Annotated in this window: 52 protein-coding genes (2 of these 52 cut by a window edge); 23 read left to right on the top strand and 29 right to left on the bottom strand. The window is 51.9% G+C overall.

Features of this window, described 5'->3' with window-relative positions; translation table 11 throughout:
* Positions 1–4,652: the 3' portion of a hybrid sensor histidine kinase/response regulator gene (locus tag H8L32_RS20930; RefSeq protein ID WP_186949207.1), read on the top strand. 385 nt of this gene lie to the left of the window's left edge; 4,652 of the gene's 5,037 nt are visible here — the last part of the coding sequence; its start codon lies off the left edge, out of view; its stop codon occupies positions 4,650–4,652.
* Between the two features lie 24 nt (positions 4,653–4,676).
* Here the strand turns inward: H8L32_RS20930 and waaA are convergent, their stop codons facing one another.
* Both waaA and H8L32_RS20920 read right to left on the bottom strand, forming a co-directional pair.
* Positions 4,677–5,954 carry a lipid IV(A) 3-deoxy-D-manno-octulosonic acid transferase gene (gene waaA, locus H8L32_RS20925; RefSeq protein WP_186949206.1) on the bottom strand — a complete coding sequence of 426 codons (1,278 nt, stop codon included), beginning with the start codon at positions 5,952–5,954 and terminating at the stop codon, positions 4,677–4,679.
* A 3-nt stretch (positions 5,955–5,957) separates the two neighbouring features.
* Positions 5,958–6,872, bottom strand: coding sequence for a DMT family transporter (locus tag H8L32_RS20920; protein WP_186949205.1), 915 nt, complete (start codon positions 6,870–6,872; stop codon positions 5,958–5,960).
* Positions 6,873–7,267: 395 nt separating this feature from the next.
* Here H8L32_RS20920 and H8L32_RS20915 point away from each other — a divergent pair, with 395 nt between their 5' ends.
* The 4 genes from H8L32_RS20915 to H8L32_RS20900 all read left to right on the top strand — a co-directional run bounded on the left by H8L32_RS20915 (position 7,268) and on the right by H8L32_RS20900 (position 10,460).
* Positions 7,268–8,266, top strand: a complete 999-nt coding sequence (locus H8L32_RS20915) for a hypothetical protein (RefSeq protein WP_186949204.1) — start codon at positions 7,268–7,270, stop codon at positions 8,264–8,266.
* A gap of 97 nt (positions 8,267–8,363) precedes the next feature.
* A complete protein-coding gene (kdsA, locus tag H8L32_RS20910; RefSeq protein ID WP_186949203.1) occupies positions 8,364–9,209 on the top strand; it encodes a 3-deoxy-8-phosphooctulonate synthase in 846 nt (281 codons plus the stop codon).
* Positions 9,210–9,273: 64 nt separating this feature from the next.
* Positions 9,274–9,963: an energy transducer TonB gene (locus H8L32_RS20905; protein WP_186949202.1), complete on the top strand. Its 690-nt coding sequence runs from the start codon at positions 9,274–9,276 to the stop codon at positions 9,961–9,963.
* A 38-nt stretch (positions 9,964–10,001) separates the two neighbouring features.
* Positions 10,002–10,460: a hypothetical protein gene (locus tag H8L32_RS20900; RefSeq protein ID WP_186949201.1), complete on the top strand. Its 459-nt coding sequence runs from the start codon at positions 10,002–10,004 to the stop codon at positions 10,458–10,460.
* 19 nt (positions 10,461–10,479) lie between these two features.
* Here the strand turns inward: H8L32_RS20900 and H8L32_RS20895 are convergent, their stop codons facing one another.
* From H8L32_RS20895 to rfbB, 13 genes are all read right to left on the bottom strand, one after another.
* Positions 10,480–10,845 carry a DUF6717 family protein gene (locus H8L32_RS20895; RefSeq protein ID WP_186949200.1) on the bottom strand — a complete coding sequence of 122 codons (366 nt, stop codon included), beginning with the start codon at positions 10,843–10,845 and terminating at the stop codon, positions 10,480–10,482.
* Positions 10,846–11,382: 537 nt separating this feature from the next.
* Positions 11,383–12,381, bottom strand: a complete 999-nt coding sequence (gene waaC / locus H8L32_RS20890) for a lipopolysaccharide heptosyltransferase I (protein WP_186949199.1) — start codon at positions 12,379–12,381, stop codon at positions 11,383–11,385.
* Between the two features lie 182 nt (positions 12,382–12,563).
* Entirely contained in the window at positions 12,564–13,940 is a 1,377-nt protein-coding gene (locus H8L32_RS20885) for a phosphomannomutase/phosphoglucomutase (RefSeq protein WP_186949198.1), read from the bottom strand.
* 25 nt (positions 13,941–13,965) lie between these two features.
* On the bottom strand, positions 13,966–15,894 hold the full coding sequence (locus H8L32_RS20880) for a polysaccharide biosynthesis protein (protein ID WP_222619447.1): 1,929 nt from the start codon (positions 15,892–15,894) through the stop codon (positions 13,966–13,968).
* A 66-nt stretch (positions 15,895–15,960) separates the two neighbouring features.
* A complete protein-coding gene (locus H8L32_RS20875) occupies positions 15,961–16,524 on the bottom strand; it encodes a sugar transferase (protein WP_186949197.1) in 564 nt (187 codons plus the stop codon).
* Between the two features lie 12 nt (positions 16,525–16,536).
* Complete coding sequence (locus tag H8L32_RS20870) at positions 16,537–17,490, bottom strand: UDP-glucose 4-epimerase family protein (RefSeq protein ID WP_186949196.1); 954 nt, start codon at positions 17,488–17,490, stop codon at positions 16,537–16,539.
* 3 nt (positions 17,491–17,493) lie between these two features.
* Complete coding sequence (locus tag H8L32_RS20865; RefSeq protein WP_186949195.1) at positions 17,494–18,285, bottom strand: glycosyltransferase family 2 protein; 792 nt, start codon at positions 18,283–18,285, stop codon at positions 17,494–17,496.
* 488 nt (positions 18,286–18,773) lie between these two features.
* Positions 18,774–19,709 carry a glycosyltransferase family 2 protein gene (locus H8L32_RS20860; protein ID WP_186949194.1) on the bottom strand — a complete coding sequence of 312 codons (936 nt, stop codon included), beginning with the start codon at positions 19,707–19,709 and terminating at the stop codon, positions 18,774–18,776.
* Positions 19,710–19,732: 23 nt separating this feature from the next.
* Positions 19,733–21,046 carry a flippase gene (locus tag H8L32_RS20855; RefSeq protein WP_186949193.1) on the bottom strand — a complete coding sequence of 438 codons (1,314 nt, stop codon included), beginning with the start codon at positions 21,044–21,046 and terminating at the stop codon, positions 19,733–19,735.
* A 69-nt stretch (positions 21,047–21,115) separates the two neighbouring features.
* Positions 21,116–22,036, bottom strand: a complete 921-nt coding sequence (gene rfbD, locus H8L32_RS20850) for a dTDP-4-dehydrorhamnose reductase (protein WP_186949192.1) — start codon at positions 22,034–22,036, stop codon at positions 21,116–21,118.
* Entirely contained in the window at positions 22,033–22,578 is a 546-nt protein-coding gene (gene rfbC, locus H8L32_RS20845; RefSeq protein ID WP_186949191.1) for a dTDP-4-dehydrorhamnose 3,5-epimerase, read from the bottom strand. Before rfbC ends, rfbD begins: the two co-directional genes overlap by 4 nt.
* Before the next feature lie 3 nt (positions 22,579–22,581).
* Positions 22,582–23,475 (bottom strand): glucose-1-phosphate thymidylyltransferase RfbA, encoded by an 894-nt coding sequence (rfbA, locus tag H8L32_RS20840; protein WP_186949190.1) that lies wholly within the window; start codon positions 23,473–23,475, stop codon positions 22,582–22,584.
* Positions 23,472–24,542 carry a dTDP-glucose 4,6-dehydratase gene (gene rfbB, locus H8L32_RS20835; protein WP_186949189.1) on the bottom strand — a complete coding sequence of 357 codons (1,071 nt, stop codon included), beginning with the start codon at positions 24,540–24,542 and terminating at the stop codon, positions 23,472–23,474. The genes rfbA and rfbB overlap by 4 nt, the downstream gene beginning before the upstream one ends.
* 538 nt (positions 24,543–25,080) lie before the next feature.
* Between rfbB and grpE the strand changes: the two genes are divergently transcribed.
* The 11 genes from grpE (at position 25,081) to H8L32_RS20780 (ending at position 37,142) form a co-directional block, all read left to right on the top strand.
* Positions 25,081–25,653, top strand: coding sequence for a nucleotide exchange factor GrpE (gene grpE / locus H8L32_RS20830; RefSeq protein WP_186949188.1), 573 nt, complete (start codon positions 25,081–25,083; stop codon positions 25,651–25,653).
* A 151-nt stretch (positions 25,654–25,804) separates the two neighbouring features.
* Positions 25,805–27,745 carry a molecular chaperone DnaK gene (gene dnaK / locus H8L32_RS20825; protein ID WP_186949187.1) on the top strand — a complete coding sequence of 647 codons (1,941 nt, stop codon included), beginning with the start codon at positions 25,805–25,807 and terminating at the stop codon, positions 27,743–27,745.
* A gap of 109 nt (positions 27,746–27,854) precedes the next feature.
* Positions 27,855–28,973, top strand: coding sequence for a molecular chaperone DnaJ (dnaJ, locus tag H8L32_RS20820; RefSeq protein ID WP_186949186.1), 1,119 nt, complete (start codon positions 27,855–27,857; stop codon positions 28,971–28,973).
* 249 nt (positions 28,974–29,222) lie between these two features.
* Positions 29,223–32,147: an EAL domain-containing protein gene (locus H8L32_RS20815; protein WP_222619439.1), complete on the top strand. Its 2,925-nt coding sequence runs from the start codon at positions 29,223–29,225 to the stop codon at positions 32,145–32,147.
* A 73-nt stretch (positions 32,148–32,220) separates the two neighbouring features.
* Positions 32,221–32,823, top strand: coding sequence for a chalcone isomerase family protein (locus H8L32_RS20810; protein WP_186949184.1), 603 nt, complete (start codon positions 32,221–32,223; stop codon positions 32,821–32,823).
* 175 nt (positions 32,824–32,998) lie between these two features.
* The gene (gene modA, locus H8L32_RS20805) at positions 32,999–33,757 is read left to right on the top strand and encodes a molybdate ABC transporter substrate-binding protein (protein ID WP_186949183.1); all 759 of its coding nucleotides are present in this window, start codon (positions 32,999–33,001) and stop codon (positions 33,755–33,757) included.
* A 9-nt stretch (positions 33,758–33,766) separates the two neighbouring features.
* Entirely contained in the window at positions 33,767–34,447 is a 681-nt protein-coding gene (gene modB, locus H8L32_RS20800) for a molybdate ABC transporter permease subunit (protein ID WP_186949182.1), read from the top strand.
* Between the two features lie 5 nt (positions 34,448–34,452).
* Positions 34,453–35,115: a sulfate/molybdate ABC transporter ATP-binding protein gene (locus H8L32_RS20795; protein ID WP_186949181.1), complete on the top strand. Its 663-nt coding sequence runs from the start codon at positions 34,453–34,455 to the stop codon at positions 35,113–35,115.
* Between the two features lie 45 nt (positions 35,116–35,160).
* The gene (locus H8L32_RS20790) at positions 35,161–35,706 is read left to right on the top strand and encodes a molybdopterin-dependent oxidoreductase (RefSeq protein ID WP_230412334.1); all 546 of its coding nucleotides are present in this window, start codon (positions 35,161–35,163) and stop codon (positions 35,704–35,706) included.
* 29 nt (positions 35,707–35,735) lie between these two features.
* A complete protein-coding gene (locus H8L32_RS20785) occupies positions 35,736–36,323 on the top strand; it encodes a nitrogen fixation protein NifQ (RefSeq protein WP_186949180.1) in 588 nt (195 codons plus the stop codon).
* A 6-nt stretch (positions 36,324–36,329) separates the two neighbouring features.
* Positions 36,330–37,142: a TOBE domain-containing protein gene (locus H8L32_RS20780; RefSeq protein ID WP_186949179.1), complete on the top strand. Its 813-nt coding sequence runs from the start codon at positions 36,330–36,332 to the stop codon at positions 37,140–37,142.
* A 45-nt stretch (positions 37,143–37,187) separates the two neighbouring features.
* Here H8L32_RS20780 and H8L32_RS20775 read toward each other — a convergent pair whose 3' ends face one another.
* Positions 37,188–39,350 (bottom strand): NHL repeat-containing protein, encoded by a 2,163-nt coding sequence (locus H8L32_RS20775; RefSeq protein ID WP_186949178.1) that lies wholly within the window; start codon positions 39,348–39,350, stop codon positions 37,188–37,190.
* Between the two features lie 163 nt (positions 39,351–39,513).
* Here H8L32_RS20775 and H8L32_RS20770 point away from each other — a divergent pair, with 163 nt between their 5' ends.
* From H8L32_RS20770 to H8L32_RS20755, 4 genes are all read left to right on the top strand, one after another.
* Entirely contained in the window at positions 39,514–40,221 is a 708-nt protein-coding gene (locus H8L32_RS20770; protein WP_186949177.1) for a glutathione S-transferase N-terminal domain-containing protein, read from the top strand.
* Positions 40,222–40,445: 224 nt separating this feature from the next.
* Complete coding sequence (gene can, locus H8L32_RS20765) at positions 40,446–41,123, top strand: carbonate dehydratase (protein WP_186949176.1); 678 nt, start codon at positions 40,446–40,448, stop codon at positions 41,121–41,123.
* A 114-nt stretch (positions 41,124–41,237) separates the two neighbouring features.
* Positions 41,238–41,414 (top strand): DUF2256 domain-containing protein, encoded by a 177-nt coding sequence (locus H8L32_RS20760; protein WP_456243414.1) that lies wholly within the window; start codon positions 41,238–41,240, stop codon positions 41,412–41,414.
* A 36-nt stretch (positions 41,415–41,450) separates the two neighbouring features.
* The gene (locus H8L32_RS20755) at positions 41,451–42,998 is read left to right on the top strand and encodes a cryptochrome/photolyase family protein (RefSeq protein ID WP_186949175.1); all 1,548 of its coding nucleotides are present in this window, start codon (positions 41,451–41,453) and stop codon (positions 42,996–42,998) included.
* Between the two features lie 93 nt (positions 42,999–43,091).
* Here the strand turns inward: H8L32_RS20755 and H8L32_RS20750 are convergent, their stop codons facing one another.
* Entirely contained in the window at positions 43,092–43,964 is an 873-nt protein-coding gene (locus tag H8L32_RS20750) for an EamA family transporter (protein ID WP_186949260.1), read from the bottom strand.
* Between the two features lie 213 nt (positions 43,965–44,177).
* Here H8L32_RS20750 and H8L32_RS20745 point away from each other — a divergent pair, with 213 nt between their 5' ends.
* Positions 44,178–44,681 (top strand): MarR family winged helix-turn-helix transcriptional regulator, encoded by a 504-nt coding sequence (locus H8L32_RS20745; protein WP_230412332.1) that lies wholly within the window; start codon positions 44,178–44,180, stop codon positions 44,679–44,681.
* Complete coding sequence (locus H8L32_RS20740; protein WP_186949173.1) at positions 44,678–44,926, top strand: TIGR02450 family Trp-rich protein; 249 nt, start codon at positions 44,678–44,680, stop codon at positions 44,924–44,926. The genes H8L32_RS20745 and H8L32_RS20740 overlap by 4 nt, the downstream gene beginning before the upstream one ends.
* A 44-nt stretch (positions 44,927–44,970) precedes the next feature.
* Here H8L32_RS20740 and kdpE read toward each other — a convergent pair whose 3' ends face one another.
* From kdpE to H8L32_RS20715, 5 genes are all read right to left on the bottom strand, one after another.
* On the bottom strand, positions 44,971–45,663 hold the full coding sequence (kdpE, locus tag H8L32_RS20735) for a two-component system response regulator KdpE (protein ID WP_186949172.1): 693 nt from the start codon (positions 45,661–45,663) through the stop codon (positions 44,971–44,973).
* Between the two features lie 501 nt (positions 45,664–46,164).
* Entirely contained in the window at positions 46,165–46,878 is a 714-nt protein-coding gene (locus tag H8L32_RS20730) for a YukJ family protein (RefSeq protein ID WP_186949171.1), read from the bottom strand.
* A 120-nt stretch (positions 46,879–46,998) separates the two neighbouring features.
* Positions 46,999–48,702: a phospholipase D-like domain-containing protein gene (locus H8L32_RS20725; RefSeq protein WP_222619438.1), complete on the bottom strand. Its 1,704-nt coding sequence runs from the start codon at positions 48,700–48,702 to the stop codon at positions 46,999–47,001.
* A gap of 381 nt (positions 48,703–49,083) precedes the next feature.
* Positions 49,084–49,479, bottom strand: a complete 396-nt coding sequence (locus H8L32_RS20720; RefSeq protein ID WP_186949169.1) for a hypothetical protein — start codon at positions 49,477–49,479, stop codon at positions 49,084–49,086.
* A gap of 46 nt (positions 49,480–49,525) precedes the next feature.
* On the bottom strand, positions 49,526–50,149 hold the full coding sequence (locus H8L32_RS20715; RefSeq protein WP_186949168.1) for a TetR/AcrR family transcriptional regulator: 624 nt from the start codon (positions 50,147–50,149) through the stop codon (positions 49,526–49,528).
* A gap of 197 nt (positions 50,150–50,346) precedes the next feature.
* On the opposite strand from H8L32_RS20715, the gene H8L32_RS20710 reads away from it, so the two are divergent.
* Complete coding sequence (locus tag H8L32_RS20710) at positions 50,347–51,420, top strand: MBL fold metallo-hydrolase (RefSeq protein ID WP_186949167.1); 1,074 nt, start codon at positions 50,347–50,349, stop codon at positions 51,418–51,420.
* Between the two features lie 726 nt (positions 51,421–52,146).
* On the opposite strand, the gene panB is transcribed toward H8L32_RS20710, so the two are convergent.
* The 7 genes from panB to H8L32_RS20675 all read right to left on the bottom strand — a co-directional run.
* A complete protein-coding gene (panB, locus tag H8L32_RS20705) occupies positions 52,147–52,959 on the bottom strand; it encodes a 3-methyl-2-oxobutanoate hydroxymethyltransferase (protein ID WP_186949166.1) in 813 nt (270 codons plus the stop codon).
* A gap of 536 nt (positions 52,960–53,495) precedes the next feature.
* The gene (locus tag H8L32_RS20700) at positions 53,496–53,843 is read right to left on the bottom strand and encodes a DMT family protein (protein WP_186949165.1); all 348 of its coding nucleotides are present in this window, start codon (positions 53,841–53,843) and stop codon (positions 53,496–53,498) included.
* A 51-nt stretch (positions 53,844–53,894) separates the two neighbouring features.
* Positions 53,895–54,374: a 2-amino-4-hydroxy-6-hydroxymethyldihydropteridine diphosphokinase gene (gene folK / locus H8L32_RS20695; protein ID WP_186949164.1), complete on the bottom strand. Its 480-nt coding sequence runs from the start codon at positions 54,372–54,374 to the stop codon at positions 53,895–53,897.
* A gap of 2 nt (positions 54,375–54,376) precedes the next feature.
* Positions 54,377–55,738: a polynucleotide adenylyltransferase PcnB gene (pcnB, locus tag H8L32_RS20690; protein WP_186949163.1), complete on the bottom strand. Its 1,362-nt coding sequence runs from the start codon at positions 55,736–55,738 to the stop codon at positions 54,377–54,379.
* Positions 55,735–56,424: a histidinol-phosphatase gene (locus H8L32_RS20685; RefSeq protein WP_186949259.1), complete on the bottom strand. Its 690-nt coding sequence runs from the start codon at positions 56,422–56,424 to the stop codon at positions 55,735–55,737. The genes pcnB and H8L32_RS20685 overlap by 4 nt, the downstream gene beginning before the upstream one ends.
* A gap of 1 nt (position 56,425) precedes the next feature.
* Positions 56,426–57,121, bottom strand: a complete 696-nt coding sequence (gene hda / locus H8L32_RS20680; protein WP_186949162.1) for a DnaA regulatory inactivator Hda — start codon at positions 57,119–57,121, stop codon at positions 56,426–56,428.
* Positions 57,118–57,671: the 3' portion of an AI-2E family transporter gene (locus tag H8L32_RS20675; RefSeq protein WP_186949161.1), read on the bottom strand. 532 nt of this gene lie beyond the right edge of the window; only the last 554 of its 1,086 coding nucleotides appear in the window; its start codon lies beyond the right edge, outside the window; the stop codon is at positions 57,118–57,120. The genes hda and H8L32_RS20675 overlap by 4 nt, the downstream gene beginning before the upstream one ends.

The following is a 57,671-nucleotide window of genomic DNA, read 5'->3' as shown; positions in this document are numbered from 1 at the left end:
ACGACACCAGTATCGCCAGTGATCAGATCAATACGCTCGCTTATGACGGGGATGGCAATTTGTGGGTGGGCAGCAATGCCGGTCTCAGCCTGATGGCAAAGAACAAGTCCGGCTTCCAGAATTTCCGCTTCGATAATGACAAACAGGCTGATCCGCGTCGCAATGCCGTGCAGAACATTATGGTGGATCGCAAGGACAGGCTCTGGATCGCATCGCTGGCAGGGCTGGAAATCTGGGGCCGTGACCGGGCAGAAAAACACCGTTTCAGTGAAAGTGAAGGTCTTGATCCCGGGCCGGTGAGTTCGGTACTGGAAGACAAGGATGGTGTAGTCTGGGCCGGTACCGATGATGGCCTGAAGCGCTGGGATGAGGCATCCGGCAGGTTTTCATCTTACCGCCACCATGCCAGTGACCGCCATAGCCTGGCGGACAACCGCGTTACCCGCCTGCTGCAAGACCGGTCCGGCACCTTGTGGGTCGGTACCTGGCTGGGCGGCGCCAGTCGTACCAATCTGTTCAGTGGTGGCTTTGAGCGCTTGTTGCATTTGCCTGGTGAACCCAAAACACTCAGCAACAACACCGTGTCTGCCATTGCGGGCAGCAACGGGTACATCTGGATAGGTACTGGCGATGGCCTCAATCGCCTGGAGAAGGTCAGCGGTCAGATCAAGGTATATCAGCATCAGGCGGCCCGGCCCGACAGCATCAGCAATAGCAAGATCAGAGCGCTGCAAGCGGCACCGGACGGGAAGTTGTGGGTGGGTACGCAAGATGGCCTGAACCTGTTTGACCCGGTCAGCGAACGCGCCCGGCATTTCCAGAATGATCCACGTAATCCTGACAGCATCAGTTCGAACATCGTCCATTCCTTTGCGTATGACCGCGCCGGTAATTTGTGGGTGGCCAGTGATGATGGACTGAACCGGCTGGATGCAAAGACCGGCAAGTTCTACCGTTATATGCATGACCCCAAAGACCCTGACAGCCTCAGCCATGGGCGGGTGGTGTCGCTGCTGTTTGACCGCCATGGGCAGCTGTGGGCAGGTACCTTTGGCGGGCTGGACAAACTCGACATGCAGACCGGGCATTTTACGCATTACCGGCATATCACCGGACATGGCAACAGCCTCAGCCACAGCCGTGTGTATGCCGTATTTGAAGACCATACCGGCACTATCTGGGTGGGAACTGCCAGCGGTCTTAACCGCATGGTCGTCGCTGGCGATGGCACAATCAGTTTTTACCGTTACGGTGGCATGCTGGGCAATGATGCCTCTGCCGGGTTTGCTGAAGACAAGGCTGGTAATTTGTGGATTAGTACCGATGGGGGTTTGTACAAACTGGGTCCGGACCGGTTTGCGCTGAAAAAATATTCGGCAGATGATGGCCTGATCGATGGCACCTACACCGTAGGTGCCAGTTTCCGCGATGTCGATGATGCCCTGTATTTTGGCGGCTTCCAGGGGCTGGCCTGGTTTTATCCGGAATTCATCCGCGACAAGGCAGTTTCACCGACCACCACCATCACCGACTTCCTGATTTTTAATCAGTCGGTACGTGGGGGTAAATTGCCGGAAGGCGTCACCCTGAAAGACAATATTTCCGATGCCAGGGCAATCACCCTCAGTTACCGGCAAAATGTCATTTCTATAGAATTTGCGGCCCTGAATTTTGCCGACCCCATGCATTATCGCTATGCCTACAAGCTCGATGGCTTTGATGAAGACTGGGTGATGGCTGAAGCCAACCACCGTTCAGCCAACTATACCAATCTGGAACCTGGTGAATATGTTTTCAGGACCAGGGCGGCCACCAAAGATGGCGACTGGAACGAAGGCGGTGCCAGCCTGCTCATCACCATTACGCCGCCATTCTGGATGGAATGGCGTTTCCGTCTGGCAGTGACTGTTCTGTTGCTGGCACTGATTTATCTGGTGTATCGCATGCGTGTCCGGCATTTCTCGCGTCAGCAGGCCTTGCTGGAAGATCTGGTCAGACAAAGAACAGCCGAAGCTGATGGCGAACGCAAACGTCTGAATGACCTGACCTTTGCCCTGCCTTTGTCGGTATTCCAGTTCCGCGAGTTGCCGGATGGTCAGAGGGAATATGCCTATGTCAGCGAGAATGTCGAAAATGTCCTGGGTGTCACCGCCAAAGCCATCATTGCAGATAAAGCCGCCCGCTGGGATACCACAGTGGAAGAAGACCGCGAAATTTCAGAAGAACTGGCCAAAATCGCCGTCGATACCCGCACCGCAGGCAACTTTCACCAACGCATTGTGATGAACGGCCAGATACGCTGGCTGCGTGCGCAAACTGTGGACCCCAAATACATGAATGGTGAATGGATATGGAATGGTTTCTGGATTGATGAAACCGAAACCTATCTGCAAAAAAATGAATTGCGTGAAGCCAAGGAACAGGCAGAACAGGCAACCATTGCCAAATCCTATTTCCTGGCGAACATGAGCCATGAAATACGCACGCCCATGAATGCCATCATCGGCCTTTCTCACCTGGCCAAGAAAACGGCACTCAGCGTCAAGCAGCGCGACTATATCGATAAAATCCACAATGCCGGTACATCCCTGTTAGGGGTGGTGAATGACATCCTGGATTTTTCCAAGATAGAAGCGGGCAAACTCGATATCGAATCGGCAGAATTTGCCCTGACCGATGTGATCAACGACGTTGCCACCATCGTCAGCCATAAAGTGGCTGAAAAAGATATAGAACTGGTATTTGATATTGATGTATCAGTGCCGGCGAATTTGCAGGGTGACCCTTTGCGCCTTGGTCAGGTGGTGACCAACCTGGTCAACAATGCCATCAAATTTACTGATCATGGCGTGGTGGTGATCATGGTCAGGCAGATCAAATCATCTGCTGAACAGGTGCAGTTGCAATTTACCGTACGTGACACCGGTGTTGGCATGACGGATGAACAGCAGCAAAACCTGTTCAAGGCATTTACCCAGGCCGATAGTTCCACCACTCGCAAATACGGTGGCACTGGGCTGGGGCTGAGCATTTCACGGCATCTGGTGGAATTGATGGGTGGTGATATCTGGGTGGAAAGCCAGGTCGGTGCCGGCAGCAGCTTCCATTTCACTTGCTGGTTTGATCACGCAAAATCAGCTCCGCATGATGTGCGTACCGCCGTGGTGCTGGCCCTGGCTGGCTTGCATGTACTGGTCGTGGATGATCATAACGAAGCGCGCCAGCATCTGCTTAAATTATGTCAGCAACTGGGCCTGACGCCTGATGCTGCAAGTAGCGGCAGACAGGCCTTGCAGATGCTGGAAACGGCAAGGGCTGCGGGGCAACCCTATGAACTGGTGTTGCTCGATGCCCAGATGCCAGACATGAATGGCGCAGAAACTGCCGAAGCCATCCATGCAGAGAATGTCGGGCAGGCACCTGATATCATCATGCTTACCAATATGGGTTTTGATGAAGCCGGTATGCTCAATACGGTACATGCACCTGTCGCTTACCTGTCCAAGCCGATCAGCATGCCAGGCCTGATAGAAAGCCTGCAATGCCTGAGCCGCCGGTACATGGATGACCCGACCCAGCTTGCCGCCATACCAAAGCTGGAAAACAGGTTTGACGGCCTGCGTGTATTGCTGGTGGAAGATAACCAGATCAACCAGCAAATTGCCGCTGAACTGATGTATGAAGCGGGTATCATCGTAGAAGTGGCAGACAATGGACGCATTGCCATTGATAAACTGAACAAGGCCGAATTTGATATTGTGCTGATGGATTTGCAAATGCCTGAAATGGATGGTTATGCGGCCACTACCGTGATACGCTCTTATCCTGAATGGCTGGATTTGCCAATTATTGCCATGACGGCCCATGCCATGAATGAAGAAAAACAGCGTTGCCTGGATACAGGCATGAATGACCATATCGCCAAACCGATTAACCCAGACAGTTTCTTTGATACCCTGGCCCGCTGGAGTGGGCAACGCATGCCAAGAACCAGTTCGGTCCCGGTAGCCATCAACGAGATACCTGCGCGACCAGTAGAGAATACGGCTGAGCTTGAAATCCCGGGGGTGGACGTCAAGTCAGCCTTGCGTCGCTGTGGCCAGAATATGGATTTATATCAACGCCTGTTGCAATTGTTTATCGACACGGCTGCTGCAACACCAGAAAAAATCCGTATCCACCTGGAAAAAGGCGACCGTATTTCTGCCGAGCGCGAAGCCCATACCATGCGCGGTGCCGCAGGCAATATCGGTGCCGTAGAACTGGCAGCAGTGGCAACCGAACTGGAACTCGCCATAGAGAAATCCAGCGAAGATGGTAGCCTGCTGCAAAGATTTACTGATGCCAGTGCCAAATTGATCAGCGACCTGCAACTGGCTTTGTCCGGGCCTGTCGCGGCAGATGAGCCATCTGATGATGTGCCCGTTGCCGGTGTGGAACACAATGCCGATACGCAAGAGTTGCTGGCGACACTCAGTAGTTATCTGCAGGATTCTGACAGCGAAGCCCTGGATTATTTCCAGAACCATCGCAACAGCCTGCGCAAGCTGGCTGGTACGCACGCTGATGCATTGGAACGTGCGCTGAAAGCATTTGAATTTGAGGCGGCCTTGCAGATACTGACTTCAATCACAGCGCATACGCCAGAGTAAAGTCAGCCCAGGCCGGTGTCGGTGCTATAAATACGGCTCCAGCATCTGCATGGTGCGGGCCGTGGCACCCTGATGTTGCAGGAAGAAGGCATATGCTGCTTCCCCCATGCGTTGCCGCTGTTGCTGGTTGGCCAGCAGTGCATGCGCCTGCCGGAATAAACTCAGTGCACCATCCACCCTGAAAGCCGCGCCACAGGCAATCGCCTGATCGGTGATTTCGGAAAAATTGAAAGTATGCGTACCCGTCAGGACGGGTTTGCCCATGGCACAGGCTTCAATCAGATTGTGCCCACCCAGCGGCACCAGGCTGCCACCGACAAAAGCAATATCGCAGGCAGCATAATACATATACATTTCACCCATGCTGTCACCCAGCAAGACCTGTACATCCCTGGTGATCGGGGCAATTTCTTCATGATTCAGGGTAGAGCGGCGCACATAGCTGATGCCGCGTGCTTCCAGCATGCTGGCGACCTGATCAAATCTTTGTGGGTGACGTGGGGTAATAATCAGCAGGGGATTGGTCTGCAACAGCGGGGTCTGTTCGACAAAGGCCTGTAGTATCAGTTCTTCTTCCCCATCACGGGTGCTGGCGCACAGGATCACCTGGCGTTCGCCAAAGCTGCGGCGCAGGGCCGCACCACGCTCGCCCATCAAGGGTGGCGGTGTCACATCAAACTTCATGTTGCCGGTGACGCCCGGGCGCTCTATGCCCAGTTCATGCAGACGCTGCGCATCCGGGTTGGATTGTGCGGCTACGCAACTGATGGCGCGGGCTGCCGGCAATATCAGCGAGGCCAGTCGCTGTGCCTTCTTCAATGATTTTTCCGACAGGCGGGCATTCACCAGAGTGACCGGTATGGATTGCAATTCGCACTGGGCTACGAGGTTAGGCCAGACTTCGGTTTCTATCAACACACATAATTGTGGTGAAAAATGCCGCAAGAAACGCCGTATCATCCAGTTGATGTCATACGGCAAAAATGCCTGATACAGGCGCGGCCCGACATCGGCGAACAATTTGCCGCCGGTTTCACGCCCGGTGGCCGTCATATGCGTCAACAAGATGCGGTGATCAGGGCGGCGTGCCAGCAAGGCGCGGATCAATGGTTCGGCTGCGCGGGTTTCACCGGCAGAAACAGCATGCACCCAAATCGTGGGCGTGCTGGCGATGGCAGGATAGAAGCCCAGGCGCTCGGCAATATGCTGACGATAGCCAGGTTCCTGGCGACCACGCCACCAGAGACGAAACAGGGCCAGAGGCAAAGATAAACCCCAGACCAGGGAATAAAGAAGACGCATGCGTTATGTCCGACGGAAATTCACCAATACAATACCACCACAAACCAGTATTGCACCCAGCGCAAAGCGCGGGCTAATGGGATCGTGCATAAGGATGACACCGGCGGCAACGCCAAACAAGGGTGTCAGGAAAGAAAATACAGAAAGACGCGATGCCAGGTAACGACGCATGAGCCAGAACCAGGTCAGGTAACTGGCAAAGGCAATAATTACCGTCTGGAAAAACAGGCTGATGATGCTGGTCATATTCCATTGCGTGGGCAGACTTTCACCGCGCAAGAACACAAAAGCCAGCAAGATCAGCGCACCGACTGCCAGTTGATAAAACAGCGTCGTGGTTGGTTCCGCTTCCGATAAACTGGATTTGCGTATGGTGATGGTAGTGGCCGACCACAATATTGCTGCCACCACACCAAAGCTGTCACCGATCAGCATATCGGTCATATCACGCTGACTGTTGCCGGATGTATCAAATAAGGCACCAGAAAACGCAATCGCCACCCCAGCAAATGCCGACAATATGCCCAGCCATTGCGCAGGCTGCAAGCGCTCGGCAGGGATCAGCCAGTGCAAGCCCAGCACCGTAAAGATAGGTGCAGTGTACAGAAATACCGACATATGCGAGGCCGTCGTATATTTTAGCCCCAGCGAGATACATAAAAACTCAAGCGCAAACAAGACGCCGGCAGCAATACCGGGCCATACATGCTGGTCACGCAGGGAAAAAGGAATCTTTTTAACCACGATCAACAACAGAACCAGCACGGCAGCCAGTCCAGACCGCAAGCCCAGTTGCATGGGGGCACTTATTACAGGCGCCGCCAGTTTCACAGCTACCTGCTGCAAGCCCCAGCACAGGCAAAGCAAAAGCATGAGCGAAATGGCAAAACCATCAAGATTTTTACGATGAGCAGACATCAAGCTTGGGGAGTGTTGGCGAAGAGGAGGGAATATACCTGAAAACGGGTGGCAAGAGTGTATGTATTGCTTGGGGTTAATACGGAGCAGGGGGCGTATTTTTGTAATTTAACCAGGCATACAAGCTCAATAAATTTCATAATTAATTACCGTAAATGTAATTTTATGACATTGTTGACTTGTTATTCTTATACAGGGAAAACGCTAATACCGTCGCTCCTGCGCAGGCAGGAGCCTAGTGGCGTTCGGCGATAATAGTATTGCTTGAAAAACAAGTAAAGCTAAATGAGGCACCTCACTGTTCTGCAAAATCACTCTCATAAAATGATATCCTATGTCCCTTAAACAACATGTAAGGACATGTTGAACCACCCATCCATCTGGAAATAAAATAGATGAGCACAGACATCTTTTGGCATGCATTGGCAAATGCCCAGCCAAAATTGCAGCAACTGGAAGCCCGCGATGCCATGGAAGCCATCAATGCATTGCTGCAACCCCACTTTCCCCACCTGGCAGCAGAATTGCAAGGCAGGCCGGAAGACGGCATCTATGATCTGATCATGACTGCCCACGGTTCAACTGAGCATTTCCAGGATGTCATGTCGCTTGTGCAATCGGCACCCCGATTAAGCATGTTTCAAAACGTGATTGCTTTCCGGGCGCGCACAGAAATGGGTGATTTCGGCATGTCCATGGATAATTTCAGCCTCAGTCCGGCAGATATCCTGGTCGGGCATTATGCCGATGCAGGCAGGGTAGGTTTGCAACTGTGGTTCGGCAAGCCCATACCGCAAGACATGCTCGATCATGCCAGACACATGTCCTTCATCCTGCTTGACCACGCTATTGGTGAATATGATTTCGCCATCAAGATAGGCCCGGTCGAATTTATGGACGGTGCGCCGGAACAGAACACCGTCAGCCTGGCGGACTTCCCGCTGGTGCTGGATACTTTCTGGAAAGATGACCTCAGGCATACCGCCCTGTTCCCTACCGGTGAAAATGAATGGACAGGCTTTGAGCTTGTCAGCAATACCGACCCTGATGACAAACTGCTGGTGCAGCGCAATGAATCCGCCATGGCCCTGGTCGGCAGGGCAGACATGCTGTGGCGTCTGCAAGTTGACGTTGCGCTCGACAATAAAGACGACCTGGAAATTGCACGCGAGTTTGAAGACCAGCTTGAAACCCTGCTCACGCAAACCCAGGAAGGCATCACCAGCCAGATCACCCTTCATGGTAACGTACGCAGCATGAACTGGCATGTCAGTGATATAGAGGCCGCATTGGCCAAAGCTCATAAACTGGCGCGCACATTTGCATCGCTACAGTTTGATATCAGCAGCGAATTTGATCCACAGTGGCAAGATTATTTGCGCTGGGTATCGTAACGCTTCGTAACGCTTCTTAATGCTTCGTGACGCTGTCACGTCGCCGATACCAAAAAATATACAACACCCGACTGATTTTTAAAGAACTGGAATCATATTGACTACCGTAGCCATTACCCCAAAAATTCAAGCCAGCAACCAAAGCCCCTTCGTCCTGTTCGGCGGCATGAATGTTCTCGAATCCAAAGACATGGCCTTGCGCGTTGCTGAAGAGTACGTGCGCGTCACCAGCACGCTGGGCATCCCTTATGTTTTCAAGGCCAGCTTCGACAAGGCCAATCGCTCTTCCATCCATTCCTATCGCGGCCCCGGCCTGGAAGAAGGTTTGAAGATATTCGAAGCCATCAAGGCAGAATTCGGTGTACCCCTGATCACCGACGTGCACGAGACATGGCAAGCCGCGCAAGTGGCTGAAGTGGTCGATGTCCTGCAGTTGCCCGCCTTTCTGGCACGCCAGACCGATCTTGTTGTGGCCCTGGCCAAAACCGGCCGCGTCATCAATATCAAGAAACCGCAATTCCTCAGCCCGTCGCAGGTACAGAACATCGTCGAAAAGTTCAGAGAAGCAGGCAATGATCAACTGATACTCTGCGACCGTGGCACCTGCTTTGGTTATGACAATCTGGTAGTCGACATGCTGGGTTTTGCCGTCATGAAGAAAGTGACCAACAACCTGCCTGTCATCTTCGACGTTACCCACGCCCTGCAACAGCGTGAAGCTGGCGCAGCCGCTTCCGGTGGCCGCCGCGAACAAATCGTTGAACTGGCCCGCGCAGGCATGGCAACGGGCCTGGCTGGCCTGTTCCTGGAAGCGCATCCTGATCCGGCACAAGCCAAGTGTGATGGCCCCAGTGCCTTGCCGCTGGACAAGCTGGAACCTTTCCTGGCGCAGTTGAAGTCGCTGGATGATTTGGTGAAGTCGTTTGGGAAGCTAGAGATTTAATATCAGGTTCATTTTAATGAGGCATTTGTTCTCCTTGCATTGACTTGCGATTTAATAAGAAAACATGTTAAAAAATCAAATCTCTACTCGCTATATTCTTTTATTTGTACTGTTGAATTTAAATTGGGGGATGTCCTCAGCGCAGATACAAACTGATTCAAGAATAAATTCTAACAACGCGAAAATTTCGGAGATGCAAGCCTATTTTTCTGACAAACCCTTGGCATTTCACCGTTGCAAAAGAGCCGAGTATCCACGGTTTGCATTGCGACACGAATTTGAAGGAAAAACTGAAGTTGATGCCGTGACTGACTCTGAGGGGCGTGTTATTACTGCTGAGATAGTGAGGAGTAGTGGCTGGCGCCTATTGGATGAAACTGTTTTAACAAATATCATGGGATGTAAAATATTTGATAATCCGGGGTTGGAGAAAGTATATGTAAAGGGTGGTTTTGTCTGGAAATTGGAAGGCCCTGCTGAAATCCCGGCAGAGTTGTTGACAGATACATGTAGCAAATCTGAATTTGTAAGTTTCGCAAGATCAAATGAACCTGGACGCGGTATTGTAGTTGGCATTTGGTTGAATAAGGAGGGAGGAATTGACGTGGCTGAACTTCAATGGCGGGTAGAAAACAAATTGGATCAAGAAAGTTTAAGGCTCGCTCGCTCCTGTAAATTCAAACCAGCATCGAATGAAAAGGGAAATCGGGCATCAACGATTTCTTTGAGGTTTCTGCCGTTGCGAACAAATTAAGAATTGCGAATGCCAGTAAATGAATTTCTTAAGTAGAGATGCTTGAAGAAACCATGTTCGAAAACCTTGACCATCTTTACCGCTTCCCCACCAGAGCTGCCATTGATGCACTGGCAATACGCTTCAATCTGCCCAATACAAAAGATATGCAGGATTGGGAGTATGAAGTTGCTGATGCAAACAGGATAGCTGAATTTCTTGCCGCCTATGATAGCGGCGAGTTGAGCGAAGATGAAAAATTCACGCTCGTGGCCATACTTTTTGAGTCATTTTGGGACGCACTGGATGAAGGCAGGAGTTTTTTGAATAGCGCAAGTTGGAAACATTTTCTGGACTTGCTTGAACAAGACATACAGATACATATTTACCTTGTTTGGTATTGGTCTAGTGTTAACAAGCCTGAAGCTGATATTGATAATCCTGACTATATGTTTTCGATCAGCCCACTTATTCGACCCCTGCTTTTGCAGCATCAGGGCAAATTCGCCAGGCATTAGTTTACCAATGTGAGTTTACTTAAACTGGTTTTATAAGCGGACTGTTCTTTGCTTTGACCTGCACATAAATTTCTTTTGGTGGCTGTTCAAAATATTTGAGCAAGGCCGGGCACAGCCATCCTTCCATATCCAGTTCTTCTGAAAAATACCAGTTGCCATTGCTGTCTTCCCTGCGCCAGGAGAGTTTTATCTGGTGACCAGGGAAAGCGGTTGCAGAGAACAGCATGATGAAACCCGATTCCGGATCAGGAATCATGGCAACCACCTGATCTATCATGGTGTCTGCGCCGCATACGAATGGTTCTTGCAGCAGACCTACGCGTTCATCATCAAATACCCACATGTCGAGGTATTTGTAGGGGGCTATTACGTTGATGGCATTCATTTTTTTGCTTACTAAATTTGTGTTATTTACCGAAGAGTAAATTAATTCGCTGTGGGTGACAATGATTTAGATCTGTCGCATTTATTTTTTAATGAAGTAGTTATCTGATCAAATAAAAAACATGATCGTCGGTTGCGATGACGTTGTTTTTGATTTTTGCCGTTCCGATGTGTCGATGCCTTTGATGCGAGGCAGAAAATGGAAAAAGAAATGACCGTTGTTTGAGCGCAGCGAGTTTCGGGCATTTCCCATTTTTTGACTTGCAGCAAAGGGGACCCCCTTTAGGGGGCAGCGACGCCTCGGTCGCCTTCTTTTGCTTCCTTTTCTTGGCGACGACAAGAAAAGGGAGTAGCTGCCGGGCTACCCCCGGCTGGCAACCGTAAATGACTGACGAAGTCATTTGGAAATCTAGTTCGTAAATTGCACGAGCATGAAGTTAATACATTATGCGATATGCTACGAAAGCCGCTGGATTCCTGCCAAAAGCACGCAGGAATGACGTTAAGTAGATTGCTGTAATGTTTGATGGTAAGCAAATTACTGCTTATCCATTGACCCTAGCAATACTCCAATCGCCTCTCGAACCTCTTCAACAGTCGCAGGTTCCCCGTTATCCCCAAGATTAATAATCCTGTCCGACCAGTTCCCCTCAGTCTTCCAGCGCGGTGAAGCGCAATAGATTTCTATGGTCGGTGTTTCATAGGCTGCAGCGATATGCGTCAAGCCAGTATCGACACCGATGGCAAGTCGTGCTTTTTGTGCCAGCAAGGTAGCGGCCTGCATGGAGAGCGCGGGCAGGACGGTGGCATTTGGCATGATGGCGGCCATGGCCTCGGCTTCGGCTTTTTCTGCCGGGCTACCCCAGGGTAGCAGTATCGGCAAATCATATTCCTGCAAAGTACTGGCAATGACTTGCCAGTTCTCTCGCGGCCATTTCTTGGCTGCACCGGCAGTACCGTGAAAGAATACGGCATACGGCGTAGCTGGTAGCCATGCACGCTGGTCAGCGGGCAGATCAGGTGCCTGCAAGCCAAAGCTGGCGGGCGTGTTGACGGTGTAGCCGCCAGCGGCGGCAGCGACCAGGCGGCCGCGCAAGACGGCGTGGGTGCGTTTGTCTACCGGTATACTGATGTCATGGAAAATTCTGGAAATGCCTTCATAACCCGAACCTTCGGTGCCATTTGCCAGTCCCACTTTTTTGCCGTCTTTGACAGTCTTGGCCAGACCCATGATGATGCCGGTTTTCAGCAAACCCTGGGTATCGAGTATCAGGTCATAATTTTCTTGTCGTAGTTGGAGAAAGAAATGCCTGATCTCTTGCCGTGTCGTGGCCTGACCCAGACTCTTGCGCCAGCGGCGCAGGGCAAAAGGGAAGACTTGATCCACACCGGGATTGAGCCGCACCAGTTGTACATAGGCTTCTTCCACCACCCAGTCTATGCGTGCCTGCGGAAACTGACGACGCAAGTCATCCACGATGGGCATATTGTGCAGCACGTCGCCTAAGGACGAAACACGTACAAGCAGGATTTTCACGATGATAGTCAATGCGGATGAAGACCAAGATGCTCACCACAGAGGCACGGAGACACAGAGGGGCACAGAGGAAAATCAAAAAAGAATGAGGGAATGGATTGTTCTCCCGTCTCATTTTTTGCTTTTCTCATGCCTTTCTCTGTGTCTCCGTGTCTCTGTGGTGATCTTTTGGGTCCTAAAAATTAATACGGCAATTTTGCATCTGGCTTGACAGCCAGTACAGCCTGCTTCATGGCGCCCTGTATGCGTGCCAGGGCTTCCGGGTTTTCAGCTTCGAAGCGCATGACGATGACGGGAGTGGTGTTGGAGGAACGGGCAAGGCCGAAGCCGTCCGGGTATTCAACACGCAAGCCATCGATGGTGATAATTTCGTCCGAGCCAGGGAAGTGGGGATTGGCCTGCATGGCGGCGATAATTTTGAAATTTTCGCCTTCGGCCAGTTGCAATTGCAGTTCTGGTGTCGAGGTGGATTGCGGCAGATTGTTCAGCGTGGCAGTCATGTCCGCTACACGGCTGACCAGTTCCAGCAAGCGTGCGCCAGCGTACAGGCCATCGTCAAAACCATACCAGCGGTCTTTGAAGAAGATATGACCGCTCATTTCACCGCCTAACGGGGACCCGGTTTCGCGCAGCTTGGCCTTGACCAGGGAATGGCCGGTTTTCCACATCAGTGGTACACCACCGCGTGCCTTTACCCATGGTGCGATATGGCGGGTGCATTTGACGTCATACAAAATCTGCGCGCCAGGGTTGCGTGTCAATACGTCTTCGGCAAACAGCATGAGCTGACGGTCAGGGTAGATGATCTGGCCATCTTTGGTGACGACACCAAGACGGTCGCCATCGCCATCAAATGCCAGGCCGATTTCTGCATCCGTGGTTTGCAGGCAGCGTATCAGGTCTTGCAGGTTTTCCGGGTGCGCCGGGTCAGGATGGTGGTTAGGGAAGGTGCCATCGACTTCGCAGAACAGTTCGATAACTTCACAACCCATGCCGCGATACAGTTCGCCAGCAAATGCGCCAGCCACACCATTGCCGCAATCGACGGCAATTTTCAATGGGCGGGCAACTTTGACATCACCAATGATGCGCTCAAGGTAAGTCGCCTTGATGTCATGTGTGCGGTAGCCGCCATTGCCTTGTTTGAAATCCTTGTTCAGGATGGTTTGGTACAGCGCCTGGATGGCATCGCCATAAATCGCTTCGCCTGCCAGTACCATTTTGAAACCATTGTAGTCAGGCGGGTTGTGGCTGCCGGTGACCATGATGCCGGATGTTGCACCCAGCACATTGGTGCCAAAATAAACCATGGGGGTGACCACGACGCCCAGATCAATCACATCCACGCCAGTCGATTGCAAACCCCTGGCCAGTGCCGTGATCAGGTCAGGGCCGGACAGGCGGCCATCGCGGCCTATGACCACGGCTTTTTCACCTTTGGCGATAGCGGCGCTGCCGAAGGCCTGGCCGATCAGGTGGGCAACTTCGGCATCCAGGGTTTTATCGATGATGCCGCGGATGTCGTAGGCTTTGAATATGCTGGGGGAAAGTAGGGACATGATTATTTTTCTATATTAAAAAGATTCAGTGGAGCAGCCCGGTAACTGTCTGGTCTTCAGAACCAGTTTGCTGGGCTTGCCAGATCAGGTCTTCAATACCGCATTGTGGTTCATATTCTGCCACTATTTGCAGCAGCAGGGCGCGGATTTGCGTGTAATCAAAGGCGGTGCAGGCTGCATTTAAATCCTGCAACAGGGCATTCAGTTGATCCCACGGCAACTCATTTTCTTGCGCACGCATGATCAGCGGGTGGGATGTGCCTTCTACATTGTCGCCGATCAGCAATTCTTCATACAGCTTTTCGCCAGGGCGCAAGCCGACATGCTGGATTTCTATGGTGCCATCCGGTGTGGCTTCAGATTTTACTTCCAGGCCGCTCAAATGCACCATGCGCCGCGCCAGGTCGATGATGCGTACGGGTTCACCCATGTCCAGCACAAAGACATCACCACCTTCGCCCATGGCGCCGGCCTGCAAGACCAGTTGTGCGGCTTCGGGTATGGTCATGAAATAACGAGTGATTTCCGGATGCGTCAGGGTAATGGGGCCACCTGCCATGATCTGCTTGCGGAACAGTGGTACGACAGAACCAGAGGAACCCAGCACATTGCCAAAGCGCACCATGCAAAAACGGGTATGTTGCTGGCGGCGGGAACAGGCTTGCAAAATCAGTTCTGCCAGGCGTTTGGTGGCACCCATGACATTGGTCGGGCGCACCGCCTTGTCCGTTGATATCAACACAAAATTCTTGACCCTGGCGGCCATCGCGGCCTGTGCGACGGACAGTGTGCCAAACACATTGTTGCGTATGCCCTCAGCCGGATTATGTTCTACCAGCGGTACATGTTTGTAGGCTGCTGCGTGGTACAGGGTTTCGACTTCGCAGGTGGTGAAGATGCGGTCCAGCTTGGCGCTGTCGAGTATGGAACCGAGGAAAGGCAGTATCTCTACATCCAGTTTCAGTTGCTGGCGCAGACCAGTCAATTCCTGTTCTATGGCATACAGGGCGTATTCCGACATTTCCAGCAAGACCAGTTTGGCCGGGCGCTGGCGTAATATCTGACGGCATAGTTCAGAGCCGATGGAGCCACCGGCCCCGGTCACCATGACGCGCTTGCCGGTGATGCAAATGCTCAGCAGGCGAGCATCAGGCTCTACCTGATCGCGGCCCAGCAGATCTTCAATCTCGACTTCGCGTATGTCCTGCACGCGCAATTCGCCATTGACCAGGCTTTGTATCGACGGTGTGACCTTGATCTTGAGTTTCAGGGGTTCCAGCTGATCCAGTACCTGCTTTTGCCGGGTTTTGCTGATGCTGGGCATGGCCAGTAAAATTTCGCGTATTTCATGGCGTTCAGCCAGGGCTGGCAACTGGTCTGGTGCAAATACTTTGACCCCGCCTATGGTCGAGCCCTGCACAGGTTTGGCGTCATCAATAAAGGCAACGCAAACATATTCGCCACCGGCACGCAGGGCAGTTGCCAGTTGCGCACCTGCCTTGCCGGCACCGTAGATGGCAATGCGGGTGGCATTTTCTGTCATGTCTGCCTGCAATAACCAGGCTCTGGCCAGAAAGCGGCTGGCTCCCACATACAGGATGGAACCGGCCCAGAAAAAGCCAAATACAGCACGTGACAGCGGCATGATGTGCAGCATGAGGCTGACAAAAACCAGCAGCAGTACAGACAGAGTGACACCAAATACCACCACGCTGATGATTTTCTGGTCAATAAAACGAATCACTGCGCGGTAAAGACCTATGCGTATGAATACCGGTATGGCGATGAAAGGTACGGAAACGATAAGCCAGAAGTAATGACTGAACAGTGCAGCACTGAAGCTGTCATAGCGCAACCAGACGGCCAGCACGAAGGTCATGGGCAGACAGACGGCATCGGCCACGGCGGCCAGCAATTGCTTGTGTATGCGCGGCAGGTTCAGTAGAGACTGCATCATGATCGCTAGGCCTGCCTGGTGAATGAGTGAAAAAATAGCTGCATGGACACTGAAATAGACAATTTAATGGGTGACGCCATCACGGCGCACCACCTTGTAAAAGGTCAGAAACAGGATGCGCAAGTCCAGCATGAAGGACTGATGTTGCAAGTAATAGGCATCCAGGTCAACTTTAACCGGTATTGGTAATTCATCCCTGCCATTGATCTGCGCCCAGCCTGTCAGGCCTGGCGGGATAGTATGTACCTGCTTTTCGGTGCGCAGGGCGATCAGGTCATGCTGATTGTACAGGGCAGGGCGGGGGCCGACAAAGCTCATGTCACCAGACAGTATGCTCCACAATTGTGGCAACTCATCCAGGCTGGATTTGCGCAGGAAAGAACCGATGGGGGTCAGATACTGGTCCGGGTTGCTCAGCAAATGGGTGGCAACCGCAGGCGTATCTATGCGCATGCTGCGAAACTTGGGCATTTTGAAGATAGCATTATTACGTCCGACCCGGTCTGACCAGTAGACGATGGGGCCGCGTGAAGTCAGTTTGACACAGACTGCTACCACCACCAGAGGCAGGATCAGAAACAGACTGGCCATCAAAGCCAGGAAAAGATCGAAAAGGCGCTTTAACATAATGAATGGTGATTAAGTACGAATGGCAGCAGCGGTTGCCTGCAAGCCTTGTTCTACAGTATAGGGGGGCGACCAGCCCAGCAGATTTCTGGTCTTGCTTATGTCCACCTGCAAGGACTGGCACAGACGGTCAGCCACATTTTTCTTGCCCAGCACGCTTGCCGCCAGCGTCAGCAGGCTGGCAGGGAATGGAAACAGCCGCGATTTCACCTGCAAGGCTTGCGCGCACAGGTTCAGCAATTCTGTTGTCGATAAATCCCTGCCATCGCTGGCTAAAAATACCTGATGACGCGCCTGTTCATGCAAGCGGCAATGCAGCACCAGGCTGACCAGATTGCCCAGGTACACAAAGCTGCGCTGGTTGCGGATGCTGCCCAGTGGCAGCGGCAAGCCACGCCTGACCATGCGCAACATGCTTAAAAAATTGGCTTTCACGCCCGGTCCATACACCAGTGGTGGGCGGATGATGGTGATAGCCATGCCGGTTTGCCTGCCCAGATCCAGCAAAGCCTGTTCGGCTTCATGCTTGGATATGCCATAGGCATCTTGTGGTGCGGCCTGGTCGTCAGCGGTGTAGGGATGGCCAGGCGCGGTCGCTTCACCATTTACTTTCACTGAACTCAGGTAAATGAATTGCTTGGCACCTGCCGCTGCAGCCTGGCGCGCCAGGTTCAGGCTGGCATCTACATTCAACTGGCGAAACAACAGCAGGGGATCGGCAGCCGTTTCCTGCATCACGTGCACGCGGGCGGCACAATGGATGACGATATCAACGCCCGTCAGGCTGGCTGACCAGTCGGTATCGGCGGTCAGGTCAGTGATGATGAGATTGGACAGCTGTGCTGCCTGCCATTGCAAGGCCTGGCGGGTCGGGCAGATCAGCTTGACGTCCTGCTGCAGGCAGGCTTGCGCAATTGCCTGGCCGACAAAGCCGCTGGCACCGGTCAACAAAATAACTTGCTTCATGCTTTATTTGGATGCCGATATGTTGGCACGCCGGTCATAAACAAAATAACGACGCGATAGAAACTTCAGGAAACTGCGGAAAAACCAGCTGGCATGACGGGATACCAGGTTACGGTTTTTATGGGCTGCGGTATGGGTTGCATCCAGTTGTGGATAAAAACGTATCCCCAGCCCCAGCAATTGCTGTGAGCGGTAGCAGATATCCACATCTTCGAAATACATGAAATAACGGGTATCAAAACCTTGCAGGGCCTGGTAATGGCGCGCGTCAAACGCCAGAAAGGCCCCGGATGCCCAGTCTACATGACAGGTTTCCGACATGGTTTTCTTGTCGTATGGTTCTGACAGTGAGCGCACTGCCACCATGCGCAGCAGGGAAATGATATTCGGAAAGCGACGGATATTGGCATCGATATACAGATGCTGCTCATCACGGAAAAGATTGATGGTGGCAATGGGGAAGGCATCCCGCTGCATATTCGCCACCAGCGTCATGATGGTCTCCGGACTGATGGTGATGTCAGGGTTCATGACGATAAAACTGTCACCCTCTCCAAAGCCGACGCTATTGCTGATGAGGTCAAACAGGAAATTATTATTTTCACCAAAACCCAGACCAGGATGGTCATCAATGTAAGACACGCCATGTTGCAGGCAATATGCCTTTAACTGTGCTGATGGGCGGTTATCCTTGATCCACACATGCATATTTGCACCAGCATCGCGCAAGCCACCCATCCCGCTTGCAATAAGCAGGTCTTCATGGCCGTGACTGACAATAGCGACATGTATCATAAATTATGCGGGTGATCTGGCTTTCACTGTTCTGGTTTTGCTGGCCTTGCAGTTGCTGGTAGCTACTGGTAGCGCAATAACAAGCTGGTTTTTAGAACCTTGCTGGTAGCAGGGCATGGCATGAATCAGTTTGTGGTTCAGATTTTCTCATAGAAATCACCATTTATAGGTGGTGGATTGGTCCATCCACCTGTTTTTCTTATTCACTTGCGCTTTCTTGCCTGTCTCGTATGCCAGCTTTTCAAATGCATCCCCGGTCAGCTGGTTTGCCTGTAGCCGCCCCGATCAATGGCGAGCGTGTATTGTCTATTGTGTTTATTCTTATCAGCGCAGACAGGTACGCAGTGTATTTGCCGACGAGTATATCAAAACGACAGTGCCCGGTATGACAGTGCTTGCATAGCCGGGAAGCTATTTGGAAATAAGACTCTAAAACCAGACTCTAAAACCAGACTCTAAACCGGGGCTGTCGAACGCAATTCTATGGCTTATGTCGGATACGCACCGCTTTTATTGTGCAGGCCAGACCATATTCCCTTGCACATCATCTTGAGCTGGGACAGGCGCCTGTTCTCATATACCAGGCTGGCAAAAAAGCGGATGCCCAGCCCCACCAGCAATCTGTTTCTCCAGGCGGAAGAGACATACGGTTTTTTACAGAACAGTAATGTATTTCTGAAATAGTAGTAGCGGCGCAGCGGAGAATAATGAAAGAAATTCAAATTGAACAGGCGCACAGGCGGTGCATCCGACAGAGCATGGCCCATTTGCACAGCCATGCTGCCAAACAGGCGATAACCTTTGCTCCTTGCCCGGAAGCACCACTCGGTATCGGTATAATCAACAAACATGCCGTCGTCGTAACGTAATGTATCAAGCCACGCTGCCGTGCGTATCAACATGCCGGATGTGATCAGGACATCGACTTCGACATACTGGCTAACCGTATCATTCAAATCAGCGGGAATGATTGCCTCGATAGTGCCGCTGCTTTCTTTGTAAAACGGAAAATAAACTTTATCGGCTTCACGCCGGTCAAAAAAAGTTGGGCCGATCGCTGCGCATTGCACGCCTTGCGTGTGTAGCAGTTCATGCTGAGCCAACAGGCTGGCAATCAGACGATCAGGCGGTGCGCTGTCCTGGTCAAAAGTTGCTACATAGTGTGCACCATCTTGTATCGCCGCCTCAAAACCCTTGTTCAGTGCGTAACCCAGGCCATAATTTTTGTCGAGGGGCAGGTATTTGCACTTGGGCGTTGCTCGCCAGTCTATCTGGTCGCAACCGCCGTTATCCACCAGGTAAAGCTGGTCTACCTGTTCGTGCAGTCTGGCTAGCAAGGCCAGGAGGATAGCAGGCTCCGGAAAGTAGCCAACTACCACCGCTGCAACGGATGGTCTGGATGGATCAGGGGATGTGTATGTCATTTCATGCAAGCAAGACGAATGGTTCAATGAGCCGTTTGGTTTTTCAGGTGGCGCTGTGCAGTCACATGCAACAGTATCCAATCCAGTATCACCCGGAAAGTCCATGCAAATGCGGCACCGGCCAGACCAAACCATGTTGCAAGGAAATACAAGACAGCAATATACAAGAGCAATTCAATAAAGTGAAATTGCGCGGTTATTTTTGTTTGCCCCTGCGCATGCAGCAGGGTATGTGGCACCAGCGCGATACCATTGAAAAAAGTACCTGCTGCCAGGATCAGGGTAATCGGTAATGCCTTGCTGGCAAATTCTGGCGACAGCCAAAGACTGAAGCCCGGATAGGCAAACAGTGCAACGGCAGTGCACAAACCCAGCATGATGAATGTCATGCGCCGATAATTTTGGCGGTAACTATTTTTCAGCGCCTGCTGATCTGCCAGTGTGGCAAACAGCGGTAGCAAGGCACCGCAGATGGCGATCGGCACCAGCAGCATACGCATCAGCGCTTCTTGCGGAATCGCATACACAGACAGTTTGTCGGCACCCACCATGGCACTGACAAAAAAACGGTCGCCAAATACCATCAGGGGACTGATGATGCTCGACACGGTTACCCAGAAACCGAATGACAGCAGGCTGCGCAATCGCTGTGACAGCGCATTTGCTTCACTGGTCTGACTTCCGTTTTCACGTATGGGTTCATTCGTGGTTTTGGTGAACAGATATTTATGCAGTTGCAACGCACCGCCGATGACCACCAGCAAGCGTGCCATGGCCAGGTACAAGGCAATCGGCCACAGGCGGGGACCATGCAAGACGATCGCCAGTGCCGGCAGGGTGAACATGCAAAACCCCAGGAATATCTTGTTCAGATTGGAAGCGCGAAATCGCTCCAGGCCTTCCATCGCGCCGCGCAGGCCGCTGGTGATGGCACTGGGTATGACGCCCAATGCGGCAATTTCAAAGGCGATTTGCGCATCATGTTGCAGTGGCAGGCTGATTTTTAGCCAGTTTTGTGCCAGATGTGGTGCCAGCACGATCATGATCAGCGTACCCAGCATACCGGTGGCAGCAGTCAGCAGCAATCCGGCTTTCAAGACTGAAGGTATAGCCAGAAATTGTCCGGCAGAACGCAACTTGCTGATTTCATAGGTAAGGGCACGGCCGGTACCGAAATCAAACAGGCTGAAGTAACCTATCAGCCCCCAGATCAGCGTCAGTACACCAAAGGCCTCATTGCCTAATTGCCGCAAGGTATACGGAGTAAAGGCCGCCGCTGCAATCAGCGGCAAGCCGTTACCCAGCAAATTCCAAATGGTGTTTCTTTTAAGTGACATGAATCAGTAAAGTGAGTCTGCGTTGTCTGTTGTCATGCGCTTGTATCGCATCAACTGCGCTCCAGACACTTATGTTGCCTGTACACCCTGCATGCAAGCCTGCAGACATTGTTGCCAGTCGGGCAGATCCAGGGCAAATTTGTCTTGCAACTTTTGTGTACCCAGCAGCGAATTATGCGGCCTGCGTGCAGGTGTCGGATATTCGCTGCTGCTGATACCAGTTAACGCTGGAGCCGCCTTGTTCAGCATGTTTTGCTGATCAGCCTGGGCGACAATGGCAGACGCAAATTCAAACCAGTTGGCTTTACCCGCAGCACTGAGGTGGTACAGACCGCCATGCTCAGCCCACCAGTCAGTCCTTGCGTTTTCCTGTTGCAAACCGGCGAGCAGCTTGCAGGTGGTTTCGGCCAGCCATGTAGCAGAATTCGGGATACCCCATTGATCATTGACGATGCGCAGCTGATCTCTTTCTCTGGCCAGTCGCAAGATGGTCAGCAGAAAATTCTTGCCATGCAGTGAATACACCCAACTGGTGCGCAGGATCAGATGCTGGCAGCCGCTGGCTTGTATGGCCTGTTCGCCGGCCAGCTTGGTCTTGCCGTACACATTTTGTGGATTGGTCGCATCGGTTTCCTGATAAGCGGTGACCTGGCCATGCGGGTCAAGTTTTTCACCATCGAACACATAATCGGTTGAATAATGGATCAGGCCTGCTCCCAGCTTGCGTGCTTCTTCCGCCATGATGGCGGGTGCTTCGGCATTGATGGCATGGGCCAGTTTTTCTTCTGTTTCGGCCAGGTCAACGGCGGTGTAAGCGGCAGGGTTGATAATCAGATCAGGCTGGAATTCCCGTATGCGCTGGCGCAACTGGTCGGGATTACTCAGGTCCAGTTCAGCGCGCAATGGCGCATAGACACTACCCAACGGGCTCAATATGGCTTGCAGCGCATTACCCAACTGACCGTTACTGCCTGTCAGTAAAATCTTCATTCAAAGACCTCGGCTTCGGACAGCAGTTTGCCCAACTGGTCTTTGCCGGACTGTAGCGGCGTGCCGTTCAATGGCCAGTCTATACCCAGAGCCGGGTCATCCCAGCGCAGGCAGCGTTCATGCTCGGGTGCCCAGTAATCAGTGGTCTTGTACAGGAATTCGGCACTTTCGCTCATGACCAGGAAACCATGGGCGAAACCTTCAGGTACCCATAGTTGACGCTTGTTGGCGGCCGACAGCACGACGCTGGTTGACTGGCCAAAGGTACTGGATGACTTGCGCAAATCCACCACCACATCGAACACTTCACCGGCAGTTACTCGCACCAGTTTGCCCTGACTCTGACGTATCTGGTAATGCAGGCCGCGCAAGACATTGTTGGCGGACCTGGAATGATTGTCCTGCACGAAATTGGCATTCACGCCGGTCAGTTCGGCAAATTTCCTGGCATTGAAGCTCTCGTAAAAGAAGCCGCGGTCATCACCAAATACAGCAGGTTCGAGTATCAATACATCAGGAAGCCCGGTAGCTAACACTTTCATCTGTTAATACGCTTTCTTGTTTAAAAGTTGTAATAAGTATTGGCCATACTCATTTTTTTTCAAAGGCTGGGCCAGTTTTTCCAGGTCGGCATCGCTGATGTAATTGCGGTAGTAGGCGATTTCTTCCGGACAGGCGACTTTCAGACCCTGGCGTTTTTCTATCGTGGCAATGAACTGACCTGCTTCCAGCAGGGATTCATGGGTGCCCGTGTCCAGCCAGGCCATGCCTCGCCCCATCAGTTCCACGTTCAGCTTGCCCTGTTTCAGGTAGACATTGTTGACGTCGGTAATTTCCAGTTCTCCGCGCGCAGATGGCTTGATGTCGGCGGCGATATCACAGACTTGACGGTCATAAAAATACAGGCCGGTCACTGCATAATTCGATTTCGGTTGTTGCGGTTTTTCTTCTATGCTGATGGCCTGACGCTTGCTGTCAAATTCAACCACACCGTAGCGTTCGGGGTCATGCACGTGATAGGCAAATACCGTTGCGCCATCCTGCTGCTCATCGGCCTGACGCAATTGTGCCTCGAAATCATTGCCGTAATAAATATTGTCACCCAGAATCAGGGCTGAGGTGGCATTGCCGACAAACGAGCGACCTATGACAAATGCCTGCGCCAGTCCGTCTGGTGCAGGTTGCACGGCGTAAGTGATGTTGATGCCCCATTGCGAGCCATCGCCCAGCAATTCGGAAAAGCGGGGCGTATCCTGTGGTGTGGAAATGATCAGGATATCGCGCATGCCACCCAGCATCAGGGACGTCAGCGGGTAGTAAATCATGGGTTTGTCATACACCGGCAGCAATTGCTTGGAAATAGCTTGCGTGACCGGATACAGACGGGTGCCAGAACCACCTGCCAGAATGATGCCCTTGCGTGTAACCGGACCGCTCATTCTTCCACCTCATCTTCATTGTATTGCTGCGCTACCCATTGCAGGTATTCGCCTGACTGTACCTGTTTGGTCCAGACATCATTTGCCATATACCATGCTACGGTCTTCTTCAGACCAGTGGTAAAGTTTTCCTTCGGTTTCCAGCCCAGTTCGCGTTCCAGCTTCCTGGCATCAATCGCGTAACGGCGATCATGGCCTGGCCTGTCCGTGATGTGTTTGATCTGGTCCTTGTAGCTGCCTTCGGCTTTGGGTTGCAATTCATCCAGCAATTCACATATGGTATGCACGACGCTAAGATTGGTTTGTTCATTCCAGCCACCGACATTGTAGGTTTCACCCGGCTTGCCAGCTTCCAGCACCCGACGGATCGCCGCGCAATGATCTGTTACATATAACCAGTCACGCACCTGCAGACCATCGCCATACACTGGCAAATCCTTGCCGGCACGGGCATTGGTGATGATCAACGGGATCAGTTTTTCCGGGAAGTGGTAAGGACCGTAATTGTTCGAACAATTGGTCGTCAATACCGGCAAACCATAGGTATGGTGATAGGCGCGCACCAGATGGTCAGATGCCGCCTTGCTGGCAGAATATGGGCTGTTAGGCGCATACGGCGTGGTTTCGCTGAAAGCGGCATCGTCCGGCCCCAGTGTGCCATACACCTCATCGGTAGACACATGCAGGAAGCGGAAGTCTGCCCTGGCATCATCTTCCAGACTCAGCCAATAGGTACGGGCGGCTTCCAGCAGTTCGAACGTGCCGTTGATATTGGTGGTGACAAACGCAGCCGGACCTGTGATGGAGCGGTCAACATGGCTTTCTGCTGCAAAATGCAGAATCGCACGTGGCTGATACTCGAACAGCAGGGCGCACAACTGAGCGCTGTCGTTGATGTCGCCCTGTACAAAGACATGGCGCTTATCATTTTTGAGACTGGCAAGATTATTCAGGTTGCCAGCATAAGTCAGTTTGTCGTAATTAAGGACAGGCTCATCCGACTGAGCCAGCCAATCCAAAACAAAATTGGCACCAATAAAACCTGCGCCACCTGTGACAAATATCATGCCTCACTCCTGTGTTAATCGCTGAATTGCTATGAACAGGCGATTTTACTTGAGAAAGAGGCTGATTTCCTTGGTAAATCAGGTTTATATAAGAGATATGTACAAGATATTGAAGATATTAAGGGATGCGAATAGATATCAATGCAAATAGATATCAATGCACTAGTCCCGGCTTCCGTTGCCGGAAACGGTTAACGTTTCAATAGTATTAAGACAGTGCATTACCCTGTGACAGGCAGATCCAGGTCACGGTGGCTACGGTGTAGGCAAGCAAAAGCAGTGATATGAGTGAGAGTTTCATGGCTGTAACCTCATTTTCCGGTGATTTCCTGATATGTATCTTAGAATGCACCGCCGCAAAATTCAGTATTGAATTGTTCTGATTTTGTTACCAAATGTGTTTTTTTGTACATGTATGTACATATCGCCGGCCCCCTGGGCTGCCAGAAACAAAAATAGTTCGTCATTAACCCTTGAAATGGTGTGTGTATACCCTCATTTGCGGGGGTAATGTAAGTTTTTGATTGGGAGAGTAAGAATGCAAGAGCAAGAAAACCAGCAAACCGAAAAAGTTGAAGTGGCCGAACCAACCGTGCCGGAAACACAGCAAGAAACGATTGTTCAGGCGGAAGCAGAAACAATCGCTGTTCAGGATACATCTGCACAGCTGATCGCTGGCCTGGAAGCAAAAGTGCAAGAGTTGCAGGATTCTTTCATGCGCGCCAAGGCAGAAGGTGAAAACATCCGCCGCCGCGCCCAGGATGATATTTCCAAAGCGCACAAGTTCGCCATTGAAGGTTTTGCCGAAGCCATGGTGCCAGTCAAGGATAGCCTGGAAATGGCCCTGAAGATTGATACTCCTTCGATTGAAGCGCTGAAAGAAGGCGTGGAAATGACATTGAAGCAATTAAATGCTGCTTTTGACAAAAATCGCCTCACCGAAATTAGCCCTGTCCAGGGTGAAAAGCTCGATCCTATGAAACACCAGGCTATTTCCATGGTGCCAGCCGAACAGGATGCCAATACAGTTGTGACTGTATTGCAAAAAGGCTATACCATTGCCGACCGTTTGCTGCGTCCGGCTTTAGTGACTGTAGCGCAAGGAAAGTAAGAAAACAGTAAAAAAACACGCGGAAATAGCTAGAAAAGCCTTGAAAAGCGCGTTTTTTACCTTATATCCGAAACAGACGAGTCAGATTGAGCAAAAAAGCAGACTGACTCACCAACATTGACAAAAAAATCGACATTCTGAGGGAACTATCATGGGAAAAATGATTGGTATTGATTTGGGTACAACCAATTCTTGCGTTGCTATCATGGAAGGCGGTCAGCCAAAAGTGATCGAAAATGCTGAGGGCGCGCGTACTACGCCTTCCATTATTGCGTATCAGGAAGACGGCGAAATTCTGGTTGGCGCATCCGCCAAACGCCAGGCTGTTACAAATCCTAAGAACACACTGTTCGCGGTCAAACGTCTGATCGGTCGCAAGTTTGAAGAAAAAGAAGTGCAAAAAGACATCGGTCTGATGCCTTACACCATTTCCAAGGCTGACAATGGCGACGCCTGGGTATCCGTGCGCGACAAGCGTCTGGCACCACCACAAATTTCCGCTGAAGTTCTGCGCAAAATGAAAAAAACCGCTGAGGACTACCTCGGCGAAGAAGTGACAGAAGCAGTTATTACTGTTCCTGCTTACTTTAATGATGCACAACGTCAGGCTACCAAAGATGCAGGCCGTATCGCCGGTCTGGATGTCAAGCGCATCATCAATGAGCCAACCGCAGCTGCGCTTGCCTTTGGTCTGGACAAAAAAGAAAAAGGCGATCGCAAGATTGCTGTGTATGACCTGGGTGGCGGTACGTTCGACGTATCCATCATTGAAATCGCTGACGTTGATGGCGAAATGCAATTCGAAGTATTGTCCACCAACGGCGATACTTTCCTGGGTGGTGAAGATTTTGATCAACGCATCATCGATTACATCATCGATGAATTCAAAAAGATCAACGGTCTGGACCTGTCCAAAGACCCGATCGCGTTGCAACGTATCAAGGCATCTGCCGAACGTGCAAAAATCGAATTGTCGAGCTCGCAACAAACCGAGATCAACGAGCCTTACATCGCCATGGCAAATGGCGCACCTGTGCATTTGAATTTGAAAATCACACGTGCCAAGCTGGAAGCCCTGGTAGAAGAACTGATCCAGAAGACGATCGATCCTTGCCGCATGGCGATCAAGGATGCAGGCGTGAAAACCACTGACATCGATGACATCATCCTGGTCGGCGGTATGACACGTATGCCTAAGGTACAGGAAATTGTTAAAGAATTCTTTGGCAAGGAACCACGTAAAGACGTGAACCCTGATGAAGCCGTTGCCGTTGGTGCAGCGATTCAAGGTTCTGTCCTGTCGGGCGACCGTAAAGATCTGTTGTTGCTGGACGTGACACCATTGTCTCTGGGTATCGAAACCCTGGGCGGCGTCATGACCAAAATGATCCAGAAAAATACGACTATCCCGACCAAGTTCAGCCAGGTGTTCTCGACAGCGGACGACAATCAGCCTGCGGTGACCATCAAGGTGTACCAGGGTGAACGTGAAATCGCAGCAGGCAACAAAGGCCTGGGCGAATTCAACCTGGAAGGTATTCCACCATCAGCACGTGGCACGCCACAGATTGAAGTGACTTTTGACATCGACGCCAATGGTATTTTGCACGTAGGTGCGAAAGACAAGGCCACAGGCAAGGAAAACAAGATCACCATCAAGGCTAACTCTGGTTTGACCGAAGATGAAATCCAGAAAATGGTGAAAGATGCTGAACTGAACGCGGAAGAAGACAAAAAGGTCAAGGAACTGGCTGAGTCCCGCAATCAGGGCGACGCTTTGGTGCACTCCACCAAAAAAGCGCTGGCTGAACACGGCGACAAACTGGAAGCTGGCGAAAAAGAGAAAATCGAAGCTGCCATCAAGGAACTGGAAGATGTACTGAAATCCGGTGACAAGGCTGAGATTGATACCAAGCTGGGCGCATTGTCCACAGCATCGCAAAAACTGGGCGAAAAAGTCTATGCTGACATGCAGGCACAACAGGCAGCGGCGGGTGCTGCTGGTGGTGCAGGCGCTGCCGGTGCAGATGCCAAACCTAAAGACGATGATGTCGTGGATGCTGATTTCAAAGAAGTGAAAGACAGCAAGTAATACCTAGTGTGACGGGCTTGCCCGTCATGACGCGCCGGGTGGCTCGCGTTTTGCGGTGCCGCCCGGCGTTTGCGCTTGAGTTTGAGATTAAATCTGAGGTTAACAAGAAATGGCGAAGCGTGATTTTTATGAAATTCTTGGAGTCGGCAAAAACGCCTCTGAAGAAGAAATCAAAAAGGCTTATCGCAAACTGGCGATGAAATACCATCCGGACCGCAATCCGGATAACAAGGTCGCGGAAGAAAAATTCAAGGAAGGCAAAGAAGCCTACGAGATGCTTTCCGACAGCCAGAAGCGCGATGCCTATGACCGTTATGGTCACGCTGGCGTTGACCCGAATATGGGTGGCGGCGGTGGCGGTGGTGCAGGCGGCTTTGCCGATGCCTTTGGTGATATTTTCGGTGATATTTTTGGTGGTGGTCGCCGCAATGCCGGCCCGCAAGTGTATCGCGGTGCTGATTTGCGCTACAACCTGGAAATCTCGCTGGAACAGGCTGCCAACGGCTTTGATACCACCATCCGCGTACCAAGCTGGGATGAATGCGATACCTGTCATGGCTCCGGTGCCAAGCCCGGTACATCACCGGTCACCTGTACCACCTGCGGTGGTCACGGTCAGGTGCGTATGCAACAGGGTTTGTTCAGCATTCAGCAGACTTGCCCGAAATGCCATGGCACCGGCAAGATGATTCCCGACCCATGCACGACCTGTTCTGGTGTTGGCCGTATCAAACGCAACAAGACACTGGAAGTCAAAATACCTGCCGGTATCGACGACGGCATGCGCATACGTTCTTCCGGCAATGGTGAGCCTGGTGTCAACGGTGGTCCTCCGGGTGACTTGTACGTGGAAATCCATATCAAGCAACATCCGGTATTCCAGCGCGAAGGGGATGACCTGCATTGCGAAATCCCGATTTCCTTTGTCAAGGCAGCACTGGGTGGCGACATCGAAGTGCCAACCCTGAGCGGCAAGGCGTCATTTACCGTACCCGAAGGCACACAGTCAGGAAAAACCTTCCGTCTGCGCAGCAAGGGTGTCAAGGGCGTACGTTCTGGCTATGCTGGCGACCTGTTCTGCCATGTGGTGATAGAAACGCCGGTCAAATTGACGGAAAAGCAAAAAGAATTGCTGCGTGATTTTGAAAAGCTGACTGTGGAAGGTGGCTCAAAACACAATCCACAAAGCAAGACCTGGATGGACAAGGTAAAGAAATTTTTTGAATAAATTATTTCTTTAACTCCTGAAAGCCTGCCCAAACTTGTTTCGGCAGGCTTTTTTGTTGCTGGCTGTCAGTTAGTTCACATTCTGTTGCTGTTAAAGCAGGCATTTGTACGAACGTACAAGGTTGCGTTCTGCTAATATGAGAATACGATATGCGCCTACGAACTGACATCTGTTTCCAGGATTTTTACCGCCCCGATGGACATACCTCATTCTGGATTGTCATATAAGTATCCAAAGCTCTTTGCCTTGGTGGCGGCACTGATTGTATTTCTCGGCCTTTGGGTGATTGATCACAACGAGCGTGAGCTGGGGATACAAAAACAAAGAGTCGAAGTCATAGAAAAGCTGGCAGTGCTGCGTGCCAAGCTGAGCGCGGGGATGACCTCCAACATCTCTGCCGCACGGGTCCTGGCAACCACCTTTGCCACCAAACCAAGTTTAAGCGAACAGGAATTCAAAGTGCTGGCTACCGAAGTCGCCAGTGGTAATTCCAGTATACGCAACCTGGTGCTGGTAAAGGGTACCGTCGCCAGCTATGTCTACCCCTATATTGGCAATGAAAAAGTATTAGGCGTGGATTATCGCAATCTGCCCAAGCAATGGCCAGTTTATCAACGCATGATGGAAGACCGCAGCATACAGGTTGCCGGGCCTCTGGCCCTGGTACAGGGTGGTATTGGCCTGGTGGTGCGTATTCCCGTGTACCAGCATGAAAATCGAGATGCCTTCCTGGGCTCGATCGCCATGGTCGTCAATTACGAGCCTTTGATGGAACTGGCCGGTCTCAGCAAGATGCAGAAGGAAATCAACCTGGCCATACGCGGACGCGATGCCCTGGGCAGCAAGGGCGAGGTTTTCCTGGGAGACGGCAGCCTGTTCGCTGGCGATGCCGTGACCCAGACCATCGTTTTGCCTGGTGGCAGCTGGGAGCTGGCAGCAGCGCCCCACGGTGGCTGGCAGGGAACCAGCAGGTTATCGAAATTCTTTGAATTTTTTGGCTTCGTCTTGTGCGCCATGGCCTGGCTCATCAGTTACCAGTCGATTTTGCGACGTCGTCAGCGCGATCTCAATGCCTATGAATTGCGTCAGAGCGAAGCCTTGTTGCGCCTGCGTAACGAAGCCTTGAGCGCTACCTCACAAGGCGTCATGATCACCAGTGCGGATGGGCAGGTCAATTATGTGAACCAGGCAGCCTGCCAGTTAAGTGCCTATGCACAAGATGCGCTGTACGCAAAAAAGCTCGATGAATTATTCGTTGATGCCGACGGTCCTTTATTTAGTCTGGACGCTGCCGACAGCGGTTCTGTCATGCGCGAAATTTTGCGCGAAGGCGATGCCGGTAAACAGTTGTGGCTGGAATTATTGCTGACGCCGGTACATGACCAGGATGGCAAGATCCAGCAATATGTGGTCTTGCTCAGGGATATCACGGAAAAGAAACTGGCGGACAAAGAGCTGGAAATTGCCGCCATGGCATTTGAAACTGAAGAAGGCATCTTCATCACCGATCCTGCCCTGAATATTCTGCGCGTCAATCGCGCCTTTTCCCGTATTACCGGCTATCAGTCCGGCGAGGCAGTAGGGCAATCCCTGCGTCTGATGCAGTCTGGCCGGCATGACGAATGTTTTTACCAGCAAATGTGGGAAGATATTTTGCACTCGCATCGCTGGCAGGGCGAGATCTGGAGCCGCCGTAAAAATGGTGAAGTGTATTCGGAACGGCTGGTGATTTCTGCGGTACTTGGTGTGGATGGCAAAGTCAGCAATTATGTCGGTTCATTCAGCGATATTACCGAACACAAGGCGTCGGAAGAGAAAATACACCAGCTGGCATTTTTTGATCCCTTGACGGGTTTGCCGAATCGCCGTCTCTTGCTCGACAGGCTGACCCGTGCCTTGGCCGCAGGCCGCAGACACAAGCGCTATGGCGCTATCCTGATGATAGATCTCGATAATTTCAAAACCCTCAACGATACCCAGGGCCACAACATGGGTGATATGTTGCTGACCCAGATAGGCAAGCGCATTCATGGTTGTGTGCGTGCTGACGATACCGTTTCGCGTACGGGTGGTGATGAATTTGTGGTCTTGCTGGAAGGCTTGCATGAAGATATTCAACATGCTGCCGGTCTGGCAGAAAATGTGGCGGAAAAAATTCGCCTGACCCTGAGCCAGACCATCAATCTTGGCCGCATCGATTATGACAGTTCCGGCAGTATCGGCATTACCATGTTTGGTGCCGATGCCATCGGCATTGATGAATTGCTGCGGCGTGCCGATATGGCCATGTACCAGGCCAAGGCTCTGGGCAAAAACAGTCTGCGCTTTTTTGATCCCAGCATGCAGGCAGCGCTGGAATCACGTACCGCCATGGAAAACGATCTCAGGTATGCGCTCAGCAATCAGCAGTTGCTGCTGCATTACCAATTGCAGGTCAGCGCCCTGGGGGATCCTATAGGTGCAGAAGTATTGCTGCGCTGGCAGCATCCTTCCCGGGGTTTGGTGTCACCGCTGGAATTTATTCCTCTGGCCGAAGAGTCCGGATTGATCCTGCCTATCGGTTTGTGGGTATTGGAAACCGCGTGCCGCCAAATCGCTTTGTGGGCCGGTAGCAGCAATACCTGCGCCTTGCAATTGGCAGTGAATGTCAGTGCCAGACAGTTCCGCCATAACGGTTTCGTAGAGGACGTGAAACGCGTACTGCAGGAAACAGGCATTAATCCCGTATTGTTGAAGCTGGAGCTGACAGAAAGTGTGGTGCTGGAAGATGTGTCTGTCGTGATTGAAAAAATGCATGCAATCAAGGCACTCGGCATAGGATTTTCCATGGATGATTTTGGAACCGGATATTCTTCTCTTTCTTACCTGCAACGTTTGCCGCTGACGCAACTGAAAATCGACCGTACCTTCATCCATAATTTGCCGGATGATGTCAACAATGCGAACATAGTTCGTACCATCATCAGTCTGGGTGCCAGCCTGGATCTGAACGTCATTGCAGAAGGTGTGGAAACCGAACAGCAGCGCGAATTTTTATTGCAATCAGGTTGCCAGGCCTATCAGGGCTACCTGTTTTGCAAACCGGTTCCCATAGAGCAGTTTGAGTTATTACTTGCTGCCAGGATACAGCTACAAAAAGCCGACAGCCCGAATTTCAAATCTCATGTAAGCTAGGCGAAAGGCGGACGCAACCCACAGCATGCCAGATGGCTAAGAATGATTCGAAAACATAAAAAAGGGGAGACAAATGAAGTTGAATACCTACGCAAAAAAATTGGCGGGGATGGTGCTCGCCGCAGGATTGACAGCACCGGTCTGGGCCCTGGATATTGCAGGTGTCAAGCTGGAAGAGACCATGCAGGTGGGCGGCACTGAATTGAAACTGAATGGTGCAGGCATACGCTACAAGGCGATTTTTAAAGTGTATGTTGCTGCACTGTATCTGAAAGAAAAAAAGACCACGGTGCCGGAAGTATTGGCGTCGCCAGGACCACGTCGCGTGACCCTGGTCATGATGCGTGACCTGACCAATGAAGAGTTTGGCCGCAGCTTCATGTCCGGCATCCAGCAAAATAACGACAAGGCAGAAAAATCCAAAATGACCTCACAGTTCATCCGCTTTGGTGAACTGTTTGCTTCTGTGCCTGAATTGAAAAAAGGCGACATCATGGCCATTGAATGGATACCCAGTGTAGGTACTGTGGTATTGCTGAATGGCAAAAAAATGGGTGAGCCTTATCCTGACCTGGCATTCTTTAACGCCTTGCTGAGAATCTGGCTGGGTGAATACCCGGTAGACAAGAGCCTCAAGAAAGCCATGCTGGCAGAAGAAGATACACGCGGACGCTGATACACCAACCAGTTCTCCGTATAAAAACGCAAGGGTTTCAAGCCCTTGCGTTTTTTTTCGCCCTTGTCAGGCAGAGGCGCTGGCGCAGCGAGAATCTTCCTTGGAAAAGCGCTATATATAAGTGTATATTACGCTTCTTTATGTGCTTTTTAGTCTAACTATGCAGGAGTTGAATATGACCACCAGAATTTGCCGCCAGATAGGCTTGGCCATTGCCATCGGTACACTTGCTTTGGGTGCCCATGCCAGCGAAGTGACCGTCTCTGCCGCCGCCAGCCTGACCAATGCCTTCAAGGAAATCGCACAGAATTATCAGACACAATATCCTGAGGCCAAGGTCGCACTGAACTTTGGCGCATCCGGTGCATTATTGCAGCAGATTGCCAAAGGCGCACCAGTCGATGTATTTGCCTCGGCTGATCAGGAAACCATGGATGCCGCAGAAAAGCAGGGCTTGGTAGCAAATGCTGACAGGCGCGATTTTGTGAAAAATGCACTGGTGCTGATCGTACCCGTCGATAGCACCTTGAACATCAAACGCCTGGATGACCTGAATCAGCCCACGGTAAAACGCATCGCCATCGGTAATCCGGCCAGCGTGCCTGTGGGGCGTTATACCCAGCATGCGCTGGAAGCTGCCAAACTCTGGCCTGCGCTGGAAAGCAAAACCATCCATACCCAGAACGTACGTCAGTCACTTGATTATGTAGCCCGTGGCGAAGTCGATAGCGGCTTTGTGTATGCGACCGATGCTGCCATCATGAAAGACAAGGTCAGGATCGCGATGGAAGTACCGTTGAACGTGGTCATCAGCTACCCGATTGCCAAACTCAAGGCCAGCACCAATGCGGATGAAGCCAAACGTTTTATCGCCTATGTATTCTTGCCACAAAGCCAGGCCATATTGAATAAATACGGTTTTCAAAAGCCTTAAGGTCGCTGAATGAATCCGGCATGGACTGCATTGCTTTTGTCACTGAAGGTGGCAGGCTGGGCCACGTTGTTGAACCTGGTCGGCGGCATTGCTGTCGGCTACTTGCTGGCGCGCAAGCGTTTTCCTGGTCGTGACCTGCTGGATACCTTGCTGACCCTGCCCATGGTCATGCCACCTACCGTGCTCGGTTATTACCTGCTGGTCCTGATGGGACGGCGCAGCTGGTTCGGCGCATGGCTGCAGGAGCATTTTGGGATCAGTTTGATTTTTACATGGCAGGGCGCAGTGATTGCTGCAGCCATTGTTGCCTTCCCGCTGGTGTTCAAGCCTGCGCGGGCCGCATTTGAAGCCGTGGATGGACAACTGGAACAGGCAGCGCGGGTCTTGGGTGTTTCTGAAATGGCGATCTTTTTCCGGGTTACCTTGCCTCTGGCCTGGCGCGGCATTCTGGCAGGGGTTTTGCTGGCCTTTGCCCGCGCGCTGGGTGAATTTGGCGCTACCTTGATGGTGGCTGGCAGCATACCCGGCAAGACCCAGACCTTGTCGATTGCCGTGTATGAAGCCGTTCAGGCAGGGCAGGATGATGTCGCCAACACCCTGGTCTTGCTGACCTCGGCGGTATGCATAGCGGTCTTGCTGCTGGCGGGTCGTCTGGCACCTGGCCGCATTGCCAATCAGATGCAGGGGTAGCACAGATGCAATTTGACCTGCACGTTAAAAAAATACTGGAATCCGGCAAGCGCCGTTTTGAGCTTGATATCGCTTTCAGCTCAGACAGCCAGCGCCTGGTTATTCTGGGCGCATCCGGGGCTGGCAAAAGCCTGCTGCTAAAAGCCATTGCCGGTTTGATGACACCGGACAGTGGCCATATACGCTTGGGCGGCACTACCCTGTTTGAGTCGGCAGCCAGGATCAATCAGGCACCACAATTGCGTCAACTGGCTTATTTGTTCCAGGACTATGCCCTGTTCCCGCATTTGAATGTGGCGCAAAATATCGCCTTTGGCCTCAACAAGGGCTGGCGTAATCCGCCTGTCACCGTACAGAACGAAAAAATCGACTACTGGCTGCAAGCCTTCCAGTTGCAGTCGCTGGCCCGCCAGTTGCCGCATGAATTATCGGGCGGACAAAAGCAGAGAACAGCCCTGGCGCGTGCCCTGATCTCGGAACCGCGTGCTTTGCTGCTGGATGAACCCTTTGCCGCACTGGATCAATCACTGCGCGTCAGCATGCGCCAGGAACTTGACAGTCTGCAGCGACAACTGCAAGTCCCCATGATACTCATCACCCACGATGCCGAAGATGCCAAAGTCTTTGGCGAGCAGGTATTGAATGTGCATGAAGGCAAGCTGTTATAGCGGTTTGATGTTCGTTTGCAATAACACTTTTGAGGAACGCAAGTCATGCATGTAATTCGTCACTGGATAGCCGTACTGGGCTTGGTTACCGCGTTGCCGCAGGCTGTCATGGCACATGACAAGGCTGGCGATATGTCAAAGTTCGTGAGCCAGACCGTCACGGTATCTGGTGCGGTTGAAAAACCTTTGACGCTGAGCGTGGACGATCTGAAGAATTTTCCTGTGCTGCAAATCGATGAATTGAAATTGACCCGGCAGAATGGTGCAAATGCCGGCAAGCTGGAAAATTTCAAAGGCGTACGTCTGCGCGACATACTGGAAAAGGCTGTCGTCATTGCACGTGACCACAATGACGTGAAAAAGACCGTCATCATCGCCACTGCAACGGATGACTACAAGGTCGTGTACTCATGGAGCGAACTGTTCAATACCGCAGTGGGTGAGGGTGTACTGGTGTTTTTTGAGAAAAATGGCCAGGCCCTGGCAGATGACGAAGGACGTATTGCCATGATCTCAGGCAAAGACCTGCGCACAGGACCACGTCACGTCAAATGGCTGAAATCTATCGAAGTCAGAAAACTGATTGACTAGTTAAAACAAGCTTACAGCGACCTGACAGCATGACGACACCGCATTTTCCACTGCACGAGCACAGGCAAGGGGCAGCTATGGATGACTGGTACACGGCTGTTGCTGGTGTACTCAGGCTCGCGCAAGAAGGGGAACTGCCCTTGTTTGCCTGCAGCCTGGGCATGCGGCAAGAAGTATTGACTGACTTGCTGGCACAATGTATTCCAGACATGGGCGACCGGCAGGCGCTCCTGGTCATGCCCCTGCCTGCACGTCTGCGGCAATTACAGCCTGTACCGGATGAATTTATTCCTTTGAAAGACCTGTTGCTCGAACACCGGCCTGCAGGTGTCCATGCGCAAAAAGCTGATGTGCTGGCACATGCCATTGCGGCGGCCAGTTTTGGCAGCCGTCACCTGTGGCAGGATTTGGGCTTGCCGGGACGGGATGCGGTGTCAGCGCTGATGCGTGAGTATTTTGAAACACTGTATCTGGCCAATATACACAACCTGAAATGGAAGCGTTTTTTGTTTGCAGAACTCGGTCGCAAACAGGGTAAAACCGACCTGCGTCCACCAAAATGCACGCATTGTGACGACTTCCATGTATGCTTTCCGGATTCTGCAACAAGGACATAGCACAACATGGCAGCCAAAGATAAATCCATCGCCCTGCAAGGTTCGGTATGGATGACTGTGGACGGAGAAAATTTCGGGGGCAAGGGGCGCATTGCCTTGCTGGCACAGCTTGCCGAAAGCGGTTCCATCACCCAGGCCGCCAAGGCGGTTAAAATGAGCTATAAAGCAGCGTGGGATGCCATCGACACCATGAATAATCTGGCCGGCGAACCCCTGGTGGAGCGCCTGACCGGTGGCAAAGGCGGTGGTGGCACACGGCTGACAGCGCGCGGCGAACAACTGGTGAGCAATTTCAAGATCATAGAAAAAGAACACCGTGACTTCATCGCACAACTAGACCGGCAGGCCGAAGGGATTGCCGATGATTTTTTACTGATCAGGAAAATGAATATGAAAACCAGCGCACGCAACCAGTTTCTGGGCAAGGTCACGCAAGTCAAACTGGGCGCCATCAACGACGAGATCGAGCTGGAAATTGCAGGCGGCCAAAAGATCGTTGCCATCATCACCCATGAAAGCACGCAGGAACTGGGCTTGCAGCCTGGTGTCGAGGCGTTTGCTCTGATTAAATCTTCTTCCATCATTTTGATGACGGATGACAGCGGTGCCAAATTTTCGGCACGTAACTGTTTGACTGGCAGTATTTCGCGCATACAGCCAGGTGCCGTGAATAGTGAAATCGTGCTGGAGATGCCGGGCGGTGCCACCCTGGCAGCCATTATCACCAATGAAAGCTGCAAGAACCTGGCACTGAAAGAAGGTGACACGGCTGCGGGCATGTTCAAGGCATCCAGCGTCATACTCGGCGTGGCTTGTTAAACCATAACTTGCCAGTACCTGCTTATTCCAGTTTAAGCTTTATTTTTATTCCAAGCTAAATGCCAGATCACGATTTTTGCTGGCTTCATTGCCAGCAAAATCGGAGGCATGGATGCGCAATATATAGTCACCCGCAGCCAGCTTGCTGACATCCCAGTTGCCTTTTCTGGCAATACCATCCTTGACCGTATTGCTGGCCATGTACAGGAAACGGGTTTTTTTGGCACCATGTACCGTGATGCCGCTTTCTTCTGCATACAATAATTTCACCATTTCACGGTCTGGTGGAAGAGCGTTGAATTCCATCGTCATGCGCGGGTTTTCATAGCCGGGTACAGGGCTGCCATCGGTGTACAGCAGTTGATAGCCTAATTGATACAAACCCAAACGGCGGCGCGTGGCATTGCCATCGACCTGGTCATAGGCATCAACGACGATGCCATAGTCTTTGACCTGGCTGGACAAGATCAGGCGGCCTTTCTGTTTTTGTTTGACCTCGTTACCACTGCCATCGACGATCATGATCTCTTCTATCTGCGGTGCGACGGTATCGACCAGGCCAGGAAAGTTCAGTTGCAAAGGGTTGATTTTCAAGCCCGCATGATTGTGTTCCAGATGCACATGGAACATGCGGTTGATACTACCCAGTGCTTCACCCGTCCTGAAGCGGGTGCCGCGCCTGACACGCACGGCATAGGGTTTGCCATCTGCCAGCGTCTGTAGCTGGAATTTGTCGCCATCCAGTATGTCATTCTTTGCCGTGCGCCCGACCTTCATGTGGATGTAGGCCATGCTGTCTATCTTCAAGCCTTCACTGAGCCCGTTAAAGCCCCAACTGCTGCTGGGACCGCGCACTTTTTCACTGGCGATGGCATATACGGTGGTGCCCATATTTGCCTGTATATCCAGGCCGCCATGGAAGTGGTCGCGGCTTTCGCCGTCGTAATTGCCACGTACTTCACCCATGGTGCCTACCACTTCATGTGGCGAATTTTGTGGTTTGACAGGCCAGGGATAGGACTTGATGTCATCGTCAAGACGGGTATTTTTGATCGTCTGCAAAGCTGCCGGTGTCGCTGGTTTCTCGTCTGCTCTGGCATTGGCTGCACCGTGGGGACGTATTCTCAGCAACTGCAGGCGCGCAGAATCGCTGACAAACAGGGTACCCCTGTCATCCAGGCCTATGCCGGTGGGCTGGAGCAGACGCGGTGTCGTTTCATCACCGGGTTCAAAATTGACACCCACGCCTGTCACACCACGAATTTCACCCGTGGGGGCAATCTGTATGATGCGCCCCTTGCCAGCTTCGCCGACGTACAGGTGATCATCATAGGTGGCAACGATACTCAGTGGCCGGTGCATCACGGGCTTGTCTTCATCTTCCAGTGCACGGGTAATGGTGCTGACCTGTCCGTCTGTGCTCAGCTTGCGTATGGCGTCGTTCTTGCTGTCCGCAATGAAGATTTCACCCTTGCTATTGATAGCCAGACCTGTGGGCGTATCAAACAGGGCAGTCGCTGCAGGTCCGTCCAGATAGCCAGAACCGTTGCCACCTGCAAGCGTGCTGACCTGGCCATCCGGGCCGATTTTGCGTATGCGGTCATTGTACGTGTCAGCGACATACACATTGCCCGCTGCATCAACCGCGATGCCCACCGGGCCATTGAATTGTGCTTCTGCACCAGCGCCATCGTGGTACCCGGGTTTGCCATTACCTGCCAGTGTCGTGACGATACCGTCGGGGCTGATACGGCGTATGGCGTGATTGCCGGTATCTGCCACCAGCAGATTACCCTTGCCATCAAATGCAATACCAGACGGGGTATGAAAGGCCGCCAGTTCTGCCTTGCCATCGACAAAACCTTCGACTGAGCCAGCATACTGAGTGACAGTGCCCTCAGCACTGATCTTCAAGATTTTGTTGTGCTCACCGGCATCACTGACAAAGATATTGCCCTGCTTGTCTATCGCCAACGCATAGGGGTCAGAAAAAATACTGGTATCAACATCTGGCACGCCTGCATACACGTCCAGTTCAGCTTGCCAGTCAAACGAAGTTGCAGCCGGTTTTTTAATCACGTCAACTTTAGCCAGTAAATTTCCCGGGGCAATACTGCCCGTGTCTTTGCCCAGATAGCGCACCAGCCCGAGCAGGATGGCAAGTACGGCAATAACAAACAGCAGGCGTATGACGATGGTTTTGAACATGGGCCAAATAACAGTATGTACGGTACAAGCCGTGCAGCTTAGCTTAAATGCTCTGTACTTGCCATCATGGATATTCTGGTCTTGCGCAGAAATTTCATAAATGGATTAGCATCTGGTTTCTACGCCGAAAGGCCGCTATCAGATCAACCAGGAAGGAAACACCATGTCCAGCTCTGCAATAAGCAATTTCCCTATCACCCAGAAATGGCCAGCACAGCATCCTGAGCGTCTGCAACTGTATTCGCTGCCTACACCAAATGGTGTCAAGGTATCCATCATGCTGGAAGAAACCGGTCTGCCGTATGAACCGCATCTGGTCAGTTTTGAGACCAATGACCAGATGTCACCAGAATTTCTGTCACTGAACCCGAATAATAAAATCCCTGCGATTCTTGATCCGCAAGGTCCTGGTGGCAAACCACTGGCCCTGTTTGAATCCGGCGCTATCCTGCTGTACCTGGCTGATAAAACCGGCTTGTGCATACCTGCTGATGCGGCAGAGCGCTATGAAGCCATACAGTGGCTGATGTTTCAGATGGGAGGTATCGGCCCCATGTTCGGTCAACTTGGCTTCTTCCATAAATTTGCTGGCAAGGCCTATGAAGACAAACGCCCGCGTGATCGCTATGTGGCAGAATCCAAGCGCCTGCTGGGTGTGCTGAACCAGCGTCTGGCCGATCGTCAGTGGGTCATGGGCGACAGCTATACCATTGCTGATATCGCCATTTTCCCCTGGGTGCGAAATCTGGTCGGCTTTTATGAAGCGGCTGATCTGGTGGGCATCAATGATTATCCGCATGTGCAGCGCGCACTGGCTGAGTTCGTCGGTCGTCCCGCAGTGCAAAGAGGCTTGTTAATTCCAGGACGTTGATGTTGTCGCCTTAAGTTCGGTATTGGCATGACAATGTAGAAATTTCTTGCATGATTGCAAGTATTTTCTGTGTATTCCGCAAGCTGAGCCGCAAGCTGAGGCTGTTCACAAGCCATTTTTTCATGGGGTGACTGATTCCGCATGCGGGATATATCAAGTGATGGTCATGCAGCGCTTCGCCAATAAGGTAGAATCTCGCCTGTCTAGAATAAATGGGCGAGAGTATGAGCGCAACAAGCAATATCGGATTGACTCCAGAGCAATTATTTGAAAACAACCGCAAGTGGGCGGCTGCCATCACGGCAAAAGATGCTGACTTTTTCAAAACACTGGCAGCACAGCAAAGCCCTGAATACTTATGGATAGGCTGCTCTGACAGCCGTGTTCCAGCGAATGAATTATTGGGATTGTTGCCGGGTGAATTATTTGTCCATCGCAATATCGCCAATGTGGTCGTGCATTCCGATCTGAATTGCCTGTCGGTACTGCAATTTGCGATTGATGTACTGGGTGTCAAACACATCATTATCTGCGGTCATTATGGCTGTTCAGGTGTGCATGCCGCCATGACCAGGCGTCGTGTTGGCCTGGCAGACAACTGGCTGCGTCATGTGCAGGATGTACATCAGAAGCATGAAAAATACTTGGGCGAAGCACTGTCTTTACAGCAAAGAAGTGAGCGTCTGTGCGAATTGAATGTTATCGAACAGGTGGTCAACCTGTGCCAGACCACCATCGTGCAAGATGCATGGGATCGTGGTCAGCCAGTGACCGTGCATGGCTGGGTGTATGGCTTGCGCGATGGCTTGCTCAGTGAGCTGGGCATGACCGTCAGTTCTGCCGACGAACTGGCACCGCATCTGGAATCCAGCCTGGCGCGTTACGATGAAGTCGTCAAATAAGCGACCAGGCAAGTGAATTTCAAATTCACATCAGCTACATCGTTCCAATAACAGATGACTGCATGGCTGCGGTCATCTGTTATTTCAAATGAAATTTTGGTGGTTCTGTAATCCATGCCTGGAGTTGCTGGAGCTGTTCAAGTGAAAATGCGAAAGAAAGCGGATTTGCCCAGCAAACTTTGTCAGACTTGCGGTCTGCCTTTTAACTGGCGCAAAAAGTGGGAAAAAGTTTGGGACGAGGTAAAGTATTGTTCCCAGCGTTGCCGCAGTAATAGCAAGTCACAGGGGTGACAGCCACCATCAATTTGGATTAATTCGGATTACACCATGCAATCTGTTGCACCCGCGACGACCTTGCGCCTGATCCTGGGTGATCAGCTCTATCCTGCGCATAGCTGGTTCAGCCAGGTATCGGACGATGTGGTCTATGTCATGATGGAAATCCGCCAGGAGACTGACTACGTACTCCATCATGCGCAAAAAATTATCGCCATCTTTGCCGCCATGCGTGATCTGGCGGCGCAATTGCAGGCTGCTGGTCATCGCCTGCATTATCTGGCAATAGATGATGCCGACAATACGCAATCCCTGACTGCCAATCTCGACTGGTTGCTGACACACTATCAGTCCAGCCAGTTTGAATATCAGGAACCTGACGAATTCAGGCTGGATGCGCAACTGGCAGCCTACAGCGATGCCAGCAAGATCAATTGCCGTATGCGCAGCAGTGAACATTTTTTTACCCGTCGTGATGAAGCCGCCATCCTGTTTGAAGGCCGCAAGAAATGGCTGATGGAACACTTCTATCGCCATATGCGTGTCAAGCATCAGGTCTTGCTGGAAGAAGCCAACAAACCAGTTGGCGGACAATGGAATTATGATCACGACAACCGCAAAGCCTGGCCCGGCATCCCCTGGGAACCGGCAGATTTCCGGCCACGGCATGATCATTCTGCTTTGTGGAAAACCATACAGTGTGCAGGCGTCAACAGTTTTGGTGAGGCAAACGTAAAAAACTTTGCCTGGCCGCTGAACCGCACTGAAGCACTGGCGCAACTCGACGCCTTTATCCGGCATGCCTTGCCGCATTTTGGCGAATTCCAGGATGCCATGAGCAGCAAGTCATGGCGCTTGTTCCATTCACTGATTTCTTTCGCCCTGAATGTGAAAATGCTGCATCCACAAGAAGTGGTCAGCAAGGTTGAAGCGGCATTGTGGGCTGGTCATGCTGCATTGCCAGCGGTGGAAGGCTATATACGCCAGATACTGGGCTGGCGCGAATATGTGCGCGGCATCTACTGGGCGCAAATGCCAGGCTATGACGAGCATAATTTTTTTGCGCATGAGGCAGAATTGCCAGCATGGTTCTGGACCGGCAAAACAAAAATGCGATGCCTCTCCAGCGCCATCAGTCAGTCGCTGGAACATGCGCATGCCCATCATATTCAACGCCTGATGGTCATCGGTAATTTTGCCTTGCTGGCTGGCCTGCAGCCACAGCAAGTTCATTGCTGGTACCTGGGCATTTATATTGATGCATTCGAATGGGTAGAATTACCCAACACCCTGGGCATGAGCCAGTTCGCCGATGGCGGCATGCTGGCGACCAAGCCCTATGTATCCGCCGCAGCCTATATCGACAAGATGAGTGATTATTGCAAGGGCTGCCACTACGATAAAAAGCAACGCACCGGCGATAATGCCTGCCCCTATAATGCCCTGTACTGGGATTTTTTTGCGCGCAACGAAAACAAGTTATCCAGCAACCCACGCATAGGCATGGTGTACCCGCAACTCAGAAAAATGGATAAAGATGCCTTGCTGGCTTTGCGTGACAGGGCTACACAGATACGCGCCAGTCTGGATGATCTGTAAGCCAGCAGCGGCACCAACATAGATCGTTCCGTACCACATGCAGCCGGCACAAGCGGGATCATGCCTGCGCTGCTGTGCTGACAGCACTTTTTCTCAGGCCTGGCTTCGCATACTTTTTTGTACCACGATGACACTGGCAAGAACGATCAGTAAACCTGCCAATGATAGCCCCCGCATGCTTTGATCCAGTACGACCCAGCCCAGAATGACAGCGGTAATCGGGCTTAACAAGCCAAGCGAAGAAACCGCGACAGGTGACAGGCGTGCTATGCCACGGAACCACAAGCTATACGCCAGCAAGGCACCTACTACGGACAAATAGGCATAACCGAGTATCTGCGTGATATTCAGCACAGGCAGTGGGGCGTCTGCCATGAGACTGAAAGGCAGCAGGATCAGTCCGCCCAGCAATAACTGCCAGCCAGTAAAAGCCAATACCGGCAGGCTGCTTTGCCAGCGCCGTGACAGATACGTGCCGCCAGCCATGCAGATGGCTCCCGCAGCAGCGGCAGCCAGGCCCCATGTATCCATGGCCGCGCTGGTCGACAGCAGCAAGGCTGCCATACCCAGCACGGCACAGGCACTGGCTGTGATTGCGATGGCGGCAGGCCTGCGTTGATCCAGTAACCACGCCATTGCCATGATCAGCAAGGGCTGGATAGAACCTATGACGGCTGCCATGCCGCCAGGCAGTCGGTAAGCGGCAATGAACAGCAAGGCCTGGAAGAAACCGATGTTCAAGGCAGCCAGTATCAGCAAACGGCCCCATTCACGTGACAAAGGCAGGCGCTTGCAAAACAGCACCAGCAAGACCCCGCTGGGCAGGCAGCGCAGCAATGCGGCAGTAAAAGGCCGGTCGGGTGGTAGAAACTGTGTTGTGACGATATAGGTCGAGCCCCAGATTGCAGGGGCCAGTGCGGTTAGCAGTGTGTCTAACCAAAAATTGAAGCGGGAGGATGGAGGCATGGCTTTCATGATTATGTCTTGAGTTCGAGATAAATAATCTTAGCATAAATCTTGATATCAAGATAAATGCCGGATTTTCCATGTGGTTTTTCACGGCTTGTACATGACACCGGAGCAGGCAAATGCCTGACTGGCCCGGTGGGGCAGCGCATATAATGATCAGTTGGTGCAGTAAGTGAACAACCGGGAGTGGGCAAGATGGTGGAAAAGTCAATGGATGCTGTCGATCAGATCATGGAGCAATGGCGCAATGCCAGGCCGGATGTTGATTGCAGTCCCATGGAAAACATAGGGCGCCTCAGGCGTTGCAGTGATCTGCTGCAACGTGAGCTCGAAGCCACCTTCAGCACTTTCGGCATGACAGCCTGGGAATTTGATATGCTGGCAACCCTCAGGCGTTCCAGCGCAACGTATTGCATGACACCGACCGATCTGTTTTCCAGACTCATGGTGACATCCGGCACCATGACACACCGCCTGCAAAAGCTGGAAGCCAGTGGCTGGATATTGCGTGTGCAAAACAGCGAAGATGCCCGCAGCATGCTGGTGCAGTTAAGTGCAAGCGGCAAAGAACTCATAGACCGCGCCGTGGTCGCCCATGTGGAGAATGAAAGACGCATCATGTCCGGCCTGAATGCGGGCGAGCTGAAGCGTTTGAATGAAGGCTTGCGGGCTATGCTGGCGGTGCTGGAAAAGTCGGAAGACACACAGAGATGAATCCCATACAAGCCAATAAACTCTTGTTATCCAAATGGACAGCTGTACAGGTTGTTGCCAAACAAAAGCATTTCCTGGTCAGCAAGGTGTATTTGCCGCTAGCTAAAGAAGGGCAAGACGGACAAGCAGCAAGCCATACCGCGATAGAGTTTGTTGAACTTGAGGCTGTCTACACCAAAGCCAAACGCAAGATCGCCTGGAAGGAACTGGCGGATATCACGCTATGGAAGCAAGGCTGGTTGTAATGTTGGGATGTGGCGCTGTGGTGATGAGATCGCTGCAGCAGACACTAAGCCAGCAGACGATAACCAACACCGGTTTCGGTCAAGAAATGACGTGGCTGTGCCGGTTCCTGTTCCAGTTTTTGCCGCAGATTGGCCATATAGATTCTCAGGTAATGACTGTTTTCTGACTGATTTGGCCCCCATACTTCTTTTAGCAATTGCTGGTGGGTCATGACCTTGCCGGCATTGCGTGCCAGTACTGACAGCAACCGGTATTCTATCGGGCTCAGATGTACGGATTGCCCGGCGCGACTGACTGTGCGCAGGGCTAAATTCAGGCTGACATCCCCAAAATTAAATACTGCATCGGCTTGCGTTGACTGTGGCTGGCGGCGGCGCAAATGGGCATGGATGCGGGCGATCAGTTCAGCCGCGCCAAAGGGCTTGCTCAGGTAATCGTCGGCACCGGCATTCAGGGCTGCGACTTTTTCCTGTTCCTGGGTACGTGCTGACAGGACGATGATGGGGACTTCGGTCCAGCTGCGCACATCGCGGATAACATCCAGCCCGCTCATGTCTGGCAAGCCCAGATCAACGATGAGCAAATCCGGCTTGCGGGTGGCGCAGGCAATCAGCCCCTGTTTGCCATTTTCGGCTTCAAAGACACTCATGTCTTCAGCTTCTAGCACGGTGTTCAGAAAGCGCCGGATCTGCTTGTCATCTTCGATCAGCACGATATGGATTTTGGTGTCACTCATGACGGATCATTTTTTTGGAAGAGGCTAGCGTGCACTAGAACTCATTTCATAAATAGGGGTGAGATGCGTTTGCCTCATAACGTGGGCTGGCAAGGCGGACGAGGCAGTCAATAGCGGGTCTATTGACAACGAGTCCAACGCAGTCCAGCACACGTTATGAGGCAAACCCTCCGGGAGCTGGCGATTCGGGCGCATTGCTGCGTTGTGCCGCTTGCCAAGGCACCAGCCTTGGCTACGCGACGCGCCTTGCACTGCATCCCGAATCGCCTTGCTCGCACTCATCCCTATTTATGAAATGAGTTCTAAATAAACAGTTGCCGCAAATATAGCATTGATTGACTTGCTCATGGATGGCAAGCCTGGGTGTGATGATCCCGAATTTGCCTGGCGATGTGACAAGAACAGGGTTTGCTGTTGTTTGCTGCTTTCAGCGGGGGCTGAAACCAGCAAACCTTGAAGATTGAAAAGTGCTGTTATTTACTAAGATGGCTACGACGGCTACTACGCGGGTTTGGTTTTGCGTTTTGTAGTGGTTTTTTTCGGTTTCCCTGCTGGTACTGGTGCCGATGCTCTGGAATTTCCTGCGTCGTCAGTATCAAAAGTCTGAGACTGGAAAGCAAAGAAAAAGGCGCGCCATTTATTGCCCGGATATTCGATGATCAGTGCACCATCCTGAAATACGCCATTATCTTTCTTGTAGGAGCCGTCATTGCCCTGGTTCATGTGTATGTCATGGATACCATTGCCAGGACTGAATTTGAAATACTTGTCAGCCTTGCCCTGTTCCGGCCCCCATTTCGCGCCCAGCGCATAGATGACAGCGCCGCTTTGTTGCATGGCCTTGATGACGGCTGTTTCCAGCAAGTCTTTGAGGTCATTGTCGGCACCAGGTGCATCGGGCGGTACCAGTTTCATGTTGCCGGTTTTGACGATGCCGCTACGTAGATAGTCCAGCGCCAGACCCGCAGGTTTGGATGGCAGTTTTTTATAACCAGGAGCCAGTGCCTGCAGACTCTTTGTATACGCTTCAGGCAGCGATGTTGCTGATAGAAACCTGACTGTGGACGGTGATTTTGGTGCCGATGATTTGACGTTGGATGCAATCCTGTGCAGGGTGGTGCCGCAACGCACCAGAATCTGGTAGTGGTCATCGTCGGCGTCGCGCAGGTGGCCGACAACGGTGCCTTTCAATATGCCGTAAGTGCTTAGTGCCATGTTCGTCTCCTCAAGTTATCGCGCCCTGGGTTGCAAATGCGGTCAATGCGACCAATGCCATAGGCCCGGGCTATGTAGTTCATGTAACGACGCAGAAATATTCTGCGCCGCATCTTCGTATCAGGAAAACAGCACGCGATCCCGTATCTTGAGCGGATCGCTGTAACTGCTTTCCCACCACGCGTGTTCCCCCGCTTTTTGCGGTGGTTTGGTCAGTACCAGCGGACTATTCGTATCTTCGGAATTTTTTTCCTTGATCCTGAACTGGTAGTGATCAAACATGCGCAAGGCTTCGACGGTATATGACACGGCAACGCGCCGGTCGCGGATCAGCAGCAGGTTTTCACCGTTGTTGTGGTCCGCTGACTGCGAAAAATTATAGGAACCCATGTACACGCGTGCAGTCGGCTTGTCGAAGTCGATCACCACAAATTTGTGGTGCATGCGGGTACCACCGCCACCGCTCGGTTCTTCATGGAAAGGTGGTGGTGCAGTCTTGCCCAGCGCCGATGGATAGACTTCCGTTGATTTGCCATTCGGAGTGGTCAGTGACAGACCTGTCACTTCCTTGTCCGAGATACCATAGACAAACTTGGCCGGGTCGCTTGCCACTGTCTTGATCATGTCCTGTATCGACCCAGGTGTCTGGTACAGGAAGGCCAGCGAAAACAGTAGTGACGATTCAGTCAGGGCGATGTCTTTGGTCACGTCATCCAGCGCCGCATTCTTGCTACCGTGCGGAGAAAATGAGACCTGGGCATCAATCTTGTCCAGCCCCAGGCTTTGCCAGCCTGCCGATGCGCCACTGGCAAAGCTGGCAGGTTTGTTTTCCCAATAATTGTCGAATGCCGTCTGGAATAATTTCACCGGACCGTCGCCATGCAGGATGATGGCATTATTGGCCTGGACAAAGAAACCACGCCAGCTGAAATTGGTCGAGCCACAAACCACGCTGTTGATTTGATTTCCCCTGGCGACGATGGTTTTATTGTGTTGCAGTCCGCGCATGTGCTGGCGTAGCACGTTGCCGGCACCGGCGCTTGCGATCAGACGTGTGGTGGCTTGAGATTCTGCTGAATGTTCTTCTCCATGGCTGCCGCTGTCATCGATGATGACACGCATGCGGTTCCCCAGTTTTTCCAGCCTTTCAAGCACACCAGGTTCGTTGAGGTCATACGCAGCCACACTGACCTTGGCACTGGTGTCTGCAATCGCATTGTCCAGCACTTCCAGTATCGCACTGCGGGCTTCAAATCCCATCCAGGCCAGTGCTTCTTCTGCTTTGGGGTTGGTGGGTTTGAATGTCAGCCCGTCATCTGCCTGGGCAGGCAAGAGTGTGGGTATCGCGGCTGCAGTGTAACGGTCAACAAAAGCCTGGGACGAAACGAAACCACGTGTATAGGCCACATTCAACTGCCCGTCATACGTTTCCCTCTGCAGCACGATGCTGGCTTCTTGCGCTTCGCCATAGCTTAGTGCATTGGCCGGGCTCATGAATACGGGGGTGACACGGTAGGTGAAGCTGCCTTTCATATCGGCATTGCGCGGAAAATGTATCCAGCGGAATTTCTGTATCGGCGACAGACGGGTGGACAGGCTTTCCGGATTGAAGTTGCCGTCTTTTTCAGTAAATGACAGGCGGTTCTTGATGGCAAAATACTGCTGGCCACCCGGCTCCTTATATTCAATCGCAAAGCCGACAAAATCGACAGGTGGCTTGCCGGTTTTCCAGTTCATGCCCAGTAACAGCATGCCATCGCCACGATGCAGTTTCAGGCTGAAAAGCGCTTTGTCATTACTCGCAATGACTTGATACTGTTCCATGTCCATCCTTTCAAGTGGTGGGGTTTTATCGCCTGGCTTGCATCATTTACCGGCGCAATGCATGTCAATAAAATAATCCTTACCATCCTAATGCAGATAGTACTTATTGCAAGCTAATTATTATTTTAATTGCATGACTATTTATTCATCATGCGAGATTTTGATGACAGGGATGTGACATGGAGATGTGACATGACGATGTGATGCGGGGGAGGAAAATGCGTCGCCGAAATGATGGTAAGAAGACTGTCCTCAGCAGGTAGGGAGGCGCAGTTCTGAAGCGTTGTTTTCTTTTATGCTGGACAGCAGCCATGGTGTTGCCATGAGCTTAAGATCAGGCATGCCTGATTCAGAGTTGGCTCTTGGCTTGCATTGGGATATTCAATTGTCCGGCAAATTTGGCTTTTTCAATAAAATTTCCCGTAACCTGGGCAGGTGCACAACAGAGTACCAGCACATAAAAACGAGTGGAAGATTGACTGCGGTGCGTATCCAGTAAATATTGTCGCCGAGGCTGAGGTACATATATATCTGTACCAGTAAATATATTGCGAACAGTACACAGCAAAACGTGAACACGCGAAGAAATGCAGCTTGCCCTGTTTTGACGACGTGCGCTGAAATCGCTGAAATGACAGCGATAGCTAAAACTGTGAGCATTGCCGCACCGTATGGCAGAAACGGCATAGGCGGACGCGAACCTATGAAGGTATTTGCTAAAAAGAAAATAAATAAGTAAACGAAGAAAAACGTAGCGATCAAGTGAAGTTTTTTCATTTTTGATATTTTACGAATGTTACGGTTACATTGATGGCAGCTTTGCTTAAGTTGCGTCAGCTACAAGTTCGTAATACCCCAAAAACAATCCCGCCGTCAACTCGATCAACTGCTTCTGCTGTGCCATATCCAACACGGGCTGGCTGATGGCTACCTGAGGCCAGAAGGCCATCGATTTGAGCTGGCCCTGCAACATGTCGCCCATAAGGATGGCGTCGCCCGCCTTGAGTTTGCCATCTGCCTGTGCTGCTCTGATCCAGGCGACGATACCTTCTTCCCGGTTGTTCATGCGTTCCACCATATCTCTGGCGCGATCCGGAGTGTGGATGGTGGCGGCGATGGCGACACGGGCGAGGTCAATGAAATTGGTATCACACATCAGGAGCATCTTGTTACCGAGGAAAGTTTCAAGCTGTTCACGCAGGCTTTTTTCGCCCTGATAATGAAAATCATCCTGAGAAACGGCACTTTTCCACAATTTCAACAATATTGCGGCGAATAAATCGTCTTTACTGGGGAAGTGGTTATACACAGTCCGTTTGGAGACGATAGCGGTGGCAGCAATCTTGTCCATGCTGGTGGATTCAAAGCCGTGCAGGCGAAATTCATGAATGGCAGCCTGCAATATGGCTTCGCGCTTGCGGTCAGTCTGGCGGACGGGATTTGACATATTGTAATTATATTAATCTTAGCGATTCATCGTTATGAAAGAATTTTACACTAAGTAGTATACTTTCTCCGATTTAGAAACTACACTGTGTAGTGTAATAATTCGACAGGCATCAGAACCAGCTTGAGCGGATTCGGCGAATTGAATGAATTTCGTGCCTGCAAGGGCATACCATACTGACAGGAGCGTTGATCACCATGGCTTATGTTTCATACTCCAGCCCCACAGAGGGCATACGTAATACTGCACTGCAGGAAGCAGGCGCGGGCTTTGTGAATCAGGCACCGGTGCGTGAGCCTGGGTTTTTACAGAATCTGCGCATAGCCTGGAAGTTCTTTTTCGATAAACCCAAAGATACCGTACCCAGCGGCAGTATCCCTGTATTTGATTTGACGACAGCGCAATTGCTGGACGCGCCAGACAATAGCCTGTACCGCCTTGGGCATTCGACCTTGTTGCTGAAATTGCAGGGTGAATTCTGGCTGACCGATCCGGTGTTTTCTGAGCGTGCCTCGCCTTTTCAGTGGATGGGCCCCAAGCGTTTTCATCAACCGCCCATCAGCATTGCTGATCTGCCACCGATCAAGGGTGTGATTCTGTCGCACGACCATTATGACCATCTTGATTATTCCGCCATTTTGCAACTGGCCAAGAAGACCGAATATTTCCTGACGCCAACAGGTGTCGGTGAGCGCTTGGTCAAGTGGGGTATAGACCGTGAAAAAATCCAGCAACTGGCCTGGTGGCAAAGCACCCAGGTTGGCGATATCCAGTTTGTGGCGACGCCAGCCCAGCATTTTTCTGGCCGTGGCTTGCATGACCGTGACCAGACCCTGTGGGCATCCTGGACCATCATGGCACCTGACCTGAAAATCTTTTTTAGCGGTGACACCGGCTACTTCAAGGGTTTTAAAGAGATAGGCGACAAGTATGGTCCGTTTGACCTGACTCTGATGGAAACCGGTGCCTATAACAAGATGTGGCCAGACATCCACATGCAACCGGAAGAGTCTTTGCAGGCACATCTGGATTTGCGCGGCAAAACCATGTTGCCTATCCATAACGGCACGTTTGACTTGTCCATGCATAGCTGGTTTGAACCGTTTGAACGCATTGTTGCCCTGGCACAGCAGCATGGCGTGAGAATCAGTACGCCGCAAATGGGAGAAGAAGTCGATATCGCCGAACCGCAAACCGGCAGGCGCTGGTGGCTGTTCCCGAACACCCAGGCCAGCCGCCCTGTGTCTTTGCAATCAGTGTTGGCGGATTAGCACTGACCATTGAATGAAAACAGTCCGCAGGCGGATGCCTTGCGGGCTGTTTTTGTTTTAGAACCTGTTTACGATTTTAAGCGTGTGCGCAACCGGAGCCCACGCGGGGCTTGTACCTACGCGGGCTAAGGGGTTTAGTAACTTATTAGCGTTTACGCGTGCGTGGGGGGAGTGAGATATTTTGACGAAAAATGTGTGCGAATACGCTGGGATATTCGCATCTTTCCGGTCTTATTTAGGGACGCATTTAAACATAATTTGGGACTGCTGAGGTGTCCAACCTTGTGTCCCAGAATTGGTTGAGTTAGTCAGTTCCATTTGCTTGCCTTGAGCTTCACACCATTCTGTTGCACGTCGCACACTAAGCGCAGTGACTTCTGCGTCAGAGGTAAGGCCTCCACGCGCATTTGCACCTACCATGTAGGAATCTTTACCAATGGACACAACCGGACTCACTGATTGACAACCGGCGATTAACGCGCAGAGAAAGAGTACTTTTTTCATCAATTCATCTCTATTTTGAAAGATCGTTTTGTATGGCGTTGAGAATTAAAATTTAACACAGGGGCACCAAGGCGTAATTAGTGTAACGTAATCACGCATGTCAAGACTGAAAAAATGTCAATATTCAGCCCAAAATTATGCGTGCGAATACGCGGGGTTTGTGCTGTGCATGTTTACCCTGACCCCGCTGACGCACGCTTGCCACAGATCGTAAACAGGTTCTTAGAAACTGTGTTCCAGCGCTGGGAAAGACTGATCTTTAACAGCTGCCACATACGCCAGCACGGCTGCATCAATGCTGGTCTGGCCTTCCATGAAATTTTTCACGAAACGGGCTTTGCGGCCAGGGAACACGCCCAGCAAATCATGCATGACCAGAACCTGGCCAGCGCAATCGACACCGGCACCTATGCCTATGGTGGGGATATGCAGGGACTCTGTCACTTCCTTGCCCAGGCTGGCGGGAATTGCTTCCAGCACGATCATGGTGGCACCAGCCTCTTGTACTGCCAGCGCCTCTGCCTTGAGCAGGCTGGCCGACGCATCGGTCTTGCCCTGTACCTTGTAGCCCCCTAATTGATGGACGGATTGTGGTGTCAGGCCCAGATGCGCGCAGACGGGTATGGAGCGCTCGGTCAAAAACTTGATGGTCGGCAGCAACCAGGTACCACCTTCGAGTTTGACCATTTGCGCACCGGCCTGTACCAGTTGCACAGCGCTGTTGAAGGCAGCTTCCGGCGTGGCGTAGCTGCCAAAGGGCATGTCGGCCACCACCAGGGCTTTTTGATTGCCACGGGCGACGGCGGCGGTGTGGTAGGCGATATCCTGCAGTGTCACCGGCAGGGTGGAGTCGTGCCCCTGGCATACCATGCCGAGGGAATCACCAATGAGTAAAACTTCTACACCGCAGCGGTCCATCAGGGATGCGAAACTGGCGTCGTAGCAGGTGAGCATGGTGATTTTTTCACCTTTCTCACGCATGCTGATTAAGCCGGGAATGCTTACTGCTTTACGGTCTTGCAAATATTCAGCCATTCTTTTTCTCCAGAGGTGATGCTGTCGTTTGGTTTTTGTTTGACAGCGATGTTTGTCTCCACCTACATCTTCTAATTGTTATTTTTCTTTATTCTTAATTCCGATTTGTTCGTAAGTTCTGGCTACTTTTATTTTCTATTATTTGTAGGTAAATTCTATTGCCGCTGATTGACCAGGCCGGGTTTCGGCCCGGCGGCCGAATTCCTTTCTTTGCTTCGCCAAAGAAAGGAATCAAAGAAAGGCGACCGCAGACTTGCCCTTCGGGTGCTTGCGCTGCGCTTCAGCACAATTTGTGCATCACAAAAAATGGGAAAGCTTCGAAACTCGCTTCGCTCAAACACGAAGCTTTCTGATCCATTTTCTGTGATGCACAAATTGCTACGTCCCAAGCGGATTAAAGTCAAAGGCAAGGTCAAAAACAATTGCAAATTCAAAAGCAAAATCAAATTCAAAAACAAAATCAAATTCAAAAGCAAAATCAAATTCAAAACATAGCTTATTTACCGTTTTTCTCGCTTCGATAAACCTGTGTTCATTCAGCTTCTAAAAATAAAATACACGGCGCCTACCAGACACAAACCGGCCCACACATAATCCAGTTTGAATGGCTGTCCCATGTAAAACATGGCGAAGGGAACGAAGACGATCAGGGTCAGGGCTTCCTGTAATATCTTTAGTTGTGCCAGGCTGTAGGTAGTGTAGCCGATTCTGTTGGCGGGCACTTGCAGCAGGTATTCGAACAGGGCGATGCCCCAGCTGGCGAGGGCGGCTATCCACCAGGCTTTGGTGGAAAAGTTTTTCAGGTGACCATACCAGGCGACGGTCATGAAGACGTTGGAGAGTATCAGCAGGCCTGTGGTCTGGACGATGATGGGGATTTGCATGGGACCTCGCGTTGGGCTATGCCGCATATTGATGACATGTTGGCGGCGTGTTCAGTTGGGGGGTAATTCGTAGATGCGCTGACCGGCGACGGCGGCGACGAAATCTTTCGCATGGCCTTTGCCGGGGATGTGGATATCGGCGGCCAGTTGTAATAGTGGCAGTAGCACAAAAGCCCGCTCTGTCATGCGTGGATGTGGGACCTGCAATTCGGCGGTCTGGATTTTTTCTGCGCCATACAACAGCAGGTCCAGATCCAGCGTGCGTGGCGCATTGTGGTAGGGACGCTCGCGTCCGTGGGCCAGTTCTATGGCTTGCAGATGTTGCAGCAGGGCAGTGGCGCTCAGGCGGGTGTTCAGTTCGGAGACGGCATTGACATAATCGTCGCCGGATGAATCGACTGGCGCACTGCCAAACAGGGCAGACTGTGCCACCAGGATAGTATCCGGCGCTTTTGCCAGGGCTGCGATGGCCAGTGCAACGGTGGTTTTGGCATCACCCAGATTGGCGCCTATGCCGATAAAAACTTGCATGCTCATTCTGCAGCGGCAGCCGCTTTACGTGGTGCACGGCGGCGTGGACGGCGTTTTTTGACACCGGCTTCGGCTGCGGTGGCCTTGGGTTTGCTATTGATCAGGCGCTCGCGTTCTTCGGCTTCGCCATCAATAAAGTCGGTCCACCATTCGCCCAGGTCGGCATCAATTTCACCTGATGCGCAACGTAACAACAGGAAATCGTAACCGGCACGCAGGCGTGGATGTTCCAGCATTTTATAAGGCGTCTTGCCGACCCGTTTTTCAAAGCGTGGTTGCATGGCCCAGATATCGCGCATGTCGGAGCCTATCTTGCGCTGTATTGCCAGGGCATCGGTCTGGGTATTCAGTACATCATCAGCCGCCAGGTGCAGGGCGGGGATGGGGAATTCACCGGCAGCCTTGTAGGCTTCCCATTTTTCCACGACCTGATGCCACAGCAGGGACGCAAACAAAAAGCCGGGTGACACCGGTTTGCCCTGCTGTACGCGCAGGTCGGTATTGGCCAGTGCCAGGGTGACAAATTTTTCACCCAGGGGCTGTTCCAGTACGACATCCAGCAAGGGCATCAGGCCATGATGCAGACCTTCTTTGCGCAGTTGTTGCAGGCAGGCCATGGCATGGCCGCTGGTCAGCAATTTCAGCATTTCATCAAACACGCGCGCTGCCGGCACATTGTTGATGAGCGGGGCCATCACCGGGATCGGTGCACGTGTTGCCGCATCAATGTTGAATTGCAGTTTTGCGGCAAAACGCACGACACGCAGCATGCGCACCGGGTCTTCGCGATAACGCGCTTCCGGCACACCGATGATGCGCAGGGTTTTCTTTTTCACGTCCTTCATGCCGCCGTGATAGTCGAGCACGGTTTGTGTGGCCGGATCGTAATACATGGCGTTGACGGTAAAGTCGCGCCGCGCCGCATCTTCGTGCTGTTCACCAAAGGTATTGTCGCGCAGTACGCGGCCATGTTCATCCTTGGGGGCACCATCGGTGGCAGCGCCACGGAAGGTGGTGACTTCCAGCAGATCCTGGCCAAACATCACGTGCACGATCTGGAAGCGACGGCCTATGATGAAGGCACGACGAAACAGACGTTTCACCTGTTCCGGCGTGGCATTGGTGGCAATGTCAAAGTCCTTGGGTTTGACGCCGGTCAGCAAATCACGTACCGCACCACCGACGACAAAGGCTTTAAAGCCATTTTCTTGCAGGGTCTGGGTGATGCGTATGGCATTCGCAGACACCAGTTGCGGGTCTATGCCGTGGTCTTTGGGACCCAGCACAGTCGGCTTGCTGTTGGCGCTGGCGACATCGCTCTTGTTTTTAACGCCGAGTATTTTGCGAATAAATTTCTTGATCATTGCTTGTCAAACAGGTGAAGTTGAGGCCAACCCTTGGTCTGTGCATAGGCGCGCAGTTTTTCATTGGGGTTGGTGGCGACAGGGTGGCTGACGCGTTCCAGTAGCGGAATATCGTTTTGCGAATCGCTGTAAAAATAACTATGGTTAAAGTCGCTGAGTTGCCTTAGCGGTGTCACTTCCTGCTTTGCCAGCCAGTCCTGCAAATGCACGATCTTGCCAGCACCCGAACTGGGCACGCCCAGCAGTTTGCCGGTGATATTGCCTGCTGCATCCAGTTCCGGTTCGGCAGCCATCAGGTGCTGTACCCCCAAGGCTTTTGCTATCGGTGCGGTAACAAAGCGATTGGTGGCGGTAATGATGGCGATCAGATCATCCTGATCCTGATGCTTTTTGATCAAATCATAGGCTGCTGGCAACAAGACAGGCTGTATGACTTCCTGCATGAATTGTGCATGCAGTTCATCCAGCGTGGTGCGCGGGAATTGTGCCAGCGTACCCAGGGCAAATTCCAGGTATTCCACCGGGTCGAGCGTGCCAGCCTGGTATTGGGCAAAAAAATCGGCATTGCGACGGGCAAATGCATCGGCATCGACGGCACCGGTGCGGCACAGGAACTGTCCCCATTCAAAATCAGAATCGATGGGGATCAGGGTGTGATCAAGATCAAATAAGGCGATATTGCGCATGCTAGTCATGTGTAGAGTCTGGGCCCGGTTGTTGCTGCAACATCAGTTCGCGCAGCAGCGGCAGGGTAATAGGGCGTTTGGTTTCCAGTGAATAATGGTCCAGCTGATCAAGCATATCGGATAAATAACTCATATCGCGCCGATAGTGGGTAATCAGATAGGGTAACACGCCCGCCGACAGTTGTATCCCGCGGGCGTGGGCGGCACGTTCCAGGGCATCGATCTTGTCTTCGTCGGTGAGGCCATGCACCTGATAGATCAGGCCCCAGCCAAAACGGGTGCGCAAGTCGTCACGTACATTCAAAATCATGGGCGGATGATTGCCGGCACCGACCAAAAAACCGCCATGCGCACGGGCTTCATTGAACAGATTGAAGGCTGCGATCTGATTCAGCGGCGGCAACTGGTCACAGTCGTCCAGCAGATACAGGCTGACACCTTCGGTGAAGTCAAAGGCACTTTCCGGTGCATCAGCCGGGATGTAGCGGGCCGAGGCATCATCCGCCAGTGCATGCAGCAAATGGGTCTTGCCGGCACCGGCTTCGCCCCAGATATATACCGAGCGTTCGCCATACTGGCTGGTGATGCGCTGGGCAAACAGGCCCAGCAACTGCGCCAGTTCAGCATTTTGCCCGACCACAAAGGTGGCAAGGGACGGCAATTTCTGCGCGTCCAGATCCAGTAATAATTGCCTCATGTCTGACGATAAAAAGAGCTATTCATGTAAGACACACGCAAGTGCTTGACGGCCACCGAGACGATGGCTGAAGCAGGCAGGGCAATCAGGATGCCGATAAAACCAAACAGTTGCCCGAATGCCATCAAGGCAAAAATCACGGTCAGAGGATGCAAGCCTATGCGCTCACCCACCAGGCGTGGTGTCAGATAAAACGATTCCAGCATTTGGCCTATGCCATAAATGATGGCGACAGAAACCAGGCCACTAAAGCCATCAAATTGCAGGATAGCACCGATCAGCGCCAGTACCAGCCCCAGTCCGTAACCCAGGTAAGGGATAAACACCAGAAAGCCGGTAATGATGCCGACTGGCAGCGCCAGGTCAAAACGGGCAATGCTGAGTGCGACCGAGTAATACACGGCCAGCACGATCATCACCAGGATTTGCCCGCGCAGGTATTGCGCCAGCAATTCATCGACTTCGGCGACTGCACTGGCGGTTTGTTTGACAAAGCGGCGCGGTATGAAATGACTCAGGCGCTTGATCAGGACATGCCAGTCCATCAGCA

This window comes from Undibacterium hunanense (genome assembly GCF_014284335.1).
Lineage (GTDB): Bacteria > Pseudomonadota > Gammaproteobacteria > Burkholderiales > Burkholderiaceae_D > Undibacterium > Undibacterium hunanense.
The sequence above is the reverse complement of the archived record's forward strand: the minus strand, read 5'-3'. Positions and strand labels throughout refer to the sequence as shown.

Bases quoted from the DNA above. Each gene is read 5' to 3' on its own strand.
- H8L32_RS20715 (WP_186949168.1), bottom strand. From the start codon at position 50,149: ATGTCAAATCCCGTCCGCCAGACTGACCGCAAGCGCGAAGCCATATTG.
- H8L32_RS20750 (WP_186949260.1), bottom strand. From the start codon at position 43,964: ATGCCTCCATCCTCCCGCTTCAATTTTTGGTTAGACACACTGCTAACC.
- grpE (WP_186949188.1), top strand. From the start codon at position 25,081: ATGCAAGAGCAAGAAAACCAGCAAACCGAAAAAGTTGAAGTGGCCGAA.
- H8L32_RS20730 (WP_186949171.1), bottom strand. From the start codon at position 46,878: ATGGCACTAAGCACTTACGGCATATTGAAAGGCACCGTTGTCGGCCAC.
- H8L32_RS20860 (WP_186949194.1), bottom strand. From the start codon at position 19,709: ATGACATACACATCCCCTGATCCATCCAGACCATCCGTTGCAGCGGTG.
- folK (WP_186949164.1), bottom strand. From the start codon at position 54,374: ATGCAAGTTTTTATCGGCATAGGCGCCAATCTGGGTGATGCCAAAACC.
- H8L32_RS20810 (WP_186949184.1), top strand. From the start codon at position 32,221: ATGAAGTTGAATACCTACGCAAAAAAATTGGCGGGGATGGTGCTCGCC.
- H8L32_RS20880 (WP_222619447.1), bottom strand. From the start codon at position 15,894: ATGCAGTCTCTACTGAACCTGCCGCGCATACACAAGCAATTGCTGGCC.
- H8L32_RS20760 (WP_456243414.1), top strand. From the start codon at position 41,238: ATGCCTGGAGTTGCTGGAGCTGTTCAAGTGAAAATGCGAAAGAAAGCG.
- waaA (WP_186949206.1), bottom strand. From the start codon at position 5,954: ATGCGTCTTCTTTATTCCCTGGTCTGGGGTTTATCTTTGCCTCTGGCC.
- modA (WP_186949183.1), top strand. From the start codon at position 32,999: ATGACCACCAGAATTTGCCGCCAGATAGGCTTGGCCATTGCCATCGGT.
- H8L32_RS20795 (WP_186949181.1), top strand. From the start codon at position 34,453: ATGCAATTTGACCTGCACGTTAAAAAAATACTGGAATCCGGCAAGCGC.
- H8L32_RS20725 (WP_222619438.1), bottom strand. From the start codon at position 48,702: ATGGAACAGTATCAAGTCATTGCGAGTAATGACAAAGCGCTTTTCAGC.
- H8L32_RS20720 (WP_186949169.1), bottom strand. From the start codon at position 49,479: ATGAAAAAACTTCACTTGATCGCTACGTTTTTCTTCGTTTACTTATTT.
- rfbD (WP_186949192.1), bottom strand. From the start codon at position 22,036: ATGAAGATTTTACTGACAGGCAGTAACGGTCAGTTGGGTAATGCGCTG.
- H8L32_RS20900 (WP_186949201.1), top strand. From the start codon at position 10,002: ATGCTTGAAGAAACCATGTTCGAAAACCTTGACCATCTTTACCGCTTC.
- panB (WP_186949166.1), bottom strand. From the start codon at position 52,959: ATGGCTGAATATTTGCAAGACCGTAAAGCAGTAAGCATTCCCGGCTTA.
- dnaK (WP_186949187.1), top strand. From the start codon at position 25,805: ATGGGAAAAATGATTGGTATTGATTTGGGTACAACCAATTCTTGCGTT.
- rfbB (WP_186949189.1), bottom strand. From the start codon at position 24,542: ATGATATTTGTCACAGGTGGCGCAGGTTTTATTGGTGCCAATTTTGTT.
- H8L32_RS20770 (WP_186949177.1), top strand. From the start codon at position 39,514: ATGTCCAGCTCTGCAATAAGCAATTTCCCTATCACCCAGAAATGGCCA.
- rfbA (WP_186949190.1), bottom strand. From the start codon at position 23,475: ATGAGCGGTCCGGTTACACGCAAGGGCATCATTCTGGCAGGTGGTTCT.
- H8L32_RS20745 (WP_230412332.1), top strand. From the start codon at position 44,178: ATGGATGCTGTCGATCAGATCATGGAGCAATGGCGCAATGCCAGGCCG.
- H8L32_RS20785 (WP_186949180.1), top strand. From the start codon at position 35,736: ATGACGACACCGCATTTTCCACTGCACGAGCACAGGCAAGGGGCAGCT.
- H8L32_RS20915 (WP_186949204.1), top strand. From the start codon at position 7,268: ATGAGCACAGACATCTTTTGGCATGCATTGGCAAATGCCCAGCCAAAA.
- H8L32_RS20790 (WP_230412334.1), top strand. From the start codon at position 35,161: ATGCATGTAATTCGTCACTGGATAGCCGTACTGGGCTTGGTTACCGCG.
- pcnB (WP_186949163.1), bottom strand. From the start codon at position 55,738: ATGATCAAGAAATTTATTCGCAAAATACTCGGCGTTAAAAACAAGAGC.
- dnaJ (WP_186949186.1), top strand. From the start codon at position 27,855: ATGGCGAAGCGTGATTTTTATGAAATTCTTGGAGTCGGCAAAAACGCC.
- H8L32_RS20920 (WP_186949205.1), bottom strand. From the start codon at position 6,872: ATGTCTGCTCATCGTAAAAATCTTGATGGTTTTGCCATTTCGCTCATG.
- H8L32_RS20870 (WP_186949196.1), bottom strand. From the start codon at position 17,490: ATGAAGCAAGTTATTTTGTTGACCGGTGCCAGCGGCTTTGTCGGCCAG.
- modB (WP_186949182.1), top strand. From the start codon at position 33,767: ATGAATCCGGCATGGACTGCATTGCTTTTGTCACTGAAGGTGGCAGGC.
- kdpE (WP_186949172.1), bottom strand. From the start codon at position 45,663: ATGAGTGACACCAAAATCCATATCGTGCTGATCGAAGATGACAAGCAG.
- rfbC (WP_186949191.1), bottom strand. From the start codon at position 22,578: ATGAAAGTGTTAGCTACCGGGCTTCCTGATGTATTGATACTCGAACCT.
- can (WP_186949176.1), top strand. From the start codon at position 40,446: ATGAGCGCAACAAGCAATATCGGATTGACTCCAGAGCAATTATTTGAA.
- H8L32_RS20775 (WP_186949178.1), bottom strand. From the start codon at position 39,350: ATGTTCAAAACCATCGTCATACGCCTGCTGTTTGTTATTGCCGTACTT.
- H8L32_RS20875 (WP_186949197.1), bottom strand. From the start codon at position 16,524: ATGTTAAAGCGCCTTTTCGATCTTTTCCTGGCTTTGATGGCCAGTCTG.
- H8L32_RS20865 (WP_186949195.1), bottom strand. From the start codon at position 18,285: ATGATACATGTCGCTATTGTCAGTCACGGCCATGAAGACCTGCTTATT.
- H8L32_RS20710 (WP_186949167.1), top strand. From the start codon at position 50,347: ATGGCTTATGTTTCATACTCCAGCCCCACAGAGGGCATACGTAATACT.
- H8L32_RS20885 (WP_186949198.1), bottom strand. From the start codon at position 13,940: ATGTCCCTACTTTCCCCCAGCATATTCAAAGCCTACGACATCCGCGGC.
- H8L32_RS20895 (WP_186949200.1), bottom strand. From the start codon at position 10,845: ATGAATGCCATCAACGTAATAGCCCCCTACAAATACCTCGACATGTGG.
- hda (WP_186949162.1), bottom strand. From the start codon at position 57,121: ATGAGGCAATTATTACTGGATCTGGACGCGCAGAAATTGCCGTCCCTT.
- H8L32_RS20905 (WP_186949202.1), top strand. From the start codon at position 9,274: ATGTTAAAAAATCAAATCTCTACTCGCTATATTCTTTTATTTGTACTG.
- H8L32_RS20755 (WP_186949175.1), top strand. From the start codon at position 41,451: ATGCAATCTGTTGCACCCGCGACGACCTTGCGCCTGATCCTGGGTGAT.
- H8L32_RS20855 (WP_186949193.1), bottom strand. From the start codon at position 21,046: ATGTCACTTAAAAGAAACACCATTTGGAATTTGCTGGGTAACGGCTTG.
- H8L32_RS20700 (WP_186949165.1), bottom strand. From the start codon at position 53,843: ATGCAAATCCCCATCATCGTCCAGACCACAGGCCTGCTGATACTCTCC.
- H8L32_RS20685 (WP_186949259.1), bottom strand. From the start codon at position 56,424: ATGCGCAATATCGCCTTATTTGATCTTGATCACACCCTGATCCCCATC.
- H8L32_RS20740 (WP_186949173.1), top strand. From the start codon at position 44,678: ATGAATCCCATACAAGCCAATAAACTCTTGTTATCCAAATGGACAGCT.
- H8L32_RS20780 (WP_186949179.1), top strand. From the start codon at position 36,330: ATGGCAGCCAAAGATAAATCCATCGCCCTGCAAGGTTCGGTATGGATG.